At 47.5% G+C, this 57671-nt stretch carries 52 protein-coding genes (2 of these 52 cut by a window edge); 25 read left to right on the top strand and 27 right to left on the bottom strand.

What is annotated here, in order from left to right; genetic code table 11:
• The 4 genes from BUA34_RS00435 to BUA34_RS00450 all read right to left on the bottom strand — a co-directional run.
• Positions 1–452 carry the start of a glycosyltransferase family 2 protein gene (locus BUA34_RS00435; RefSeq protein WP_254794254.1) on the bottom strand. Its footprint begins 532 nt before the window's first position, so the window shows 452 of its 984 coding nt (coding positions 1–452); its start codon is at positions 450–452; the stop codon falls past the left edge of the window.
• A 91-nt stretch (positions 453–543) separates the two neighbouring features.
• Positions 544–2442 (bottom strand): biosynthetic arginine decarboxylase, encoded by a 1899-nt coding sequence (gene speA / locus BUA34_RS00440; RefSeq protein ID WP_072826786.1) that lies wholly within the window; start codon positions 2440–2442, stop codon positions 544–546.
• Between the two features lie 3 nt (positions 2443–2445).
• Complete coding sequence (locus BUA34_RS00445; RefSeq protein ID WP_072826787.1) at positions 2446–3720, bottom strand: saccharopine dehydrogenase family protein; 1275 nt, start codon at positions 3718–3720, stop codon at positions 2446–2448.
• A gap of 416 nt (positions 3721–4136) precedes the next feature.
• Complete coding sequence (locus BUA34_RS00450) at positions 4137–4748, bottom strand: hypothetical protein (protein WP_072826788.1); 612 nt, start codon at positions 4746–4748, stop codon at positions 4137–4139.
• Between the two features lie 142 nt (positions 4749–4890).
• Between BUA34_RS00450 and BUA34_RS00455 the strand changes: the two genes are divergently transcribed.
• From BUA34_RS00455 to BUA34_RS00495, 9 genes are all read left to right on the top strand, one after another.
• The gene (locus tag BUA34_RS00455) at positions 4891–6630 is read left to right on the top strand and encodes a type I restriction-modification system subunit M (RefSeq protein ID WP_072826789.1); all 1740 of its coding nucleotides are present in this window, start codon (positions 4891–4893) and stop codon (positions 6628–6630) included.
• Between the two features lie 6 nt (positions 6631–6636).
• Entirely contained in the window at positions 6637–7914 is a 1278-nt protein-coding gene (locus BUA34_RS00460; protein ID WP_072826790.1) for a restriction endonuclease subunit S, read from the top strand.
• A gap of 131 nt (positions 7915–8045) precedes the next feature.
• Positions 8046–9365 carry a nucleotidyltransferase family protein gene (locus BUA34_RS00465; protein ID WP_072826791.1) on the top strand — a complete coding sequence of 440 codons (1320 nt, stop codon included), beginning with the start codon at positions 8046–8048 and terminating at the stop codon, positions 9363–9365.
• Positions 9366–9369: 4 nt separating this feature from the next.
• A complete protein-coding gene (locus BUA34_RS00470) occupies positions 9370–10437 on the top strand; it encodes a DGQHR domain-containing protein (RefSeq protein WP_072826792.1) in 1068 nt (355 codons plus the stop codon).
• A 303-nt stretch (positions 10438–10740) separates the two neighbouring features.
• A complete protein-coding gene (locus BUA34_RS00475; RefSeq protein WP_072826793.1) occupies positions 10741–10941 on the top strand; it encodes a DUF3791 domain-containing protein in 201 nt (66 codons plus the stop codon).
• Entirely contained in the window at positions 10938–11432 is a 495-nt protein-coding gene (locus tag BUA34_RS00480) for a DUF3990 domain-containing protein (protein WP_072826794.1), read from the top strand. The genes BUA34_RS00475 and BUA34_RS00480 overlap by 4 nt, the downstream gene beginning before the upstream one ends.
• Before the next feature lie 7 nt (positions 11433–11439).
• On the top strand, positions 11440–11676 hold the full coding sequence (locus BUA34_RS00485) for a hypothetical protein (protein WP_072826795.1): 237 nt from the start codon (positions 11440–11442) through the stop codon (positions 11674–11676).
• A gap of 5 nt (positions 11677–11681) precedes the next feature.
• Complete coding sequence (locus BUA34_RS00490; RefSeq protein WP_072826796.1) at positions 11682–14936, top strand: type I restriction endonuclease subunit R; 3255 nt, start codon at positions 11682–11684, stop codon at positions 14934–14936.
• Positions 14937–15094: 158 nt separating this feature from the next.
• Positions 15095–15283, top strand: coding sequence for a hypothetical protein (locus tag BUA34_RS00495; RefSeq protein ID WP_072826797.1), 189 nt, complete (start codon positions 15095–15097; stop codon positions 15281–15283).
• Here BUA34_RS00495 and BUA34_RS00500 read toward each other — a convergent pair.
• The 3 genes from BUA34_RS00500 to BUA34_RS00510 are packed head-to-tail and all read right to left on the bottom strand — an operon-like array spanning position 15280 to position 18123.
• Positions 15280–16356: a DUF4419 domain-containing protein gene (locus BUA34_RS00500; protein WP_072826798.1), complete on the bottom strand. Its 1077-nt coding sequence runs from the start codon at positions 16354–16356 to the stop codon at positions 15280–15282. The two genes, BUA34_RS00495 and BUA34_RS00500, sit on opposite strands and share 4 nt — an antisense overlap.
• A gap of 18 nt (positions 16357–16374) precedes the next feature.
• Entirely contained in the window at positions 16375–16983 is a 609-nt protein-coding gene (locus BUA34_RS00505) for a hypothetical protein (protein ID WP_072826799.1), read from the bottom strand.
• Positions 16984–17016: 33 nt separating this feature from the next.
• Positions 17017–18123 (bottom strand): DUF4434 domain-containing protein, encoded by a 1107-nt coding sequence (locus tag BUA34_RS00510; protein WP_072826800.1) that lies wholly within the window; start codon positions 18121–18123, stop codon positions 17017–17019.
• 54 nt (positions 18124–18177) lie between these two features.
• Between BUA34_RS00510 and BUA34_RS00515 the strand changes: the two genes are divergently transcribed.
• Positions 18178–19278 (top strand): polysaccharide lyase, encoded by a 1101-nt coding sequence (locus BUA34_RS00515; protein ID WP_254794255.1) that lies wholly within the window; start codon positions 18178–18180, stop codon positions 19276–19278.
• An 82-nt stretch (positions 19279–19360) separates the two neighbouring features.
• Here BUA34_RS00515 and rbr read toward each other — a convergent pair whose 3' ends face one another.
• Positions 19361–19900, bottom strand: a complete 540-nt coding sequence (gene rbr / locus BUA34_RS00520; protein ID WP_072826801.1) for a rubrerythrin — start codon at positions 19898–19900, stop codon at positions 19361–19363.
• 321 nt (positions 19901–20221) lie between these two features.
• Here rbr and BUA34_RS00530 point away from each other — a divergent pair, with 321 nt between their 5' ends.
• The 3 genes from BUA34_RS00530 to cysK all read left to right on the top strand — a co-directional run bounded on the left by BUA34_RS00530 (position 20222) and on the right by cysK (position 23420).
• The gene (locus tag BUA34_RS00530; protein ID WP_072826803.1) at positions 20222–21055 is read left to right on the top strand and encodes a TIGR02147 family protein; all 834 of its coding nucleotides are present in this window, start codon (positions 20222–20224) and stop codon (positions 21053–21055) included.
• A complete protein-coding gene (locus BUA34_RS00535; protein ID WP_072826804.1) occupies positions 21048–22325 on the top strand; it encodes a hypothetical protein in 1278 nt (425 codons plus the stop codon). Before BUA34_RS00530 ends, BUA34_RS00535 begins: the two co-directional genes overlap by 8 nt.
• Positions 22326–22499: 174 nt before the next feature.
• A complete protein-coding gene (gene cysK, locus BUA34_RS00540) occupies positions 22500–23420 on the top strand; it encodes a cysteine synthase A (protein ID WP_072826805.1) in 921 nt (306 codons plus the stop codon).
• Positions 23421–23501: 81 nt separating this feature from the next.
• Here the strand turns inward: cysK and BUA34_RS00545 are convergent, their stop codons facing one another.
• From BUA34_RS00545 to BUA34_RS00565, 5 genes are all read right to left on the bottom strand, one after another.
• Complete coding sequence (locus BUA34_RS00545) at positions 23502–25352, bottom strand: CotH kinase family protein (RefSeq protein WP_083579692.1); 1851 nt, start codon at positions 25350–25352, stop codon at positions 23502–23504.
• A 189-nt stretch (positions 25353–25541) separates the two neighbouring features.
• Positions 25542–27386 carry a CotH kinase family protein gene (locus BUA34_RS00550; RefSeq protein ID WP_072826806.1) on the bottom strand — a complete coding sequence of 615 codons (1845 nt, stop codon included), beginning with the start codon at positions 27384–27386 and terminating at the stop codon, positions 25542–25544.
• Between the two features lie 153 nt (positions 27387–27539).
• Positions 27540–28643, bottom strand: a complete 1104-nt coding sequence (locus BUA34_RS00555; protein WP_072826807.1) for a TrmH family RNA methyltransferase — start codon at positions 28641–28643, stop codon at positions 27540–27542.
• 95 nt (positions 28644–28738) lie between these two features.
• On the bottom strand, positions 28739–29323 hold the full coding sequence (locus tag BUA34_RS00560; RefSeq protein ID WP_072826808.1) for a 5-formyltetrahydrofolate cyclo-ligase: 585 nt from the start codon (positions 29321–29323) through the stop codon (positions 28739–28741).
• 9 nt (positions 29324–29332) lie between these two features.
• Positions 29333–30469 (bottom strand): ribonuclease D, encoded by a 1137-nt coding sequence (locus tag BUA34_RS00565; RefSeq protein WP_254794256.1) that lies wholly within the window; start codon positions 30467–30469, stop codon positions 29333–29335.
• A 150-nt stretch (positions 30470–30619) separates the two neighbouring features.
• Between BUA34_RS00565 and BUA34_RS00570 the strand changes: the two genes are divergently transcribed.
• The 10 genes from BUA34_RS00570 to BUA34_RS00615 all read left to right on the top strand — a co-directional run bounded on the left by BUA34_RS00570 (position 30620) and on the right by BUA34_RS00615 (position 43791).
• Positions 30620–31615: a tryptophan--tRNA ligase gene (locus BUA34_RS00570; RefSeq protein ID WP_072826810.1), complete on the top strand. Its 996-nt coding sequence runs from the start codon at positions 30620–30622 to the stop codon at positions 31613–31615.
• A 172-nt stretch (positions 31616–31787) separates the two neighbouring features.
• Positions 31788–32813, top strand: a complete 1026-nt coding sequence (locus BUA34_RS00575; protein ID WP_072826811.1) for a hypothetical protein — start codon at positions 31788–31790, stop codon at positions 32811–32813.
• Between the two features lie 145 nt (positions 32814–32958).
• Complete coding sequence (gene rpsF, locus BUA34_RS00580; RefSeq protein ID WP_072826812.1) at positions 32959–33330, top strand: 30S ribosomal protein S6; 372 nt, start codon at positions 32959–32961, stop codon at positions 33328–33330.
• Positions 33330–33581, top strand: a complete 252-nt coding sequence (gene rpsR, locus BUA34_RS00585; protein WP_012820327.1) for a 30S ribosomal protein S18 — start codon at positions 33330–33332, stop codon at positions 33579–33581. Before rpsF ends, rpsR begins: the two co-directional genes overlap by 1 nt.
• A 16-nt stretch (positions 33582–33597) precedes the next feature.
• Positions 33598–34044 (top strand): 50S ribosomal protein L9, encoded by a 447-nt coding sequence (gene rplI / locus BUA34_RS00590; protein ID WP_012820326.1) that lies wholly within the window; start codon positions 33598–33600, stop codon positions 34042–34044.
• Positions 34045–34281: 237 nt separating this feature from the next.
• Entirely contained in the window at positions 34282–37179 is a 2898-nt protein-coding gene (locus tag BUA34_RS00595; RefSeq protein ID WP_072826813.1) for an MBG domain-containing protein, read from the top strand.
• An 88-nt stretch (positions 37180–37267) separates the two neighbouring features.
• Positions 37268–38803: a DUF5683 domain-containing protein gene (locus BUA34_RS00600; RefSeq protein WP_072826814.1), complete on the top strand. Its 1536-nt coding sequence runs from the start codon at positions 37268–37270 to the stop codon at positions 38801–38803.
• On the top strand, positions 38803–39510 hold the full coding sequence (locus BUA34_RS00605; RefSeq protein WP_072826815.1) for a hypothetical protein: 708 nt from the start codon (positions 38803–38805) through the stop codon (positions 39508–39510). Before BUA34_RS00600 ends, BUA34_RS00605 begins: the two co-directional genes overlap by 1 nt.
• 133 nt (positions 39511–39643) lie before the next feature.
• Positions 39644–40735 (top strand): efflux RND transporter periplasmic adaptor subunit, encoded by a 1092-nt coding sequence (locus BUA34_RS00610; protein WP_072826816.1) that lies wholly within the window; start codon positions 39644–39646, stop codon positions 40733–40735.
• Positions 40735–43791 carry an efflux RND transporter permease subunit gene (locus tag BUA34_RS00615; protein WP_072826817.1) on the top strand — a complete coding sequence of 1019 codons (3057 nt, stop codon included), beginning with the start codon at positions 40735–40737 and terminating at the stop codon, positions 43789–43791. The genes BUA34_RS00610 and BUA34_RS00615 overlap by 1 nt, the downstream gene beginning before the upstream one ends.
• Positions 43792–43883: 92 nt before the next feature.
• Here BUA34_RS00615 and BUA34_RS00620 read toward each other — a convergent pair whose 3' ends face one another.
• Complete coding sequence (locus BUA34_RS00620) at positions 43884–44162, bottom strand: FtsB family cell division protein (RefSeq protein WP_072826818.1); 279 nt, start codon at positions 44160–44162, stop codon at positions 43884–43886.
• A 4-nt stretch (positions 44163–44166) separates the two neighbouring features.
• Positions 44167–45066 (bottom strand): DNA-processing protein DprA, encoded by a 900-nt coding sequence (locus tag BUA34_RS00625; protein ID WP_072826819.1) that lies wholly within the window; start codon positions 45064–45066, stop codon positions 44167–44169.
• A gap of 149 nt (positions 45067–45215) precedes the next feature.
• Between BUA34_RS00625 and mazG the strand changes: the two genes are divergently transcribed.
• The gene (gene mazG / locus BUA34_RS00630) at positions 45216–46013 is read left to right on the top strand and encodes a nucleoside triphosphate pyrophosphohydrolase (protein WP_072826820.1); all 798 of its coding nucleotides are present in this window, start codon (positions 45216–45218) and stop codon (positions 46011–46013) included.
• 387 nt (positions 46014–46400) lie between these two features.
• Here the strand turns inward: mazG and fusA are convergent, their stop codons facing one another.
• From fusA to purU, 12 genes are all read right to left on the bottom strand, one after another.
• Positions 46401–48530: an elongation factor G gene (gene fusA, locus BUA34_RS00635; RefSeq protein ID WP_072826821.1), complete on the bottom strand. Its 2130-nt coding sequence runs from the start codon at positions 48528–48530 to the stop codon at positions 46401–46403.
• A gap of 192 nt (positions 48531–48722) precedes the next feature.
• Positions 48723–49439, bottom strand: coding sequence for an EcsC family protein (locus tag BUA34_RS00640; RefSeq protein ID WP_072826822.1), 717 nt, complete (start codon positions 49437–49439; stop codon positions 48723–48725).
• A 21-nt stretch (positions 49440–49460) separates the two neighbouring features.
• Entirely contained in the window at positions 49461–49748 is a 288-nt protein-coding gene (locus tag BUA34_RS00645) for a hypothetical protein (RefSeq protein ID WP_072826823.1), read from the bottom strand.
• 22 nt (positions 49749–49770) lie between these two features.
• Positions 49771–50106, bottom strand: a complete 336-nt coding sequence (locus BUA34_RS00650; protein ID WP_072826824.1) for a hypothetical protein — start codon at positions 50104–50106, stop codon at positions 49771–49773.
• A gap of 11 nt (positions 50107–50117) precedes the next feature.
• Positions 50118–50879: a type I methionyl aminopeptidase gene (gene map, locus BUA34_RS00655; RefSeq protein WP_072826825.1), complete on the bottom strand. Its 762-nt coding sequence runs from the start codon at positions 50877–50879 to the stop codon at positions 50118–50120.
• Positions 50880–50902: 23 nt separating this feature from the next.
• Positions 50903–51289, bottom strand: a complete 387-nt coding sequence (locus tag BUA34_RS00660) for a four helix bundle protein (RefSeq protein WP_072826826.1) — start codon at positions 51287–51289, stop codon at positions 50903–50905.
• A 32-nt stretch (positions 51290–51321) separates the two neighbouring features.
• Positions 51322–52713 carry a DEAD/DEAH box helicase gene (locus BUA34_RS00665; RefSeq protein ID WP_072826827.1) on the bottom strand — a complete coding sequence of 464 codons (1392 nt, stop codon included), beginning with the start codon at positions 52711–52713 and terminating at the stop codon, positions 51322–51324.
• A 21-nt stretch (positions 52714–52734) separates the two neighbouring features.
• On the bottom strand, positions 52735–53991 hold the full coding sequence (locus BUA34_RS00670) for a hypothetical protein (protein ID WP_072826828.1): 1257 nt from the start codon (positions 53989–53991) through the stop codon (positions 52735–52737).
• Complete coding sequence (locus BUA34_RS00675; RefSeq protein WP_072826829.1) at positions 53988–54683, bottom strand: hypothetical protein; 696 nt, start codon at positions 54681–54683, stop codon at positions 53988–53990. Before BUA34_RS00675 ends, BUA34_RS00670 begins: the two co-directional genes overlap by 4 nt.
• Before the next feature lie 35 nt (positions 54684–54718).
• On the bottom strand, positions 54719–55390 hold the full coding sequence (gene pyrE / locus BUA34_RS00680; RefSeq protein ID WP_072826830.1) for an orotate phosphoribosyltransferase: 672 nt from the start codon (positions 55388–55390) through the stop codon (positions 54719–54721).
• Positions 55391–55398: 8 nt separating this feature from the next.
• A complete protein-coding gene (locus BUA34_RS00685; RefSeq protein WP_072826831.1) occupies positions 55399–56010 on the bottom strand; it encodes a hypothetical protein in 612 nt (203 codons plus the stop codon).
• Between the two features lie 9 nt (positions 56011–56019).
• Positions 56020–56859, bottom strand: coding sequence for a formyltetrahydrofolate deformylase (purU, locus tag BUA34_RS00690; RefSeq protein WP_254794257.1), 840 nt, complete (start codon positions 56857–56859; stop codon positions 56020–56022).
• Positions 56860–56966: 107 nt separating this feature from the next.
• On the opposite strand from purU, the gene BUA34_RS00695 reads away from it, so the two are divergent.
• Positions 56967–57671, top strand: the 5' portion of a protein-coding gene (locus BUA34_RS00695) for a fibrobacter succinogenes major paralogous domain-containing protein (protein WP_072826833.1). It continues 417 nt past the right edge of the window; only the first 705 of its 1122 coding nucleotides appear in the window; the start codon lies at positions 56967–56969; its stop codon lies off the right edge, out of view.

Genomic DNA, 57671 nt, shown 5'->3' on the forward strand with positions numbered 1-57671 from the left:
CGAGCAAGAGTTTTCTCAATTTTCTCCAGCAACCAAATATCGTCCTGGTCGCAGAACATGTAATACTCGGAATCCACATTTTCGAGCAAATACATAAAAGACTTCGCCGCGCCTCTGTGCTTTTGCGAGTCTTTTAAAATTGTAACTCTGTCTGGAAACATTCCGTGAAATTGCTCGACGATTTTCATTGTATCGTCCGAGGAGCCGTCATCACGAACATACAAATGGAACTGTTTACAAGATTGCTGGAACAGCGATTCAAGCTGTTCCCAGATGTACTTGCCGCCATTGTAAGTGGCTAGCAAAACCGCAATATCGTAGTTGTTGTGTTCCATTGTATTTTTCGATTTTCGAATTAAAAGGCGACCCCGTCCCCATACGCGGATCATGACCACATAAGAACTAGTTGCATTCAAGGCGAGTGTCGCGACAGGCTGCTTGCAGACTGTCATGATTGAGCCGAAGATGCTGACGCAAAGCGTCAAAGTTCTAAGTGGTCAAAGAGCACAGAGGCCGGGGTGACATTTAGAATCGTCTACTTTTTTATTCCAAATACGTGTACCCGTAAAGTCCGGAACGATAGATGTTCAAGAATTCCTTGCCTTCCTGAAGCGTAATCTTTCCTTCCTTCACAGAGCGCGTGACCCAGTTTTCCATGTTGCGGACAAGAGCCTTGTCGCTGAAGTTCACGTAGTCGAGCACGTCTTCCACGGATTCACCGTCAATCACCTTGTCAATATCGTAGCCGCCCTTGTCGTTGCAGACAATATGCACAGCGTTCGTATCGCCAAAGAGGTTGTGGAGGTCACCGAGAATTTCCTGGTATGCACCGACGAGGTAAACCGCGATAAAGTACGGTTCGTCCTTCTTGATCGGGTGGAGTGGAATAGTGCGTGCCACTTCGCCACCGCGAACGAACATGTCAATCTTGCCATCGCTATCGCAAGTCACGTCCTGAATCGTCGTCTCAATCGTCGGCTCTTCGTCCAAACGCTGGATCGGCATAATTGGGAACACCTGATCCACGCCCCAGCTGTCCGGGAGGCTCTGGAAAAGGCTGAAGTTGCAGAAGTACTTTTCGGCAAGCAAGCGCGGGAGTTCGCTCAATTCATAAGGCGGATGGCGCAAGTCGCGTGCGAGCAAGTCCACCTTGCGGGCAATGCTCCAGAACAAACGTTCGCTCATAGCGCGCGTCTGCAAATCCACGTCGCCCATTTTGAAACCGCTCAAGGTGTCGTCGTTAATCTGCATGGCATCGTGCCAGCTTTCGAGCAAGTTCTTCGGAGAAAGACTCTTGTAAATGCCGTACAAGTCTTTCAACGCTTCCGGAGCGTCATCGCTGATTTCATGAACGCTTTCGTCAAAGAATGCCTGGCCAGCCGTTTCGAGCACGTTGAACACCAAGATGGAATGGTGAGCCGAAAGTGCACGGCCCGATTCCGCAATGATATTCGGGTGAGGAACATCGGCGTTTTCGCATGCTTCGAACATCGCGTATACAACGTCGTTTGCGTATTCCTGGATGGAATAGTTCACGGAACTTGCGTTAGAACTGCGCGTGCCATCGTAATCGACGCCCAAGCCGCCGCCCACGTCCACAAATTCAAGGCCCATGCCCATCTTTCTAATTTGCACGTAGAACTGCGAAACTTCACGAAGTCCATTCTTGATATGGCGAATGTTCGTAATCTGGCTGCCCAAGTGGAAGTGGATGAGCTTCATGCAGTCTTCCATCTTCTCTTCCTTGATGTAGTCGAGAGCTTCCAAAAGTTCAGAACTGTTCAGACCGAACTTACTGTGGTATCCGCCGGATTCTTCCCACTTGCCGCTGCCAGAGCTTGCAAGCTTGATGCGAATACCGATGTTCGGGCGCACGCCGATTCGACGAGACAAGTCAACAACCAAGTGAAGCTCGTTCATCTTTTCGACGACAATGAAAATCTTCTTGCCCATCTTCTGCGCGAGGAGTGCAAGCTCGATAAAGTCTTCGTCCTTGTAGCCGTTGCAGATGATCAACGCGTCCGGATTTTCCATGTTCGCAAGAACCGCGTGGAGTTCCGGCTTGGAACCCGCCTCGAGGCCGATGTTGAACTTGGAACCGTGACTCACCACCTCTTCCAAGACCGCGCGCTGCTGGTTCACCTTGATCGGGAAGATGCTGTAATGGCCACCCTTGTAGCCATATTCAGTCGTCGCCTTGGAAAAGCACTCGTGAATCTTTTCGATGCGGCTGTCCAGAATATCCGGGAAACGGAGCAGCACCGGGGTCGAAACATCGCGCAAGGAAAGTTCCTGCACGAGCTCGTAAAGGTCAATGCTCGGACCGCCATTCTTGATCGGCGAAACCGTCGCGTGACCCTTGTCGTTAATGTCAAAGTAACTTACACCCCAGCCCTTTACGTTGTAAAGATCTCGGGAATCGTCAATGCGCCATTTTTTCATTGCCTAGTCCACAAGCACCGGGTTGAAGTCTTCGTTCCACGGCAGACCGTACTTCGTGAGGGCTTCCATGAACGGATCCGGATCGAACTCTTCGACCGTATGCACACCCGGCTTGTTCCACTTGCCCGTGAGCACCATCATGGCACCGCACATAGCCGGAACGCCAGTCGTGTAGGCGATAGCCTGGCTGCCGAGTTCCTTGTAGCATTCCTGGTGGTCGCAAACGTTGTACAGATAGTAAGTCTTCGGCTTGCCATCCTTGGTGCCCTTGAAAATGCAACCGATGTTCGTCTTGCCCACCGTGCGAGGACCGAGGCTTGCCGGGTCCGGGAGGAGAGCCTTGAGGAACTGGATCGGAACAATGTCCTGACCCTGGAACTTGATCGGCTGCGTGCTGAGCATGCCCACGTCTTCGAGGCAACGCATGTGGTCGAGATAGCTCTGGCCAAACGTCATGAAGAAACGGATGCGCTTGATGCCCGGAATGTTCTGGGCGAGGGATTCAATTTCTTCGTGGTGGAGAAGGTACATGTCCTTCTTGCCGACCTGTGCGAAGTTGTATTCACGCTTAATGCTCATGGCCGGGATTTCAACCCAGTGGCCCTTGCCGTTCTCGTCCGTGTCCCAGTAGCTGCCCGGAGCAGAAACTTCGCGGAGGTTGATTTCCGGGTTGAAGTTCGTTGCGAACTTGTAACCGTGATCGCCACCATTGCAGTCGAGGATGTCGATTTCTTCGATGGTGTCGAACTGGTGCTTCAAGGCGTAGGCGCAGTATGCCTGAGAAACACCCGGGTCAAAGCCGGAACCGAGCAATGCCGTGAGACCAGCCTTTTCAAACTTTTCTTTGTAAGCCCACTGCCAGCTGTAATCGAAGTAGGCGCTAAAGCCCTTTTCCTTGCAGCGCTTGTCGTAAACCTTGCGCCATTCCGGATCGTCGATATTTTCCGGCTCGTAGTTAGCCGTGTCCATGTAGTTCACGCCACATTCAAGGCATGCATCCATGATGGCGAGGTCCTGGTAGGGGAGAGCGATATTCATCACCAGGTCCGGCTTGTATTCTCTAATAAGAGCAGAGACGTTCTCGGCCTTGTCAGCGTCCACGGCGGCAGTCGTGATGACCGTCTTCGTATTCGGGCGGAGTTCCTGAGCCAACTTCTCGCAATTTTCGCGATGACGGCTGGCGATGCAGATTTCGCTAAAAACTTCGCTGCAGGTGCAGCACTTCTTGATAGCAACTGTGGCAACGGCGCCACAACCGATAATCAATGCTCTTGCCATTTTTTGTTTGTTCCTCATTTGTTGAGAGTTAATCCATCGGGATGGCGATCCCGGTAGAGAATGTTACTAACTAAAATTTAGGAACTTTTGTGTGGTGTGTGCGGAGCAGAGCGCATAACAAGCCTGTTTTGCATTGTTCCTGAGCACTTCTTTCATGTCATTCCGCTTGATGGGGAATCTCCTTGCACGAGACATGTATTGGGCGTTCCCTTGCCCATGGGCAAGGTCGGGCTATATTCTAGGGGCAACCGCCTTCGCTATGCTCGCCGCTAACCTCCTAGAACGGAGCCTTGCTTGCGCAAGTCTCCACCACACAGTGGTCACTATCCCTAACGAAATTTATCTGTATAAAACAACTACAAATATTAAAATTTGTAGTCGTTTCTTTAAAAACTTTTCAACCAAATTCGGAATATCTAAACATTTTCCGTTTTTGGTTGAAAATCTGGTTTGGAAGACATCTTTTTAAAATGTTCTTGAAGCTCTTTCAATGCTTTTTGCATTGTTTCATAGTCCTCGTTAAAGAACTCAAGCGCATCTTTGATTATAATGCTTTTATTTTTCAAATCAGCATAGGCTTTTTTGCATGAATCTTCGTTTGCCAAGTCATAGTCTCTAGCAAAATAATGAACGAGATAATTTCGAGTTTCAATAAATTTTTTGAATTTTGTTTTAGCGCGGTGGGATCGTCCTTTTGACTGGATTTTATAGTCAAGTTTGAATGCGAACAGATTCTTTTCTTCGGCTTTTTCTAAATCTTTGTCGCAACGAGGCGTATAAATTGCGTCTAGTATTTCTTGGCCAATAGGGCCAAGAGGTGTTTTGTCTCCTTTTTGCTGTTTTTCTACAACCTTCTTTAATTTATCTAGTAGTTCTTCAGGAGTTTTGCCGGTCCAAAGGCCTCCACGATGTTGATGCATCCAACGGAGTCTAAGTTCAATAAAATTGCATACATAAAGCGTTCTACCCAATAATTCAAAAATCTGAGATTGAGTGGATACGCTATTTTTTAGGGTATTCTTAGGCATTACAATCCTTTAAATTTTTTTCTAAAATAGTTCTTTTTAAGGCCTTTCTTATGCATTGTTGTTAAAAAAGCCAAAAACGCTCCCATTCGTTCTCTCGATCCCCTCAAAAAACTATATTGCGCAAAGATAAACAGGAACGATTATGACCGACGTTGAACTTAAGAACTTGAAAGACCGTCTTTGGCATTCTGCCGATATGCTTCGCGCGGGTGCGCACCTGGCTGCAAACAAATATGGGCAGCCGATTCTGGGCCTCATCTTTTTGCGCTATGCCGACATTTTGTACAAACAGCACAAAGGCGAAATCAACGCCGAGTTCGAAAAGCTCAAGGGCACGCGCCGCGCCCGCACCCTGAAAGACATCTCCATCGAAAAGTGCGGTTTCTATCTGCCGGAATGCGCCTACTTCGACACCATCAATGACGCTCCGGACGATGCCAAGAAGGCAACCCTTGTAAAGAAAGCGATGAAGGCCATCGAAGAAGAAAACGAGAAGATGGACGGCGTCCTCCCCAAAGATGTCTATGCGCAACTCGTTCCCGAAGAAGAACCGGAACTGCTCTCGAAAATCGTGCGCGTGTTCAAGGACATTCCCGAAGACATTAGCATCGACCTGTTCGGCGAAATCTACGAATACTTCCTGGGTAACTTTGCACTCGCCGAAGGCAAGGACGGCGGAACATTTTATACGCCCGCGACAGTCGTGCGCTATATGGTGAACGTGTTGCAGCCCCACGGCATCAACAAGAAATTCCTGGACCCCGCATGCGGTTCGGGTGGTATGTTCGTGCAGGCGGCCCGCTACATGCACCGCCACAATGCAAATGCCGAAAACGACACGGCGATGAACTTCCGCTGCTACGGCGTAGAAAAGGAACCTGACACCGTAAAGCTCGCGAAGATGAACCTGCTCTTGAACAACGTGCGTGGCGAAATCACCGAGGCGAACTCCTTCTACAGCGACCCCTACAATGCAGTGGGGCAATTTGATTACGTGATGGCAAATCCTCCGTTCAACGTCGATGAAGTCGTTGTCGAAAAAGTCCAGAAGGACGAACGTTTCAGCACTTACGGCGTGCCGCGCAACGCGACAAAGTCCGCAAAGAAGGGCTCCGACAAAAAGGAAACCGTGCCCAACGCGAACTACCTTTGGATTGGCTACTTCGCGACCGCGCTGAACGAAAACGGCAAGGCGGCACTCGTCATGGCGAATTCCGCAAGCGATGCGGGCAAGAGCGAATACGAAATCCGCAAAAAAATGGTCGAAGAAGGAATCATCAGCCAGATGGTGACGCTACCCTCGAACATGTTCAACTCGGTGACGCTCCCGGCGACGCTCTGGTTCTTCGACAAGCAAAAGGCAAACAGCAAAAAGAAAGACGAAATCCTCTTCATTGACGCACGCAACGTATTTACGCAGGTGGACAGGGCGCACCGCAAGTTCAGCGACGAACAGATAAAGAACCTCGCCGTCATCAGCCGACTCTACGAAGGCGACACGCAATCGTTCAAGGACCTGCTCAAGGAATACAAGGAAAGCCTCAAGAACGCCCCCGCAAGCAGCGACGACAAGGAAGTCAAAACCAAGGATTACTGGCAGGCACAAATCGACTGGCTCACCGAACGGTTCCCCGATGGCAAATACCAGGACGTAATCGGACTCTGCAAGGTCGCGAAAATCGACGGCGAAGACGGAATCAAGGACCAGGATTATTCGCTGAATGCCGGCCGCTATGTGGGCGTGGTGATTGAAGATGACGGCATGACCGCCGATGAATTCAAGCAGACCATGCTCGGGTTGAACGACGACTTCACGAAACTAAGCGCCGAAGCGAAGAAATTGGAAAAAGAAATCGCCGAGAATTTGAATGCGTTATTTTAGGGAAATATGAAAGTATTCTCTATAAATGACATATGCGAAATAAAAAGTGGAAAAAGAATTCCTCTTGGTTTTGATTTTGTTGATTACAAGACTCCGCATCCCTATATACGAGCAAGGGATATAAAAAATGGTAATATAAATACAGATGATTTAATTTTTTTAGAAGAAAATACATATAACAAAATAAAAAAATACATCGTTAACGAAAATGATATTGCAATAACTATAGTTGGAGCATCCATTGGCGATGTTGGATTTGCTCAAAAAAATGTTGATGGTTTTAATTTAACAGAAAATGCTGTTAGGTTAACGCATTTCAATGACAATGCCAGCAGTAAATACGTTTATTATTTGTTAATTCAAAAGCAATACAAAGAATTAATGCAAACGATAGCAGGCGGGGCTGCACAACCAAAGCTCGGGATATATAAAATACAAAAAATAAAGGTTTGTTTACCTTCTTTTCATGATCAAGAAAAAATCGCCTCCATCCTCTCCGCTTACGACAACCTGATAGAAAACAACAACAAGCGAATCAAGATTTTGGAACAAATGGCGGAGAACCTTTACAAAGAATGGTTCATTCGCTTCCGCTTCCCCGGCCACGAAACCACACGATTCACGTCAAGCAATATGGGAAAAATCCCTTCAACATTTACCCTTGCTAAAATGCAAGATGTGTTTGAATATTACATTGGAGGTGGTTGGGGAGAGGATGAATATAGTACAGATTTCCCTGTAGAAGCGAAAGTTATTAGGGGTACGGATTTCCCGTTTGTAGAACGAGGCGATTTAGGCACATGTCCCAATCGTTTTCACAAGGAAAGTAATTACAATGCACGCAAATTAGAGCCCGGTGATATAATTCTTGAAGTTTCTGGTGGAACCGCAGAGCAGCCTGTCGGAAGAACGATATTGGTTTCTCAGCAAATGCTGGATCGATTTAACGGGCAAGTTATATGTGCTAGTTTTTGCAAACTGGTTAGATTGAAAAAAGAAACGATTTCTCCTATTTATTTTTATTACTGGATGCAATTCTTGTATGAAACAAGAATTATTGATCGTTTCCAACTTCAATCTACGGGAATTATAAATTTCAAATTCGAATATTTCTTGAAGAAAGGCGATGTAATGCTTCCACCTTCTGAAATAATGAAAAAATTTGAAGACCTGGTTTCACCTATCCATGCACAAATAGAAAAACTTGCCATGGAAACAGAGAACCTCATCAAACAACGCGACCTGCTCTTGCCCCGCCTCATGAGCGGCAAACTCGCGGTATAACAACAAGATAAGTGTTAATTTATTTATTCTTTTGAATACGGTTTTTGTGTTTTATTGCTTACAAAACATTTTTTATTTTAAAATTAAACTATTATAAATAAGAATTATCTATGCCCTATTAGGAAAAATTTATGCCTGATCATAATATAAAACTTTGTGAAGCTTTAGAATCAATGTCCAAAAGTGAATTGATTCCCGTTCGTCAAGAGATTAACACCCTTTTAACGCAACTCATTGATGAACAAAAGCTTTTAAGAAATACCGGCGAAAAAAAATCCGATGAGCCTTCTTTTTTATTTGATTCTATCGCCTCTAGAATAAAATCCGTTGAAAGTTTTAAAGAAAAAATTCCTCGTAATAATTACATCGTCAAATGGAAGATAAATGACGACTTTACAGAAAATGATTACAAAAATGTTATCCGGGACAATCTTGACGATCTCATTGGTTTTCGTATAAATTGTTTTTTTAAATCGAAAGAAAACACTGCGTATGATAGCGTTATAGAATTTTTGGAAAAAAATAGCATCGTTATTAAAGATAACGGAAAGAATTTAGAAACAGGAGAAATAAAAAAACAAAAGAATGGACATATAATTTATAAAATTGTATGCAAAATAAATGCAAAAAACGGCCTTACGTATAAATTTGAATTACAAATTAAGAGTTTGATTCACACACTCTGGGGAGAAGTCGATCATGAAATTGCATACAAAGCACCACTATATGACTATGATTATGAAACAAAAAATAATCTTTTAAACAATGTCTTCAAAACTTTAGAATCCTCAGACGCTCAACTAAAAAAAATCGCTGACTTCACCTATACAGAAAACGATTTAACCGAATGTTTATTCTTTCTTAATACAAAAAAACATGTTGAAAAAATGCTAAACGGGAAAAATCCTGTAGCTTCGTACAGAAAGTTTTTTTCAACTTTTAAGTCTCAAAATAACGAAATAAAACGGTTTGTTGCAAACAACTTGTTAGGCAACGGATCGCCTGCACAAACTCCATACAACCCATCTCTGTTCCCCCAAGACTATTCCAATCTCTTTTTAAAGACAATCCTAAACGATGTCCTTGAAAAAGCCCTCTTTGCCGATATAATCCCAATAGTAAAGATAATATTCTCTTTCCCAGATGACGAACGCATATATGAAAGCATCGCTCAGCAAATAGAATTGTCAATACTCCAGGAAATAAAAAAACAAGATCCACTCAAACGTAAAATACTAGATCCTGAAGATGGCGATGAAAATGTAGGGCTAGACGATCCGGGAGATAAAAAGAAAGAGACGCAAAACCAATCTTATCAACCCCATATTTATCGAGATGATCAAGAAACCTTAAATAAAGTGATAGAAATAAACAAAAAATTTTCTTCTGAACAAAAAGATATATTGATTAAGTGTCTTGAAAGAATGTACAAAATTTTTATTGGAGATTAATTTTATGGCTGAGATTGAACAAAAAACAATTAAAATTAGTCAAAGAACTGAATTTGAAATAAAATATACTTCTAAGCCCGTTGAATGGTTTGTTTCTAAAACCATTCCAAACACATTTCGATTCGAAAACAAAGAAATAGTTGGTTATCAACGAAAAATCAACTTTAAACATATAGATAGAATCGTTGATTACATAAAAGAAAGTTGGGAGACGGGACTATTTTATTTCCCTTCTTGTATCGTATGCTCTGTTCCTAAAAAGAATAAAGGACTTCCTAAAGATAAAGATTGTTTTGTCGTTGATGGGCAGCATCGCATTGCAGCCTTTAAGTCAATTTACGAAAATGACCCTAATTTTTATTCAAAAATAAAAGATTTTACATTACCTGTAACCATCCTTGAAAATGTAGACGAATTGACCGAAATTCAAACATTCATAACAATCAATAAAACAAGTCGTAAAGTTGATACGTCTTTGGCGATGATCCTGAAAAACAAATTAGCTGATTTATACAAAAATAAGAATACAGACAAAATAGATTTCCTTGCAGTTGAATTAGCGCAAATTGTCAATGATGACGAGAATAGCATTTGGCACAATCAAATAGCATTTGAAGGCAGTGCTCGAGAAAACAACTGTTTATTAAGTTTAAATGCTTTTGTAAAGGCACAACGACGAGTTATCCGAAAATTAAGCAAATTGGGGATAATTGATTTAGACGCCCTTGATAACGATAATACAGAAAACTTTGTTAATTTAATAAGAGAATTCTTCAACACTACTTGGGCATGCATTAAGGAAAGATGGCCAAAAGCATTTAGAAGCGAGAACATTTACAACACTATCATTGCAGGACCAATTGGATTCTCGTCTTTAAATATGTATATAGCGTATCAATTGGGAGACAGCCCTATTGATAAAAATACAGCCCTTGAAAAAATCTGTTCTAGCGTTGCTAGCATCAAACTGCCTGCAAATGTATGGATACGAGGTGGCGAATTCTCAAAATTCTCATCTGAATCCGGTTATGCAGAAATAGCGACGCAATTAGTAGAAAACAGCTCTTTATAAAGACTAGTAACCATCAACCCGCGAATACAATCTTTTTCACACGCACCTATTAATAGGTGCGTGTTCGTGTTCTTCCAAATTTTGCGATTATTGAAAATTGATTTTGCGAGGTGAAATTCATTGTCTGTTGTTTGACGTGAATGCAAACCGACGATTTCTTCATTTTCGCTGTCCAGACATGCTCAAAATACCATAGGAAACGTGGTTGCCGCAGGGATAATTGCCAAAATCGCTTCAATTTTAGGGTAATCACCATAAATTCCAATCTCTTATTGTATATATTTATTGAAAAGTTGATTTGTTATGTCCGTTTTGTCGTTTAAAACATTTTGCATCGAGAACTATGCCGAGCACTGTGACAAGAATTCCTGTGACGTGTATGAGCTTTTTGCCTCGTCGGGCCTGCTGAAGCACTTGCAGGACGATTATGGCGATTTGCACGGCATGGGGAAAGAATTCCTGATGGATTATTTTGACAAATGGTTGTCCGGAGGTGCAAAATGATTCTTTATCACGGCTCGGATGTCGAAATCAAGTGCCCTAAGATTATCACCTCCGAAAAGGGGCGCGATTTTGGTTTTGGCTTTTACACGACGACAATTCAAAAGCAGGCAGAACGCTGGGCGGCCCGAATTGCGAACTTGCACACGCGCCAGGATTCCGCCGAACACAAGCCTGTTGTGAGCGTATTTGAATTTGACGAAGCCGCTGCCAAAAGCCTCAATACCAAGTTTTTCGAAGGGGCGACTCTAGATTGGCTGGAACTGGTCATCAAGTGCCGTTCCGACATTCGCTATAGTCACGGTTTCGACATCGTCTTTGGGAAAATTGCAAACGACAATGTCGGCGAAACGGTTGAATACGTTCTGGCTGGGGTGATGCGTAAGGAAGACGCCGTTGAGCGTCTGAAGTTCGAAAAGATTAACGATCAAATGTGCTTTAATACGGAGAAGGCTTTGCAAACCTTGCGTTTTGTGAAGTCATACACCTTGTAGGTTTGATATGTCAAAAAGTTCGCATCACCTCATAAAGACAATCCTTATACCGCAGGTCGCAAGCCTATTGATTGAAAAGTACGCGGTCTCCGAAGACGATGCCATCAGGATTGTCTATATGTCCCCGACAGGCAAATGCCTAGACGATGATTCCTTGGGTCTGTTCGGGCAAAGCGCGCAGTATTTGTTTGGACTTTTGGAAGAAGACATTTCAAAAAATCCCGACTTGCTTAAAACGGCGTAAGCGCTATGAAGTCATTTATTTCCGAAGACGATATCGAGCAGGCGATTCTCCAGATGCTGGAATCGCCGGAGTTCGGTTATGATGTGGTCCATTGCGACCCGTCTCCGGAAAAGATGGAAGTGCTGCCCGATGGCACGGGGCGTTCCAGCAAAAAGCAGTGCGTGTTGCCTGTTGTTTTGCGCGAGTCGCTCACGAGACTCAATCCTGAAATTCCCGCAAACAAGCTGGATGAGATTGTTCAGGATTTAATTCGCGACTATTCTGGCACCGACATGACGGCGACCAACTACGCGCTCTATAAGAAAATTCGAGACGGTGTGCGCGTCACATTCCTCAAGGACGGCAAGCCGGATTTTGGCGACGTGTCGCTTATCGATTTCGCCAACCCCGAAAACAACACGTTTACTGCCATTTCGCAAATGTGGATTCAGGGGCACTATCATTTTCGCCGCCCCGATGTTCTGGTGTTTGTCAACGGGTTGCCGCTAGTCTTTATCGAACTCAAGAACAGCACCGTCAAGATTGAAGAGGCTTACAACAAGAACCTGCAAGATTACCGGAAAGAAATCCCGAACCTGTTCGCCCTGAACCAGGTGTGCGTTCTTTCGAACGGCTTTGAAACCAAACTGGGTGCGTTCAACGCAAGCTACGACTACTTCTTTGAATGGCTCAAGAAAAGCGAAGACGACAAGATTGACCGCAAGTATATCCGCGGTGAGGGCGTAAGCGCGCAATACATGGTCAGGAGTTTGCTCGACAAGGCAACCCTTATTGACTACATTGAAAACTTCATCCTGTTCCAGAACGGGTCCATAAAGATTATCGCCAAGAACCATCAGTTCATGGGCGTAAACAACTTGTGCCGCGCCGTAGAGAACCGCAAAGAACTGGACGGCAAGTTGGGCGTATTCTGGCATACGCAAGGGAGCGGCAAGAGTTACTCGATGGCGATGTTTGCCCGCAAGGTCAAGCGCAAGTTCCGCGGAAACTTCACGTTCCTTGTCATCACCGATCGCGAAGACCTTGATACGCAGATATACAAGAACTTCTTGCGGACAGAAATCATCGGGCCGCAGGATGAATGCCAGCCCAAGAACGGCGAACAGCTTCGTGAATACCTGCAAGGGAACAAGCCTTTTATATTCACGCTGATTCATAAGTTCGGTTACGATAAGGGCAAAAAGTATCCCGTCCTTTCTACCCGCGATGATATTTTCGTGTTGGTGGATGAAGCGCACCGCACGCAATACAAGACTCTTGCCGAAAATATGCGCACGGCGTTGCCGAATGCGAACTTCGTTGCCTTTACTGGCACTCCGTTATTGGGGAGCAAACGTCTGACGAACCAGTGGTTCGGCGACTATGTTTCGGAATACAACTTCGCGCAATCTGTGGAAGACGGCTCGACGGTGCCGCTGTTCTATAGCCGCCGCGTTCCTGAAGTTGGCCTGCAAAACAACTTTCTCGATGACGACGTCGTGACGATTATCGAAGATGAAAATCTGAACGATGCCGAAGCCAGACTGCTTGAAAATACTAGTTCCCGCATTCTGGAGGTCATCAAACGCGAAGACCGCCTGGATAAAATCGCCCGGGATATAGCGCACCACTTTCCGCGCCGCGGGTTCCTTGGCAAGGGAATGGTCGTTTCGGTCGATAAGTTCACCGCCGTAAAGATGTACGACAAGGTTCAGCATTACTGGAAAAAGGAAAAGACCGCGCTGACCATCGAGCGGAATAACGTTGTCAAGGATAGCGAGGATTATAACCGCCTGACCGCCATCTTGAACTACATGGACAACGTGGAGATGGCTGTCATTGTCTCGGAAGAAGCTGACGAAAACGAAAAATTCAAGGCGCAGGGGCTCGATATCACGGCTCATCGCAAAAAGATGAACGAGATTACGCCTGAGGGCAATGATATCGAGGACCGCTACAAGGATCCCGAAGATAACTTGCAACTTGTGTTTGTATGTGCCATGTGGCTTACAGGTTTTGATGTTCCGAACCTCTCTACGCTCTACCTTGACAAGCCGATGAAGAACCACACGCTGATGCAGGCCATCGCAAGGGCGAACCGCGTGTATCCGGGAAAACCGTGCGGTATCATCGTCGATTACGTAAATGTTTTCAAGTTCATGAAGCAGGCTTTGGCCGCATACGCCATTGGCGACGATGGCGCTGAATTCCCGGCCAAGGACATTGACGAATTGATCGGCTATATTGACGCTTGCATTGACGAAGCCGATAAATTCCTGTTGGAACGGAATATCAATATCGAGAAAATTCTGGACGGAGCGTCCACATTCGATAAGCTGGATGAATTCCGCAACGCTTACGACACCATCATTTCTGTTGATGAGAATGTCAACAAGTTCAAGGTCATTCTGAATACGCTGATGAATCTTTACGAAGCGTCCAAGCCGGAAATTTTCGAACGCAACTGGAACAACCCGAAGTTCAGCCCGCTTATTTACTTGCATGGACTATTCTTCAGGCTTATTGACGATGAAAAAATCTCCAAGGCCCGCAAACGCATGGGCGATTTGCTGGATAGTAGCGTTTCGTCGGAAAGCGTGAAGGCTGATGGCGCCACCGAAATTCGTGACGTGTCGGCCACCGGGTCGTTTATGCGCGGTTCCAAGTTGATTGACCTTTCGAAAATTGATGCTGAAGGATTGCGTAAGGAAATCAAGCAAGCGAAATATAAGGCTATCGAAATAAATGACTTGAAAGAGTTTATCGAAAAAGCCTTGCGGCAAATGATAAACCGCAACGTCACGCGTATTAAATTTTCGGAACGGTTCCGCAACATTATTAACCGCTACAATGCAGGCGGCACCGAGAATGAAGACTATTACGAACAGCTGGTAAAACTCGTTGAAGAATTGAAAAAGGAAGATTCCCGCTCGGCGACAATGGGCCTGAGTGACGAAGAACTCGAAATATTCGACCTTCTCGTGATGGGAAAAAAGCTGACGAAGGTGCAGGAACAGGAAGTCCTGCTAACTTCCAAGGCCTTGTTCCAGAAATTGCAGGAAAACCGACAGAAGATTCTCGTGGTGGACTGGTACAAAGACGAACAGACCCGCGCTAAAGTCAAGAGTACGATCGAAGAAGTTCTCGATGCGCAGGATCCTCCGCATCTGCCCGATTGCTACGACATCGACCTATTCAATGCTAAGAGCAATTTGCTCTTGAACCATTTTATTGATATGGCTGTGCAAGGGTATGGTTGGATTCGCGGCGGAGTGAACTGAAAAATCCACGGCTTTGACGCCGTAGGCGTCAAATATATAAAAGTTTGGGTGAGGATGCCATCCCCCAAAAATTGTGATTCCCGTTACTCTCATTCCTAACAAAAAATGGTATTTTAAAAAGACTTCTCGTTCACCTTCAACGATTAAGGAATTTGGCTATGCTTCAAAAAATGTGGAATAAATGCAAAAAATGCGGCTGCGATAAAGCCGAGGACTCCGAAAAACTTTGCGAATCATGCAAAGAAAAACGTCGCGAATTTTGGAGCGATATCAAGAAAATTGTTGGCGTTGGCGGTACCGCCTTTTTAGTGCTCATCGCGGGCGGCAAATTAACGAAAAAATCCTAATCCCTATCCTTCGTCAGCGCGTATCCGCGGATTGTTCTCAAACGCTTTGTTTTCGGGTCGATGGTAACGCCCCAAAATCCGGTGGATAATAGTAAGTAGATTTCGTTGCCTAGATGTTTCCATGTAATGAAAACATCGTTTTTCCCGGCTGAAATGTCTTTGTATTGGATTTGTTCATCCCAATTGGTTCTGTGTTCCTGTTCTCCATTGACAATGTAGGGGAAGAATTTTGTTATCCATCCGTTGATGTGCGGGGTTGCTTCGCAACTGAGATCCTCTGGAAAATATTTGTAGATTCTTCTCCAAAATTTCATGTTAATCTTGTTGTTGAAAGATTGGATAAATTCATTTAGAATCGAATCGACTTGTTTAGCCCACCAGGGCATGTCGAAAATAAGCGCAAGTTTGTCGAATGAATCTTTCAACTTTTGCCAATCTCGTTTTTTTCCTTTGATGATAATTTGAGGAATCCCGCACAAAGTGTGTATTGAGTAAGAGTAATATTCCGAGCTGATGGCCATGAGCGTTGCTTTTGCAACGAACTTGTCAATTGCAGTGGATGTGGAAAAGTCAATGTCGAAAGAACTTCTTGTATCTTCCGGGAGTTTTTGGTAAAGTGAATCGTATATTTGTGCAATGTTCTTTTTCCATGCGCTGGGTGGCGATTGCAAAGTAAGAGCGTTATCATTTATGACAAGATTTGTGTCGGCCTCGTTTTTTACGAATTTATCTTTAAATTTATCACGATTGTATTTAACATGCAGACGGATTCCGTCCATAATCAAAAGCCAAATGTCATCGGGATAAATCTCGATAGAGTGGTGATTCGCAAAAGCGGTCCCAATCATGGCTACAAAAGGGTGTGGAAATTTGTAATCGTCGATATATAAATCTTGGATAAACTTTTTGTCGGTTCGTTCTTCTAAGAGAACTTGCTGACCATCAAAATCCATGATTTCGGTCATGGCGTATTTGGGCTTGCTCTCTTTGACTTTTTTGTCCTTGACAATTGCGTCCGCTGCTGCGGTTCCAAGCCCGATTGCAAAAAACAAGATGAAAATAAATTTATTCATGACCCGATATATAGAGGTTTATTTCTGCACCATTTTTTCGTCAACGCTTTCGATTGTGGGTACAATCCAGTCTTTGACATTCTCTTCGGATCTTGTCGGAGCGGTCATTTCTATGGCGACAAAATTTCTTTGGGGCGTTATGCGAAGCGCTACGCAATGAATGATGTCAGGATCCTTGGGATAATGACAATTGTAACCGTAGTTGAGCTCACTGTTGTAGATTGCCTCCTCTTTGGATGTCGATGGGTAGTAATGTGTAAGAACGTATTTGATATAAAAGTCGATATACTCTGAATCGCTCAAGTTTTCAGCAGGGTGAAAGTTTGTATCGGCTTTCATAAACCTTGGGGCCATTGCCCTAATTCTTGTAATGACATCGTCTTTGATAAATGAAAAAGCGGAGAGGCTTCTTTCATAGGTGTAAATCGGTTTTGCGTATTTGTAATCGTGATTTTTGTTGATGAATTTAAGATCAATTTCTGTGGGTACTGGAATTTCGGTATGGAGATACAGATTACCTGTCAAGAAACGATAGTTTGTGTATGAAGGATTACTGCTGCTGGATCCTGCACAACCCGCAAAGAAGAGGGCGAAGGTAAATGTGATGAATAAGATAAATTTTTTCATAATTCTCCTTTTTTATTTGAAAATAATAATAAATTATTCGCTTGTTTTTACTCTTGCACCGTTTAACTTGTAATAGCGGATTTCTTTATTGTACAGATTGCCGTACTTTTGCGTCTTTCTTTGTGCGCGGCGCTCTTTAATTGGAGTTGCTTGTGATGTGTCTCGCTGGAACCATTTTTCGAGTGAATCCAACCCTGCATTTCCGAGAACGGCTAAGTCGTAAACAATAACCTTTGACGCTCCCGCCGCGCGTGCAGTATCTAATTGCGCCGAAAGTCTTGCGCTATCGGCAAGCGTGTGCGAATCGTCCGTGCGGAACAGTTCCATATCAACCCAAAATTCAATTCCGTATTGCGAACATGCCTTCGCAACCGCATGCTCGTATTTCCCTACAGTTGAAATGTCTGCATGTGCTTTTCCCGCATCGCTGGCGCCGATGCCATCTTGCACGGCGATAATATCTGGCTTGAATCCTGCTGCGAAAAGTTGTTCGAAAAATGCTTGCAACTTTTCGGGCGTTTTCAAATTTTGGTTGTAAAACGGGGCGGTCATTACTTTCCAGCCTTTGGCCTGTGCTGCCTGCGTGACTGGAATCAAAAAATGCGTTGCAAGTGCCGCTGCTGTTGCGTCTTCGCGGAGTCCATCCCAATAGTAACGTGCAATTTCTTGCGGAATATAAACCCCTTCAATTACAGTTTCGTTTCCATAAAGAGCGTGCAGTTCGTCGAGCACTTTTATATTTCTCGCTGCCAGTGTATCGAGTTGCGAAATCGTCGGTGGAATGTACCAATTTTCTCCATCGTAATAAAGTCCGAGCCAAAGCTTGTTCCCGGCTGCCTTTGCCGCATCGATGCTTTTGGGGAAAAGCTGATTGTTCTTGTATTGCGTGTTCTGCAAAAAGTCTAGCTGCGAAGGGTAATACAAATGCGTCTTTTCAACAGCCGCATATTGCAATACGACCTGTTCCATGCCGAGCGCGTGTAATCGCTCATGCATGTGGTTGATGGAATCCGCTGATTGGTAAGCGGTCGTCCAACCTGCGTCAAAAACTCCGTCCAAATTCGCAGCCGCACACACCCCAAAACCGCCCAATGCGAGCGCAAACGAAAAACAGCGGGGGAGGAATTGTGTGACGTGCATAATAGAAATATAATCTGTTTTTATGTATATTGAGAGGTGCTATCGCATTATGCTATGACGGACTTAATTTGCCGTCAAGTCTATAATCGAAAGTTTGCCAATATGCGTTTCGGATTTTTACATATCTTATTTTGCGCTTCTGCCGCTTTTGCTCAAGCCGTGTCTGATACGGTCTCGTTTGTCAACTTCGAAAATCGCGAAGTTGGTGTTTATGGCAATGCGGATGCTAAGGAAGATTTCAAGCGTAACACCACGGATAAAAGCTGGTGGTACGCCATGGATAAGAATGGTGGCCAAAATTCTAAAATCGTCTATGATGGCGAAGAACATGGCAATGTGTTGCAACTCAAGTATCCCAAGGGCTGCGTTGGTCCGAATGATAATGATACGCCCGCTTGTGCCGCTCAAATCATACAGCCTCTCGAACGAGTTGCCGATACCATGTGGAGCGCGTACGATATTTTCTTTGAGGAGGGTTTTGAGTTCCTGTTGGGCGGAAAACTTCCAGGGCTTTGCGGTGGCAAGTGCTATACGGGAAACGCCTTGCCCGAAACGGGCGACGGCTGGAGTGCGCGAATCATGTGGCGCAAGGGCGGGAACGCTGTCCAGCTGATTTACTTTATGGGACAACATTCTGAATACGGTGATGACTTCAAGTGGGACTTGGACGGAACGGTTCCTCAGGCGCAATTCGCGATTGGCAAATGGCACCGCATTGTCAATAAAGTCTCGATGAACACTGTGTCGGCTCCCGGAAAAGGTGATAAGAATGGTCGCGTGCAGGCGTGGCTTGATGGTGAACTTGTTCTAGATGTCGATACGCTCCGCCTCCGCGATTACGATACTTTACATGTAGATAAATTCTACCTTTCTACGTTCCATGGCGGGAGCAGTGCTGAGTGGGCTCCAACGCACGATAATTTTATACGATTTGACAATTTTACAGTTTCTACGGATTCAATCGCAGTCCAGGCGAATTCGCACAACAGCGGGGTGGGTTTGGTTGATTATTTGAAGCGCGATTGCCGTCGCACTTCTCCAGAGCCTGTTATGCTATATCGCGTAAATGGGGTTTATGTTGGTTGTGATCAATCTCGTACAATGACAAAAGCGCTGCCGCTCAAGAACGGCAGATTTGTGAAAGTTGTGAAATAAAAAAACACCGGATTTCTCCGGTGCCTGTATTGTGAATTTAACTGTGGCGAGCTGTGCGGCATCTTGCTGCGACACTCGGCTCTTAGAAATTGTCTTCATGTACTTCGAAGTAGGATTGCGGGTGGGCGCAGACGGGGCATACTTCCGGAGCCTTTGTGCCGACCACGATATGTCCGCAGTTGCGGCATTCCCAGACCTTGACTTCGCTCTTTTCGAACACCTGTGAGGTTTCCACGTTCTTGAGGAGGGCGCGGTAACGTTCTTCGTGCATCTTTTCGATGGCGGCGACTTTGCGGAACTTGGCGGCGAGAGCGGTGAAGCCTTCTTCTTCAGCGGTCTTCGCGAAGCCTTCGTACATGTCGGTCCATTCGTAGTTTTCGCCATCAGCGGCGGCTTTCAGGTTCTGGGCGGTATCGCCAATGCCTTCGAGTTCCTTGAACCACAACTTTGCGTGTTCTTTTTCGTTGTCAGCAGTCTTCTGGAACAAGGCTGCGATCTGTTCGAATCCGTCCTTTTTGGCGCGGCTTGCAAAGTAGGTGTACTTGTTGCGAGCCTGTGATTCGCCGGCGAATGCTGCTTCAAGGTTCTTTTCGGTTTGGGTTCCTGCGTATTTGTTTGCCATAAAAACTCCCTTATTTGATAGGTTTTGTTTCTAATATACCTCTTTTTTGCGGATAATTGCGGTTGTTTTCGGATACTATGGAAAAATATCCTGTATTCTGTTTCTTTGCGGTTTTTCGTCAAATGATACGAAGTGTATCTTTTGGTTTTTAAAAATGAAAATATTCATAAAAAATAGCCGTATTTTTGTAAAAATCTTTAATTTTGTATCATTTTTGTATTGCGTGTGTCCCGCTGAAAATCTAAATTTATTCATGTAAAGCTCGGGATTGAATCCTGTTTACTAACCACCAACCACTAATCACTAACCCTTAAACCTAACATGAAACCGGTAACAGAATATAAGGATTACCGCCTGTACATGCAGGACTTTTACGAAGAGCGTAAAAGGACGAGCGCGTTTTCGTGGCGGGAATTTTCCAAACTGGCGGGGTTCAAGTCGCCGGTTTATTTGAAACTTGTATGCGATGGCAAGAGCAGTTTGAGTTTGGTCAAGATGCCGCAGGTCGCGCATGCGATGGGGCTTGTGGGGCACGAGTTTGCGTATTTCACGCAAATGGTCAAGTTCGGCAATGCCACGAAAGACTCTGTGAAAAAAGAGGCGCTCCTTGAAATGCAGAATATTGCTCGCGAGCACAAAGTGCGTGTTGTCGATGCCGAAGCATTTCGATTTTACGATTCTTGGAAAAATCCGACGATTCGCGAACTTGCTCCGATGATGCCCGGAAAGCGTCCGCTGGAAATGGCGAAAACTTGCCATCAGGTAATCTCTGCAGAACAGGTGCGTGATTCGCTTGCGTTCCTCGTGCAGACGGGTTTTCTCAAGCGCGAGGCGGAACATACATACGTGCAAACCGAAAAGACGGTAATCGGTTCCAAGGAATCAGTGCCTATTGCGATTCGTGCGATGCACAAGGAAATGGCTTCGCTTGCAAGAACGGCTATAGACAAGTTTCCTTCGGAAGAACGCCATATTACGGGTGTAACACTTGGACTTTGCGAAGAGGCTTACGCCCGCATTTCGCAGGAAATGGATGTGTTTATCCGAAAGGCGGTGAGTATCGCGGCGGAATATGAAAATCTCAATCAAGTTTATCGACTGAATCTTCAGTTGTTCCCTTTAACAAAAAAGGTCGAGGAGGAATCCCATGAATAACGTAATTAAATTCACTATGGCGGCAGGGCTCCTTGCCTTGGCTGCTTGTTCCGATGACTCGGTGAGCGGCGCTGCGATTGAGCCGAGTACCATGGCGAATAACAGTAGCTCGTCGGATGGTGCAAACAATAGCAGTTCTTCGGTGGTTTCATCGAGTTCAATTTCTAGCAGTAGCTCGAATGTTGGAGAATATTTTATTGAATTTACGACAAAACCAACGCAGGTAATGGCTCTTACTCATGGCGAGGCCTCCGTCTATGGCGAAGAATTTGGTGCCGAAGCTCAGTGCTCTGCTGGGTATAGGAGTTATCTAGCTCGGTTCAATGTTGACTATGCTCATATGTTTGTAAAGTCGATGATGATATCAGGCTTTGACGATGCTTGTGATAGTATTTATGATAAGTTTAAAAACTCATGCGCTTCTGGAATTATCGTTGATTCTGAGCGCCATCCTGAAGGTGCTTGCAATAAAGGCAGATTTAAAGCATTTTGTTATTTGTCAAAGACTGATTCAGTAACAGTTTGCAGTAATGGACAAGATTGCGAAACAAAAGGTCCTGTTGCTGAGGTTGTATTCGATTCAATCGTGACGGATTTCTTGAGAGAATCTCGTGAAGCCTGTGACAATATTGCTGTTGGTATTGATACGACCGCTATGCAACATGACTTGCCTTCAATGCCTGCTGTGGGTATCGATACAAGCGCGAATCGTTCTTTTATCATAAAGCCGAATGTCGAAACATTGAATGTCTCTGATGATGAGCGTGCTGTATTGGATAGCCTTGCGATGGCTTATCCCTCAAAATCTGTAGTAAGTGCAACTAATGATTTGCGCATCTATAGTGCGGCGAAGTATGTTTTTAAAACTTCTCCTGAAAAGTATAATGTACGTGCTGCTGCGCCTCGTTGCGATGTCAGTGTATATAGCGAAGAACAAGGGCTAATGCTTAATGTTGATTTGTCTATGGAAAATCGTCTTGAAAATACGATTCTTAGTGTCTCTGATTCTGTAATACTTTATATGGTGTCAGGCGGTTTAAATTCGCCTTTGTATAAAGAATATGCTGAAACTTTGTTCAGAACGGAGTGCGAAGCGACGGCGGGTTCGTTCTATAATTATCCTTCATCGGAAATGTTCCAGACGTTGCAGAATTTAGCAATGGCTTGTGCCGTCAAAAATTTCTCGGGCATCACGCTCGAAGCGATTCTTGGCCAGCAGGCGAATTTATGCGTGAATAAGTGGACTCTTGTCCCAGCTGTTCTAGATTAATATATTCTCGGATTCTGTCGTTCTGGAGGGTGAGTATCATCCGATAGAATCCATTGCGACAAAATCATTCGTCACCCTGTCCCGGAACAAACGTCCGGGATAAACTCCGGCGAGGGGCTTAAAACATCAAAAAAATACTAGATTGTTCTCCGTACAGTACGGAGAACTTTTTATATGGCTATTTACAATAACATTCTTGAAACGATTGGCAATACGCCGCTCGTTCGCATCAACAAGCTCAACAAGGGCGATGCCGAAGTTTATGTGAAACTCGAAATGTTCAACCCGCTCGGTAGTGCAAAGGACCGCGTGGCGTTAAGCATGATTGAAGCGGCTGAGCGCGAAGGCAAGCTCAAGCCGGGGGCTCTCATCATCGAACCGACCAGCGGCAACACGGGCGTGGGCCTTGCTTACGTAGGTGCAGTGAAGGGCTACAAGGTGGTGCTTACCATGCCAGATTCCATGAGCATGGAACGCCGTATGCTATTGAAGTCGCTTGGCGCCGAAGTGGTGCTTACCGAAGGTGCTAAGGGCATGGCGGGCTGCATCGCAAAGGCGAACGAAATCGCTGCCGCTAATCCGGGGAGTTTTATTCCGCAGCAGTTCGACAATCCTGCAAATCCCGAAGCGCATTACCGTACGACAGGTCCTGAAATCTGGCGCGATACGGATGGCAAGGTGGATGTGTTCATTGCGACTGCTGGCACGGGTGGAACTGTTTCTGGCACTGCCAAGTTCCTCAAGGAAAAGAACCCGAACGTTTATGTTATCGCCATTGAACCGGACGATTCCCCGATGATTTCTAAGGGTGTTGCGGGCCCGCACAAGATTCAGGGCATCGGTGCGAACTTTGTTCCAAAAAACTACGATCCGAAGGTTGTTGATGAGGTGTACTTGACCAGTACAGAAAAGGCGGGGAATGCCGCTCGTGCTGCCGCTGCCGAAGAAGGAATCTTCGTAGGTATCTCGTCGGGTGCCGCTCTCGAATGCGCTCTTACTGTCGCAAAACGCCCGGAATTCAAGGGCAAGCGCATTGTGGCGCTCTTGCCGGATACTGGCGAACGTTACCTTAGCACCTGGCTCTGGAACACGTAAATCCGCGCCTTTAAGAAAAAGGAAAATGCCGACTCATTGGTGAGCCGGCATTTCTATTAAGTGAGGAATTCAATTAGAAGTTTATCTTGAAAGCATCTTGCCATTAAGAGTTGCAATCCAATGTTTGTCTCTTGCTTTGGCCGGAACTTCCAAAGTAGTCTTTCCCTTTTCAACTCGTGTCTTGTACAAAACTGCACCGTTCAAATCGATAATGGCGAATGTTCCACCGATATCTGTGTTGACTTCGAGGTAATTGCCGATGACAACAAAGAAGTTTGTCGGAGAGAGTCTGCTCCACTCATCCATGTGGATGTTCATCGGAATCGTATCGCCGTTGTCCTGTTCGTCATTTTGCCAGTCAGGTTCGTGGATAATCGGTTCCGTGACGATGGCCTGTGCCGGTTCCTTGAAACCAAGCTGTTGGTCCATCCACTGCATTCTTTCTTTCATCTTCTTGCGGAGATGTTCCACTTCGCCATCCCAAGTGGTTGCATTGTAGCCACCCATAGGCATGCCAAAGCCACCGCCACTGCTGCTGTTGCAGTATTTCATTGGCTGCGGGTCCGCATCGTTCTGACCGCTTGATTTGCCCAAGTTCGGCCAACGTTTGAAGTTTCTGTCGGCTGCGTTCTTGAGGTACGTCTTCATGGAATCGAGGTAGAGATCCAAAGTTTTGGTGTGCCAAACGCCACTGCGGAGTTCTGCCCAACGTTGCTTCAGCTCCTTCTGGTAATCGTTGTCCTTCCACATTTTGAGGAGCCAGTTCGGAGCCTTCAAGGAGCCTCCGCCCATGCCCATCATGCCGCCGCCAGCTTTGCTCGAATTTTCGATTTGCCAGCCGGTTGTACCCGAGCTTCCAAAGCCGCCTCCGAATCCACCGCCAAAGCCGCCGCCCCAGCCGCCGCCACCGCCGCCTTGGCCACCACCATTTTCGGGCTGGCTACCATTGCTCATAGCGAGGTTGAAGTCCCACGGAGGGCCAAGAGTGACTTTGCCTTCTTTAAATTCCTTGCCGTTCTTGCCTCCCTTGTCCTTGGGTTTGTGCAAGAAGAAGCTGCACCAGTAGGAGTCTGCGTTGTTCGTCACTTCCTGATGCAAAACATAGTCTACAGCAGAGCCTACGTCGACGTACTTGTCGTAGCCCTTTCCGCTACCGCCATTCTTGAACAAACCTTCAAGATCGTTCAAGTACTTTTTCAGGTATTCTTCCTGTTGCTTTTGGAGATTTGCTTTTTTGGGGTAGTGCATAATGACGTTCAAACCATCGGAGGTATTGAAACCTTCGGCCTGAATACCGCCTTGGTTATTGCTACCGCCGCCACCCGTGTTGGTGCCGACCTTGTCGAATGCCCAAATGTAGCCGCCCGTGAGGCTATCGCCTGCGATGTCGGTTTCTTTAAGTTTGCTCACGTTGACGCGGTACTTGCCGCGTTTGATTTTTTCGACCATCACGTACACGCCACGGTACACACCGTTGATGTAAAGGTCAAAGTGCTTGGTACGCGGGGCGTAACGGCCTGCTTGTCTAAAGAGCCAGTAGGCGAGCGCGTTACGTAATAAACTCTTGTCTACATAAGGACCATGGAATACCCAGTCGTCTGCAGGCGGGAGGTTGAACATGCTGACGTCCTTGCCTTCGCCTTTTTCATCGCGAACTTCAACGCTGTAGCCGGGCTTCGGGAACATTGCGGAAGACTGTCCTCTGACCTTGATGCCGATATCGTAGAGAGTGCCCTTGGCACTGTCTGCAACGTTGTTCGTTTTCCCGTCAAGAACCTTCATGGTTGCGGGAATTTTTTCGGTGACATTTTTGTCAAGGCATTTTTGCTTGGTGTCAACGAACACAATGGGCAAGTCATAAGTCTGTGCAAACAAAGGCACAGATATTGCGTAGATTAGCGCGCAGAGTAGTTTTTTAGGTTTGATTGTCATGCGGATACTCCTTAAATACTCCTTATCGTAATCTATATGAATTGTCAATAGAGGGATATGTTTATTGCGTGTTGCTCGATGAAAGTGTTGAGAGTTTGACATTTTTCAAATGGGCTGAAATTTGCCAATATTTCTCAAAAAAAGCATCCCGTTTAGGGATGCTCTTTGTAATCACAATTTACGGATTGGTTAGCGGTTCATCATCTTGCCGTTAAGGGTTGCTATCCAATGCTTGTTCCTTGCCTTGGACGGAATCTCCACCGTTGTTACCCCGGTCTTGATTTGGGTCTTGTACAGAACAGCTCCGTTCAGGTCGATAAGGGCAAATGTTCCACCGATATCTGTTTGAATTTCAAGCATGTTGCCATTAACCTCAAAGTAGTTTGTCGGTGATAGTCTGCCTAATTTGCTTATTCGTATTGTTTCCTTTTGCTTTTGCTTTTCTTCTTCTTCCTTTTGCCAATCGGGTTCATGGATAATCGGTTCTGTTACGATGGCTTGGGCCGGTTCGGTAAATCCGAGTTGCTGGTCCATCCAGGCCATTCTTTCTTTCATCTTCTTGCGGAGATGTTCGAATTCGCCGTCCCAGGTTGTTGCATTGTAGCCGCCCATGGGCATGTTCATATTCCACATGCCGCCGCCGCCACCGCCTTGGTTGCAGAATTTCATTGGTTCTGGATCGTTGTCGCCCTGACCGCTAGATTTACCCAAGTTCGGCCAGCGTTTGAAGTTTCTGTCGGCGGCACTCTTCAAGTACGTCTTCATGGAATCCAGATACTTGTCCATGGTCTTGGTGTGCCACACGCCGCTGCGAAGTTCCGCCCAGCGTTTTTTGAGTTCGCTTTGGTAGTGGCTGTCCTTCCACATGCCAAGGAGCCAGTTCGGAGCCTTCAAGGAGCTGCCCATCATGCCTTGGCCACTTTTCATGCTGTTTTCGATTTGCCATCCGTTGCCTGAGCTGGAGAAGCCTCCCATGCCTCCCATGCCGCCGCCGAAGCCGCCGCCCCACATGCCGCCGCCTTGGTTCCAACCGCCCTGGCCCTGGCCGCCGCCGTTTTCGGGCTGGGAGCCGTTGCTCATGGCGAGGTTGAAATCCCAAGCCGGGCCGAGCGTTACTTTGCCTTCGGTCTTGACGCCGTTCGAGTCAGTTTTGTCCTTGGGTTTGTGCAAGAAGAAACTGCACCAATAGGAGTCCGCGTTGTTGGTCACTTCTTCGTGCAGCACATAGTCCAGTGCAGAAGTCATATCGACGTATTTTTCATACCCCTGACCGTTCTTGCCGTTCTTGAACAGGCCTTCAAGATCGTTCAAGTACTTTTTCAGGTAGGCTTCCTGCTCACTCTTGATGTTTTCCTTCTTGGGATAGTGCAAAATGACATTCAAACCGTCGGAGGTGCTGAAACCTTCCTTTTCGATGGGACCATTGCCTGCGCCACCCGTGTTAGTTCCCGTTTTGTCGAAAGCCCAAATATAGCCGCCAGTCACTTCTTCGCCGCTGATATCTGTTTCTTTGAGCTTGCTTACATTGACGCGGTATTTGTCACGCTTGATTTTTTCGAGAAGCACATAGACTCCGCGATAGACCCCGTTGATGTACAGGTCGAAATGCTTGCTACGCGGGCTGTAATGGCCAGCCTGCCTAAAGAGCCAGTGTGCAAGTGCGTTACGCACCAAGCTCTTGTCAACATACGGACCATGGAAAACCCAGTCGTCAGAAGGAGGCAGCCCGAACAGGCTTACATCCTTGCCTTCTCCCTTTTCGTCACGTACTTCCACGCCGTAACCTGGCTTGGGAAATAAAGCCGAGGATTGTCCACGGACTTTTATGCCAATATCGTAAAGTGTTCCTTTGGCACTATCAGCCACGTTATTCGTCTTTCCGTCCAATACTTTCATGGTAGCCGGAATTTTTTCTGTGACTTTGCTGTCTAGGCATCTTCCTTTAGTGTCAACGAATACTATTGGTAAATCGTAGGTTTGCGCGAGCGAAAGGCACGCCGCAAAACTACACGACAAAGCGAGTTTTTTAATCATAGTACAATCCACATTCCTTTTTTTGCTAGCTATAAAAATAAATGCACCCATAGGAAATGGGTGCGTTTATTTATGTTTACACGTTGTTCTTGTTTACAACTTTACAACGCGGATTTTCAACGGAAAATGGCGCTTTTTGAATAAAAACGGCAATTATGCTTTTATTCTCAATCTTGCGTATTCGTAAAGACCGAGTGAGAGGGCTACTGATGCATTATATGAATGAGCTTCGGGCTTCATCGGGATGCGGAGCACTGCGTCGCACTGCTTCTTGATGAACGGGGGGAGGCCCACGTCTTCGCCACCGACGGCAAGCACCACGTGGTCTGCAAAGTCGAAACCAGCAAGGTTTGTTTCGGTGTCAGCATCGAGTCCCAAAATCTGGTAACCGGCCATCTTGAGTTCGCCAATGGCTCCTTCGAGATTGTCCGGACGGCAGATGCGGAGCTTTTCGAGGGCGCCTGCAGATGTACGGGCGACGCTCGGTGTAATGCCGCACATGCCCTTCGCGGGGAGGAGCAAAATGTCGACTCCCAGGGCAAGAGAACTGCGGATGCAAGCGCCAAGGTTACGCGGGTCTTCGATGTTGGTTGCAACAGCGATAAGTTTCTTTTCGCCGGTATCACGGGCCTTGAAGAATTCTTCGCGGACATCCATCCAGTTGAGGAGTTCCTTCTCGTTCATGAGGGCTACAACGCCGTGGTTCGGGCGGGCGTAGCTATCGAGAATCTTGGAATCGACCTGCTGAACGTGCACATGGGCGCGTTTGGCAAGCTTCTGGAGCTCATAGAGCTTCGGGTTGCCGGACTTGTGCATAAAGAGCACGCGGTGGACCTGCAACGGATTCTTGTTCAAAAGTTCTTCAACTTCCTTGATCCCTCCAACTGCGACTTGCGGTGCTGCATCGGCATCGCCAACTGCCGGTACGACGCCTTCTGGAACTGCGCGGTTTTCATTAAAACTGCGGCGCTCGCTGTTGAAATCGCGACGGTCGTCAAAGGTGGGGCGGTCGTTCAAGTTATGGCGTTCTGCGCGTTCTTCGAATCGGCTCGGACGGTTGGCGAAATTGTCGCGGTCGCGACGGAGGTGTGCCTGGCTTCCGATGCCTCCACGGCGTTCCGGGCGGTTTGCCGGTTCTTCGTCCGGGTGTTCGCGGTTGAACTTGTTTTCATCGAAATTCGGGCGCGGGGAGCGGCCAAAGTTGCGCTTGCGATCGTTGCCAAAACCGCGACGGCTGTCGTCATTGTTGAAACTCATTTTCTGGATTCTCCATGAAAAGGTTTAAATTGTCATGCCCACCGCTGAGCGGGCATCTCTATTAAAAATTTAGAATACGCGCATCTTGTTGCGTGCTAGTACTTTTCTCTACAGGCAATTACCGTGTGCATCTTTACGTCGGTTTCTTTTTGCTCAAGAGGTTCCTTCGAAAGCTGTGCCGGGGTCATGATACCTGCTTTGAACGAATTGGGGTATTTGGCGAGGAACCGGTCGTAATAGCCCTTACCATGACCTTGTCTGCTACCGTCCCAGTTGAACTTGACACCGGGGACCAGGAACACTGGAATGTCGCCTTCGAACTTCTCGATGCCTTCGCGGGGTTCCATAATACCATAGTGCCCCTTGACCAAGTCTTTTTTGAGGCTTGCAATCTTGTAGAAGTGCATAATACCTTCACCCTCGCATTTAGGGAGCAACAAGCGGCCTTCGGTGGCGAGTTCTTCGAGGATGGGCATGATGTTCGGTTCGCCTTTGAGCGGGTAGAACGCGGCAATGTTCCTTGCATCGTGGTAGCCCGGAATGTCGTGGATTTCTTGCCACGGTTCCTTGATAATGTCATCGCCCTTTTTCATGCGGCGCATTTTCAAAATCATTTCGACAATAGGACTGCTGCCGAAAATCAGCAACACGAGGATTACAATTACTATGGACGCTGCCATATAAAACCTTTATTCTTCTTCGCCAATGCGCTTTGCCGTGGGCAACTTATCGCGCAGAATTTCGTTCCAGACATTCTGCTGCCAGTGCATCAGGTGCGCTTCTTCGTAGCGTGTCTGCCAAGGAATGTTTCCCGGAGCGGCAAGCCAAATCAATTGAGACTTGTTTGCAAGGAGCGCTGCATCGATTTTCAGTTCCTCGGCCTTTTCATCGCGCCAAGTTTTGAGAGCGCTGAGCAAATCGGAATGTGGAATGACCGGCGGTGGTGGTGCCTTGGGAAGTCGCATGGGCCAGTCACATTCAGGGACGGCTACAGCTTCGCGGAGCATGTTGAGGAACGATTCCAGACGATCTCCCTTAAAATTGCGGGGGAGTTTCGGCAGGTACGTTTCGTCGACATCCGGGAAATGCGAGTTCTGGGCGTTGACAATCGCAAGCATCAGTTCGGACTGCATTACCTTGTAAGGCGGACGGTCGAGTTCTTCGGCCTGCTTTTCACGCCATTCCCACAAATGTTTGAGAATGTTCAGTGCGCATGGCCCGTAAATGCTAGAACCTGTAATGCGCCAAGGATCTTTTTTCGGAGCATTCGGTGCTTTTGCGTGTTCAATGAGTGCGTTGCACTGTTCCGTGAGCCAGCACATGCGTCCGGCTTGTTGCAATTTTTCAGCTAAGATAGCACAAAGTTCATGAAGGTAGAACGTGTCGTGGATAGCGTATTCGCACATGTCCAACGAAAGCGGTCGAATCGTCCAGTCGGCTCTTTGGTTTTCCTTCTTAAGCTCGTCGCCAAAATATTCCTTGACCAAATCGGCAAGCCCGAGGTGCTGTTCTCCCAAAATCTTTGCGGCAAGCATTGTATCGAAAATGCTCTTCGGTGAAAAACCGTAAGTCTGCCACAGGAGCCTAAGGTCGTAATCTGCACCATGGAAAATCAGTGTCTGCATTGCACGTGCCTTAAAAAGCGGTGCAAGATCCAGCCCACAAAGCGGGTCCACAATATAATGGTGTTCGCCAATAGTAATCTGGATGAGGCAGAGACGAGCCGTGTAATGGTACATGGAATCCGCTTCGGTGTCGACAGCGGCCATGTCGTATTGCTCCAAATCCGCAAGCAAAGCTGCGAGCGATTCTTCGCTATCTACCAATATGTATTTCTCGTCTTTTATCATTTGGAAAAGAAATGTAATAAAAGAATTCGATAGCGCGCTATTTTTCCCCCGAATTTACCCCAACACAGCACTTTCCCCGCGCAAGTGTGCTGTAACGCACAGTGAAAATTTCCTAAATTGCACCCCATGAAAAAGATTTCACTTACCGGTATCAAGCCGACGGGCACACCCCATCTCGGCAACTATGTGGGCGCTATCCGCCCGGCTCTTGAACTTACAAAGACTTACGACACGGTCTATTTCATTGCGGACTATCACGCTTTGACGACTGTGCAGAACGGCGCCGAAATGCGTGCGAATATCTACAAGGTCGCGGCCACTTGGCTCGCTCTCGGTCTCAACCCGGAAGAATCCCTGTTCTATAAGCAGAGCGATATTCCTGAAATCTTTGAACTCAGCTGGGCTCTCAGCTGCTTTACGCCGAAGGGCTTTATGAACCGCGCCCATGCCTACAAGGCCAAGGTCGAAGCCAACACCGCTGCTGGTGTTGATGTGGATTCCAACGTGAACATGGGTCTTTACTGCTACCCTTGCCTCATGGATGCCGACATCCTCATGTTCAGCGCCGACATCGTGCCGGTGGGCAAGGACCAAAAGCAGCACGTCGAATTTGCTCGCGATATCGCCATCAAGTTCAACAAGCATTTTGGCGAAGACGTGTTCACCATTCCGGAACCGGTTTTCCAGGAATCGACTGGTGTTATCCCGGGTCTCGATGGTCGCAAGATGAGCAAGTCCTACGACAACTACATCGACATCTTCCTCGAACCGAAGGCACTCAAGAAGCGTCTCGGCAAGATTGTGACGAACTCCCAGAGCATCGAAGAACCGAAGGATCCGGATACTTGCAACGTGTTTAAGTTGTACAAACTCTTTGCAACGCCGGAACAGACCGAAGCTCTCGCAGCACGCTACCGCGCCGGCGGCATGGGCTGGGGGCATGCCAAGCAGGAACTCCAGAACGTCCTCGAAGAACATCTCGGTGCCGCTCGCGAAAAGTACTTCTACTTGCTCGACCATACCGACGAAATCGAAAAGATTCTCGCTTACGGTAAGGAACGCGCCCGCGCCAAGGCCAAGGTCATGATGGACCGCGTGCGTCATCTGTTAGGAACTTACTAAACGTAAGTTCCTTGCGACTAGGGAAGGCTCCGCCCTCCCTAAGACCCTCCTTTTCCAGATGCCGAAGCTGATGGAAAAGACCGCTCGGTTTCTAAAAAATCATTTTGCAAGGCTCTTGGCTTTTCCGCCGGGAGCTTTTGCGTTTTTCAATTGATTTTATTAAATTACAAGCGTGCGAATTCTTTTTTTAGTCCTATTGCTGATTCTGAACGTCTATGCCGAAGCTAAAAGCTCCGGTTCTGCCCGTTCGCGCTCGCAGACAAAAAAAGAGAAAACCACTGTTGTCGAAAAAAAGACTGCACCGAAGTCCGTGGACAAATCAAAGTCCGTGGATAAGTCAAAGCAGGCAACGCCTATCTCAACAACTTCGGTTTCTTCAAATTACGAAACCATAGCTGAACCGGAAAAAGATGACGTTGTTCGTGATACTGTCGTTGATACTGTTTATGTTGTTATGCCTGAAAAGACAACGCCTGTTGCTAAGGAAGAATGTAATGTCCCCTTGCCGCACCAGTCTGCGTTTCTAGGTCAAGGGCTTTCTGTGGGTATCGGTGCCGGCCTTTTCAATGCTTCCAAGGATTGCGATTGTTTGGGCGTGTGGCAAGGTCAATTGGAATACCACTACAAGGAATACATCACGGGTGGTTTTGATGTCAGGTTCTTTGGTGGAACGCTGGATCGCGACGTCATGCTCATGTACCAGCGCTATCGATTGAACGTCCGTTTCCATCGGGGCTTTACAGGTGCGGACTTTTATATTTCTCCAATGCTTGGATTGGAAACGACCGATTTGTCGGAATTCAGAAACGAGCTTCGTGATGGGGTAAAAAAAGATGAATCGTCTGATGGCGAATCTTCTAGCGACGATGACTCTGATTCTTTGCAAATCGAAAAGAACTGCGAAAAAATGTTTTCGCTCGACGGCTTCACTTTTGGTGTAGAAGCTGGCATGGGGCTTGTCATTTTCCGTTATTTGGGACTTAGCGCAGCTGCTTCTTATGAGTTCAACTTATCATGGGCGCAACTGGTGTCGTTCAGTCCTGGCGTTGCTTTTAACTTGCGTGAGGCATGGCCTTGGGCGGGCAAAAACCTCCGTTCTACGTGGGTTTCTTTTGAAATGATTTTCCAGCGCTATTTCAACCGTGGCGTTAAGGAATGGGCTGTAGCCGGATTTATCGGTCTCCAGTTCGGCATTTAAAGCATACTAACTCCTAATTCCTAACTCGACTGCCTCCCGAGGTTTGACATAAAAAATCCTTTTTTCTATATTAGGCACACCGATTTAATCGGAACCCTCCCAGGGCCAATGGTGGTACCTGGGCGATAGACCAAAGGGACTCATTATGAGACAATACGAAACGATGGTGATCATCGACGCTATGATCTCTGACGACGCTATCAAGGCTGAAGTCGAGACCATCGGCAAGAACATCACCAGCGGCAACGGCGAAATTCTCCGCCGTGACGACTGGGGCAAGCGTAAGCTCGCATACACAATCAACAAGCGCCAGCACGGCTACTATGTCATCTTCTACTACAAGGCAGAAGCTGCAACGGTCGCTGCTATGGAAGCCGCTCTCAAGCTGAATGAAAACGTTCTCCGTTGGATGACCCTCGCTGATTATCCGATGAGCGAAATCGTTTATGATCAGACTCAGACACAGTCCACCGAAGAAATCATCCCGGTTGACGCAGAAGAAGGGGAGGCTGAATAATGGCTTTTGAAGATAAGAAGCAGGCTACTCGTATTCGCCGCAAGAAAACTTGCTGGTTCACTGAGAACAACGTCAAGTTCATTGACTACAAGGACGAAAAGACTCTTCGTCGCTTTATCTCTGAACGTGGCAAGATCATTCCGCGCCGCATTTCTGGCACTTCCGCTAAGTATCAGCGTATGCTGAACGAAGCTATCAAGCGTGCCCGTCAGATGGCTATTCTCCCGTTCGTTTCGGACAGCATGCGCTAATAGGAGGAACTAGACTATGGAAATTATTCTTAAGGCTAATGTCCCCCACTTGGGCAAGATGCTCGACGTCGTGAAGGTTAAGGATGGTTACGCACGTAACTACCTCTTCCCGCGTAAGCTCGCTGTTCGCGCAACTAAGGAAGCCAAGCTTGAAATCGAAAACAACCGCGCTGCTGTTGAAGCTCAGTTCCAGAAGGAACTCGCTGCTGCTGGTGACGTGGCTGCAAAGCTCGCACAGGTTTCTGTCAACCTCGAACGCCGCGTTGTTGAAGGCGAACGTCTCTACGGTTCTGTGACCGCAGGTGACATCGCTGAAGCAATCACCAAGGCTGGTGTTAAGGTTTCCCGTGCTCAGATCGACCTTGCTGAACCGATCAAGCAGCTCGGTGTTTACACCGTGACTGTCAAGGTCTTCAGCGACGTTGAAGCACAGGTCAAGGTTTGGGTGGTTGCTGAGAAGTAACAAACCGAGAGTCGCAAGTTCAAACTAGTTTGAACTTATGACCGAGGTGCAGTTACGGACGGGTGCGTAGCACCCAAAAGTAATTCTCAACCCACTTAAAGTTTGAAGGCCGCTCCTCAAAAGGGGCGGTTTTTTGTCGTTATTGCACCATTTTACAACGTTTTGACGATGTTGACAGTTGAAAACGTAAGTAAAAAATTATATTTTGTATAGGGTTTGATTAAAAGAGAGTGGTTTATGATGAAAAAAATTGCAATGCTAGCTTTTGCTATGTCGGCAGCATTCTCTAGTGCATTTGCCGCGGGTACCTGTACAGTCAACATATCGACTAATAATTTGGAGTTCACCGGTAACCAGGTGAAGCCGACCGTTAAAAAGGTTATATGCGGTAACGATGAGTTTTTTGAGTCCGACTTTACCAAAATTACTTACGGTAAAAATATAAATGCCGGTTCTGATGCTGGTTCCGTAACCGTGACTTTGAGTAATGGCGATGTTGCCACGAAGACCTTTGAAATTACTCCTAAAGGCGTCCATATTGTCATTGACGATGTAGAAAAAGAACTGGGTGGTAAAACTCCAGACCTGACTTGGACTATCGGTGAAGATAGTGAAATGAGCACGCTTAATGCCGATACTTTGGATAATTTCACTTCGGCTTTGAATAAAAATTTGAAATTGGTTGTCGCCGAAGGTGAAGAAGAAGTCGGAGCCAAGTTTAAAATTTCCAAAGATCCGTCTGTAAATTTGACCGAACTTTTCCCCAATTACGATTTCCTTATCGATCCTGCGTCTATGGTCATTATCAAGACCAAGATTAACATTGTTGTCACGAGTACAGCAAAAGTCTATGGTGAAAGTGATCCGAAGGATTTCAAATACGATATTGTTGGTAACATCACCGCAGCTGATTATGAAAAGTTAGGCAAGATTACTTTGGCTCGCGCTGAAGGTGAAAATGCTGGCAGCTACAAGATTAGCGTTAGCATTGATGGTACAGAGTATAGCGATAAGCCGCCTAAAATTACAGGCTGCGAACCGGCTTACTGTAAAGAAACGGCCGATTACTACATCTATGCTGTTTCTGGAACGTTTGTTGTTCAGCCTGCTGCAGCCACGGTGACCGTGGATAACGTCTCGAAAACTTATGGCGAAGCAACTCCTGCATTTACATACAAGGCTACAGGTCTTGTCGGTACGGACGAACTGAAGGATGTTTCGCTTACATGTGCAAAGTGCTCTTCTACTGACCTTGAAAGTGTTGGCGAGTATGCAATCTCTGCAAGCGTGAATGTCAAGTCGAATCCGAACTACAAGGTGACGACAAAGAGCGGTACGCTCACTGTTAAAAAGAAGGCTGTCACGGTCAATGTTGACGAAGCTGAAAAAACTTATGGCGACAAGGACCCGAAGTTCACCTTCACTGCAGATGGTCTTGTCAAGGGTGAAAGCCTTAGTGGTGCAACTCTAACTCGTGCTGAAGGTGAAGATGTCGGCAAATACAAGGTTAGCGTTGATTTCGCAGAAGGTTCTAATTCGAACTACACGTTGACAGTCGTGCCCGGTTACCTTACCATTACGAAGAAGGACGTTACTCTGAAGGTAACGAACATTACCAAAAAGTTTGGTGAAAAGGATCCCGAACTGGCTTACACAGTTGACGGTATTGTAACGCTTGGTGGTGTAGAAGATGAACTGAAGGGTGTTGCCTTGATGCGCGAAGCTGGCGAAGATGCTGGCGAATACGCTATTACAGCAAGCGTCGATGAAAAATCAAATCCGAATTATGTTGTAAGTACCGAAGATGGCAAACTTACCATTACTGCTAACAACGACAAGATTGTGGTAACTGTTAAGGGCCATACCGAATTGCTTCAATATGATGGTAAAGAACATACTGTGAAGGGCTTTGACATCTCTGCCAATAGCGAAGCTTACTCCCTCAAGTTTGTTGAATATACCGGTGATTCTGTAGTTTCTGGAAAGGATGTCGGCAAGTACACGATGGGCCTTTCTGCAAGCGCATTCAAGAATACTTCTGTCAACTATACCAATGTGACTTTCAATATTACGGATGGCGCATTGCAAATCGACCCGAGAGCATTGGTGGTTACCGCTAAGGCTGATACAATTACCTACGGTGATGAAATTCCTGCTGCATTCACGTGGTTTGCAGACAGCCTTTTGGAAGGTGATGAACTCGATAATATCCACGTGACTCTCAACAAGTCGGGACTCCTCGATGCCGGTGAATATGCTTTGACATTCGATCAGAAGAATCCGACAAACAGTAACTATACCGTAACAAAGTATGTTACAAATGCTCTTACGGTGAAGCCCAAGGTTGTGACCGTGACCGTTCAAGATACGTCTAAGTTCTATAGCGAAGCCGATCCTGAAAAGTATACATATAAGGTTGAAGGTCTCCTTGAAGGCGATGAATTGCCGGAACTTGTGCTGAAGCGTCAGGAAGGTGAAAACGTGCTTCTGGATGATGAAACTTATGCAATTTCTGCAACATTCGCCAAGGAAGAACCGAGCAAGAATTACAGCGTGAAAATCCGTCAGGGTGAATTTACGATTAAGCCATGCACTCAGAGAATCACTGTGGCAATTTATGGAGAAAACATTGTAGCCAAGTATAATGATGGCGAAGAAATTACAGTTAATAAGAGCTTTGATGTAAGCCCGATGCGTATTCCTGGTGAACCGTGGTTGCCCGAAGAGTTCGCTTACAAGAAGGAATTTGTGAGCTATAAGGGTGAAATGACCATGACCGAAAAGGAACTTGGCGATTACCCCATGGGCCTTGTTGCTTCGGACTTTGTCAATATTTCGCCGAACTTTGAAAATGTCAATTTTGTTGTGACTATTGATGGTTCGTTCAAGATCACCGATCAGGAAACTTCGATTGCTGGCGTCAAGGGTGTCAAGGCTTTCGGAATTTCTGCGGGTAACCGTAGCATTCAGGTTAGCGGTTCTACTGTGGGTAAGCAGTTTGCTGTTCTCGACCTGCAAGGTAGAGTTGTCCGTAAGGGCGTTGTCGAATCCTCGAACTTTGAAATCCCGGTTCCGAATACAGGCATTTACATGGTTCGCATCGGAACATCGGCACAACGCGTTCGCGTCAAATAACTTTAAACGCAACTTTTGTTGATGAAAGTCTCGGATTTGTGTCCGAGGCTTTTAATTTTGACAACATTTTTTGCTATTTTAGAAGCATATGCGCAAGTTTGCTCTTTTACCCTTATTTTTAGGTCTGTCTCTCGCCCAGGTCTCTTTCGCCCAGGTCCGAGACCTATTCGCTGAATTTGAACAAGAAGCTGGTGCTCCGGCTACTCCCGCCGCTCCAGAAGCAAAAGCTCCCGCGGCCCCTGCAAGTTCTGCTGCGGTTGTTCCGGTAAGTTCTTCTGCCAAGGCTCCGGCTAGTTCCGCTTCCAAAAAGTCCAAGGCTAAGTCTTCGAGCAGCGTCGCTGTTTCGAGTTCCTCTGTTGCGCCGTTGAGTTCAGCGGTTCAGGTGAGCTCTTCTTCTGTAATTGTGAACGTCCCGGTAAGTTCTGCGGCCATAAGTTCTTCGTCTGTGGAGGTTGTCGTCTCGAGTTCTTCTGTTGCAGAGGCGATGTCTTCGGCTGTTGATGTTACTCCGGCTGTAACGGCTGTCGATACATCTGTTCTTGATTCTGCTGCACGCGATTCCCTAATGCGCGAGGCCGCTATTGCAGAAGCCGAAAGGGTACGTGCTATTGCCGATTCTACCCGAAAGGCAGACTCTTTAGCACAGGCTCAGGCCGCCGGGCTTACAAACTTGAGCAGCAGCTCTGTCGCGGCTTCGTCTAACAGCATGAGCCGTCGTGAATTGCTTGGACCGGTAAAGGTGTCCAAGGTTAATGGCATTGACGAAATGAAGGGCCGCTACAAGAACCCGCGTAAGGCTTTGTTCCTTTCGCTTTTAGTGCCGGGTGCAGGCCAAATGTATGTGGGCGGCAATACTTCGACTTATGTTCGCGGTGGCGTCTACATCGCTTTGGAAGTATTCATGTGGAGTGGCTGGGGCTACTTCTCCATTTACAAGTACAATCAGCAGGTCGATAAGTACAAGAAGTTCGCAAAGGAACATTATTCGATTGGCCGTTATGAACGCGCTATGCGTGATCTTTACAATGCCGGTGGCTCGCTTTATCCTTCGACCTTCCGTAGCCGCTATATGGGCTCTCGCAAGTCGTTCTGCGAATCTATTTATGGCGATGCTTCCACGGCCAAGTGCTATCAAGAAACTGAATTGTTTGCTGGCGATGAACAGCACTACAACAAGTTTAATGACAAGAACAAAAAGCTTGCTGACGAAATGGGCGATTTCAAAAAATCTTTTGCCAACGAATCTGAATTGTTCCAGCTGATTTCGGAAGGTGTTTATGTGCGCGGTTGGGATGACGTTAAGGATGGTGGAACTGTAATCGATAATCTTAATCTCGAAGATGAAAATTCTGAAGTGGTTTCGCTGGGTGAATCCGAACGTTTGAACAAGTACCGCTCCATGCGCCGCGATGCCAACGATTACGCTGACATGCAGGTGTGGTTCATTGGTGGCCTCATCTTGAACCATATCGTCTCTGCAGTTGATGCAGCCCTTACTGCAAATGCGCATAACAAGGTCCTCTATGAAGAAGATGTTTCTTGGTACGATCGCTTGCATTTCGATAGCGGCGTGTCGTTCAAGGATTCCTTCGGTTGGTCTGTCCGTGCAAACTGGGGATTCTAATGCGCATTATTCTTGCCATACTGCTTGCGTCAGTCGCTGCGTTCTCGCAGATTGTGGTGAGCGTTGACCAAAACGTTTACAAGAACAGTGATAAGAACGTGTTCTTGGCGGTCGGCGCTTCGGCGCTTTTGCCGGGCATGGGCGAACTTTACTTGGGCGAACAGAAATTTGTGCGTCCGTTCGTTTGGACGGATCTTGCCTTGTGGGTAACCGCTATCGGTTCTTACGTGGTTGGGGACCGCTATGTGACGTCTGCCCATAATTACGCCGTTCGTCATGCCGGGTTGACGGGCAACAAGAATGTATCGCTCCTTAACACGGTCGGTTCCTATCGTAGCCGTTCTGGCGTATTTGGTCAGAATTCTTCGCCGGACATGAACGAGGATTACAACCAGGCGATGATCCGCTCGGGTAAAAAAGTCGACGAGGAATTTTCAAATGATATCCAGTGGGATTGGGGGAGCTCCGACAATCCGGAATCGACTGAGCATATCGAAGAATTTAAAAGTCGCATGCGTCATTATCGTGTAAGCCGTATTGTGTTCCAGGTTTCTGTGGGTGCGTTGATTTTGAATCGTGTGGTTTCTATGCTCGATGCAGTGCGTATTTACCGTGCGACTTCGACCAAGTCGTTCTCCAGCCGAGTGCAGTTCGAACCTGAATTTTATCAGGACGGCGGAGCGCTCTTCATGAATGTGAAGTTTTAAATTTGTCATTCCCGCCTCAGTGCGGGAATCTCCTTTTTTATGCAACTTTTTTACAGCGTTAATCATCTAAATACTGAATTCTAAGTTCTGCCAACTAAGTTCTACCAACTGCGGCGCTGCCGCTAACTAAAATATGAAACACCTTCTTCTAATAGCCTTATCTTCTCTTCTTCTTGTTGCTTGTGGTAGTAAAGACGATTCCGCCAAGGGTGCTCCTGGTGGCAAAGGCAATGGGGGTAAAAAGGGTGGCGCTCAGCGCGTGCTGAATGTCGAAGGTTATGTGGCCGAGCTTTCATCGCAAGGCAAGAATTTCCAGACGATGGCGACTCTCGTGCCAAAGAATAGCGTTTCGCTTTCGGCGGCGACTTCTGGCCGCTTGGTGAGCCTTACAGCGAAGGACGGCGCTATGGTCAAGAAGGGTGCGCTCCTTGCTAAAATTGATGATTCCGAACTCCGTGCACAGCTTAAGCAGGCTGAATCGAACAAGATGCTTGCAGAACAAAAGGAACAGCGTGTCCGCGGTCTCTTTGAAAAGAACGGAGCTACAAAGCAGGACTTGGAATCAGCAGAAGCTTCGCTCAAGTCTGCTCAGGCTAGTGTTGAGCTGATTCGCGCTCAACTTGCAAAAACCGAAGTGCGTGCACCGTTTAGCGGCAAGCTTGGATTTGTGGATGTTTCTGTGGGCGCCTGGCTCAATTCTGGGACGCCGATTGCAGAACTCAGCGAGGTCAATCGCCTCAAGGCGAAGTTCTCGCTCCCGCAGCGCTATGCGTCTGTCATCAAGGTGGGCGACAAGATTTCTCTCAAGGATTCGGAACGCAACGTTGAAAAGTTCGGTGTTGTCTCTGCGCTAGATGCCGTGATTTCTGAGAGCAGCCGCACTCGTCGCGTGATGGTCGATGTCGATAACGCAAAGGGCGAATTCATTGCAGGTAGCTTTGTGAGCGTGAATGTTGCGATGGAAGCAAGCAACGTGCAGAGTTTTACGATCCCGTCCGAAGCGATGATTCTCGACAGGGAAGGCGCTTACGTGTTTGTAAGCCAGGGCGGCAAGGCTAAAATCAAGCATATCACGACGGGGCTTCGTACGCCGATGTCTGTGCAGGTGCTTTCGGGACTTGATGTTGGCGATACGGTGATCGTTTCCGGCATTGTGAGCTTGCGTCCGGGCGCTGATGTCAAGATTAAGGGACTCCGTCACTCGATTAATTACGAGGTGGAGTAATGAGCGTTAGCCAACTCTCTGTTCGTCGCCCGGTGCTTATGACAGTGATGGCGCTTGTCATCCTGTTGCTTGGCTTTTTTGGCTTGACTTCACTCGGTATTCGTGAATACCCGAACGTCGACTATCCTTTGATTCAGGTGCGTACTTCTTACCCCGGCGCAAACGCTGCAGTCGTGGAAGCCGAAGTGACTGAAATCTTGGAAGCGTCCATCAATAGTGCATCAGGTATCAAGGCACTCACTTCTACAAGCCGCGATGGATTCTCTTACATCAGCATTGAATTTGAAACGGGCATGGACTTGGAAGCGGCTGCAAACGAAATCCGCGACCGCGTGAGCCGTGTGCGTCGCCGCTTGCCGGACGATGTCGATGAACCGACGGTCTACAAGTCCGATAGCGATAGCGACCCGATTTTGATGGTGAGCCTTGTGAGCGATAAGCTCGACCCGATGGAAGTTTCTGAAATTGCAAACAACCACGTGAAGGAACGCTTGCAGACTATTAACGGTGTTTCTGAAGTGGCTATTTGGGGCGAAAAACGTCCGGTAGTGCGCCTTTGGATTGACCCCATCCGTATGCAGGCTCTGGGCGTCTCGGGTGCGCAAATGGCGGCAGCTTTGAAACAAGGAAACTTGGAACTTCCGTCTGGTTCGATTGAAGGTAGCGAAACGACACTTTCTATCCGTACGCTTGGCCGAGTTCTCGATCCGAAGTCGTTTGGCAACATTGCTGTGAGAACGGCTGAAGATGGAACCGTCATTCGCATTTCTGATGTGGCGGACATCCATTACGAACCGAAAGATACGCGTACCGGTTTTAGACGTAACGGCAAGAATTCCATTACGCTTGCACTCATGGCGCAGCCGGGCAGTAACCATGTGGAAATTGCAAATGAGTTTTACAAGCGTGTCGAAGACATCCGCCGTGAAATTCCCGAAAGCGTAGAACTGCTTTATGGTCGCGATACTTCGATTAACATTCGCGCTTCTATCAAGGAAGTGGTGGAGACCATCTTTATTGCATTTGTGCTTGTGATTGCAATTATCTTTGCGTTCCTCCGCGAAGGTCGCACGACGTTTATCCCGATGGTCGTGGTGCCTGTATCTGTGATTGGTAGCTTCTTTGTACTTTACCTCTGCGGGTTCAGTATCAATGTGCTCACGCTTTTGGCGATGGTCTTGGCGATTGGCCTTGTCGTGGACGATGCTATTGTGATTGTGGAAAATATTTACCACAAGATTGAAAATGGCATGACACCGAAGCAGGCTGCTGTTGCTGGAACTAACGAAATCTTCTTTGCCGTGATTGCAACTTCGATTGTGCTTATGACCGTATTTGTGCCTGTCCTTGCGTTGGGGGGCACGACGGGGCTTTTGTTCCGTGAATTCGTGGCGGTGATGATTGGAACGGTGTTCCTTTCGACTTTGTGCGCTTTAACTCTTTCACCGATGCTTTGTTCGAAATTCTTGAAACGCCAGAAACAGGGATGGTTTTTCCGCATTACAGAACCGTTCTTTGAAGGCTTCAACGGACTTTATTCCCGCTTGTTGGGCGGATTCCTTCGGTTGCGTTTTCTGTTGTTCCCGATTGTGGCGGCTCTGTTTGTGGCAGCGTATTTCTGCTTCAATAACATGAGTAGCGAAATGGCGCCGACTGAAGACTCTAATGCCGTGATGGTGAACATGAGCATGCCCGAAGGCGTGAACCTCTCGCGCACCAAGCGCATGGCCGATGAATTTGTCGATGAAGTGACTTCAATTCTTGATTCTAATGAATATACGGAATTCCAGGCGGGAGCTTGGAATGCAGGCAATTCGAGAATGCGATTGTTCTTGAACGATGACAAGAAGGCTCGCCGTCCGCAGAGTGAAATTGCCCAAGTGATTCAGGTGCTTGGTAACGAATATCCGGATTTGCGCGTGATGGTGTTTGAACCGCAGAGCATCAGTACGCAGCGCGGTGGCCTCCCGGTGCAGTTTGTGTTGCAGGCTCCGAACATCGAAGTGTTGCGTGACCTTGTGCCGAAATTCGAAGAAGCGGCAAGCAAGAGCCCTGTGTTTAGCGTGGTGAACAGCAACTTGCGCTTCACGAAGCCGGAACTCCATATCGAGATTTTGCGCGACAAGGCAAACGAAGAAGGCGTGTCTGTGAATGACATTGCGCAGGCCGTACAGCTTGCTATTAGCGATCAGACCTATGGTGATTACTATAAGGACGGCCGTCAGTACGATATTATTGGCGCAGTCGGTTATCAGTACCGCGATACGCCAGAAAACCTTTCGATGCTCACGGTCAAGAACGGCAAGGGTGAGCTGGTGAGCTTGGACAACTTTATCACGTATAAGGAACAGTCCGCATCGCCATCACTCCCGCGTTACAACCGCTTTAGCGCTGCTACAATCCAGGCTGGCCTTGTACCGGGCAAGACGATTGGCGATGGCGTCGAAGAAATGCGCCGCATTGCAAAGAAGTTGTTGAAGGATTACCCGAGTGTGAGCACTACGCTTTCGGGATCGTCGAAGGAATTTGAAGAAAGTTCTTCGGGCTTGTATGTGGTGTTCATGCTTGCGCTTGCGCTTGTGTTCTTGGTGCTTGCCGGGCAGTTTGAAAGTTTCCGCGCTCCGTTCGTGATTTTCTTTACGGTGCCACTTGCGCTTTCGGGTGCATTGGTGAGCTTGTTTGTCACGGGCCAGACACTCAATATCTTTAGCGAAATTGCTTTGATTTTGTTGATTGCTCTTGTAACGAAGAACGGAATTTTGATTGTGGAATTTGCAAACCAGATTGCAGAAAATACCGGATGCAGCAAGCTCGAAGCGGCTCGGATGGCGGCGGAACGCCGCTTCCGCCCAATCCTCATGACGAGCCTTTCTACGGTATTGGGCGCGGTGCCGCTCATCTTGACCGGCACCCCGAGCCGCATTGCAATGGGTGTTGCTATTGTAGGCGGTCTTACGTTTGCTACGTTCATGACGCTCTTTATTGTGCCTGCCGCCTATAGCTTCTTTGCAGGGAAGGTCGAATCCGTCCGCAGTGACGCAAGCAAAATGGCGTAGGTTTAGAGCTTAGAATTGTGAAAAACGTCATTGCGAGCGAAGCGCGGCAATCTATCTAAGTTCTAAGAGCGAAGCGGTCTAAGTTCTACCAACTACTTAACAAGCTGAAATACTTTCTCGTTTTCACGGCTCATGCCGTAGCGGGTACGTAGAATTTCTTCTTTGTAGAGGGAATCGGTCTTTAATTTTTGGATGAGCTCGTCGCGTTCTTCGATAACTTTGGCGAGCGAGTCAATCTGCATCTGGTAGAGCTTGATTTCTTTTGCAATTCTACGCTGCTCCGGGATGCTGTTCTTGCCGAACAGCAAGTGGAACACCAGGAACGCGAAGGTAATCGAGGTGGCAATTCCAATAATAAGTCGAATGTGCAACTAATTATGCTCCGTTAAAATAGAATTGGAAGTTGTCCTTTGATGTGACTAGACCAGATATTTCTAGCTCCGTCAATATAGCTAAAAGTTCCGGTGCCTTAAAGTCAAAATCTTCTTGAAGTTCCGAAAATGTTTTGCGGAACCCGTTAAAACGGTCGAAAACCTTCTGTGCCGCGCTCGATAGTTGCACTCCGCATGTCGTAAGCTGCTCGATTTTAGCCCCTTCGAGGAATGGAACCCCTGCTACAGAACGCAAACTTTCAGGAATGAATACGGGCTTTGCGCGTCCGCTGTCGAGGAGTGCGTTGGTTCCGCTATAGAGGTCACAGTCAAAATTCCCGGGGATGGCGAGGAGTAACTTCTCTTCGTCTAGGCAGAATTGCGCGGTGAGGAGGGCGCCTCCCTTTTGGCGACTTTGGACGACGAGCGTTGCTTGGCTAAGCCCGCTGATGATGCGGTTCCGTGCGATGAAGTTCCCCTTGTAGGCGGGAGTGTCGCCTTCATATTCGCTCAGGAGTGCACCTCCGGCTTGCAAAATGCGCTCTGCGATAGTTGCGCGTTCTCCGTCGATTTTTGCATCTAGCCCTTGCGCGAGGACGGCTGTCGTTGGAATCTCGGCGTCAAGGGCTGCTTTGTGGCAATAGCAGTCAATACCTTGGGCAAGCCCAGAAATGACGATAGCATTTGTGCCTTTAAGCGATGCTACAAGCCGCCTGCAAAGTTCTTCGGCGGAGGCTGTTGGGCGGCGGGTGCCGACCATCGCGATTCCAATTTTATCAGCGGAGGGGAGTGTACCTTTGCAAAAAAGCCGTTTGGGGCAGAATTTGGATGCACCGAGAAGGAGCGGATAATTGTCGCGGGTAAGTTCGTGGTAAGGTTCGTTGTAAAAAAGATTCGTTTCCATATTTTTTTCAAGCGCAAGGCGCCATGGTAATTTGATAAACGTAACGATATAGGAAACGATAAAATTAACGGTATAAATAATGGTGTAACTAATTTACTGAATTTATGGAGCAAAAACAAGGGCCCGTTATACTTTCTATCTTTTATAGCATGAAATACTCGTTTAACGATTTGGTTGATATTATGGCGCGCCTCCGTTCGGAGAATGGTTGCCCATGGGACCGCAAGCAGGATACACATTCGCTGTTGCCGTATTTGGTTGAAGAAAGTTGTGAGTTTATCGATGCCGCTCAAGAGGGCGACAAGGAACACATGTGCGAAGAACTTGGCGATGTGCTTTTCCAAGTCATTTTCCATTCGCAGGTTTGTAAGGAACAAGGCGATTTTTCCATTGACGATGTAATTCAAGGCCTTTGTGAAAAAATGGTACGCAGGCATCCGCATGTGTTTGGTGATGCTCAAGTCGATAATGCAAATGAAGTCAGTCGCCGTTGGGAGCGTATCAAGGCTCAAGAAAAGAACAACTTAAAGCATGCTGGGCAGTCTATTATGGATAAAGTTAGCAAGAGCATGCCTACGCTCGCGCGTTCGCAAGACATTATTCGCCGAGTTGCTAAAGTCGGTTTTGACTGGGGCGAACCAGGGCCAGTGTTTGACAAGGCTCAAGAAGAATTTGCTGAATTCCGTGCAGAAATGGAAAATGTTTCTTCTGAAAATGCGAACGTAGATCGCCTCGAAGATGAATTCGGCGACATCATGTTTAGCTTGGTGAATGTGGCTCGCCATTGCGGCTTTAATGCGAATATCGCTTTGCAACGTGCTAACAACAAATTTGAAAAACGTTTCCGCGAAGTGGAACGCCGTGTCAAGGAACAGGGCAAGGAAATCAAGGATGTGGGGCTAGAAGGCCTGCAAAAAATCTGGAAAGAAGCGAAGCTTAGTCATTAGTCAATGGTCATTGGTCAGTAGTCATTGTCCGCTATTCCATATTGGAATGTTCTTTTTGGGAACTAGCTTCGTAAATATTTTTTGTCCGCGCTAATCATTCCCGCGTTATATTATTCATGTGACACCAGTAAATTCTGGTTCTGAGACGGGAAGCCGGATCGAATCGCGGAGTAGAACTTACTAGTGTTACGTTATCATGAGAGTCCCGTGAGCTCCCTTGCGGGGCTCTTCCTTTGTCATGATTACGTTAGGCGTGATTTGGGCGCCGTAGGGAACATGAGTGGAATGATAGAGGGCTCATTAGGGTGTTTGGGAAACAAAAAGGCCTGCAACTTTCGTTGCAGGCCTTTTTAAACTTTCGAGAAGTTTTAGCTGGTTTGGCTTGGATTAAGCTCTTGCCTTGACCTTGTCGCCGTACTTCTTGATGAGTTCTTCCTGGATGTTCTTCGGAACCGGGAGGTACTTGCAGAATTCCATCGTGAATTCAGCCTTACCTTGGGTCATGGAACGGAGGTCCGTAGCGTAACCGAACATTTCGGAAAGCGGAACTTCAGCGGTGATGGTGGTCATGCCGAGTTCTTCGCTAGTGCCAGTGATAGCACCACGACGCTGAGAAACGTTACCCACAACGCCGCCCTGGAATTCGGTCGGAGTCTGGATTTCGACCTTCATGATCGGTTCGAGGATCTGAGCACCAGCCTTGGCGAAAGCTTCGCGGAAGGCCATACGAGCTGCAACCTGGAACGCCATATCAGAGGAGTCGACCGGGTGGAATGCACCATCCTGAACTTCCATTTCGATACCCACAACCGGGAAGCCGATCAAAGAACCTGCTTCCATGCAGCTCTGGAAACCCTTGTCGCAAGACGGGATGTATTCCTTCGGAATACGGCCACCGACAACGGAGTTGACGAAGTTGTAGACCTTTTCCTGGTCGCCTTCGACAGCCATCGGACGCATTTCACCGACGACCTTAGCGTACTGACCAGAACCACCAGTCTGCTTCTTGTGAGTGTAGTCGAACTTGGCCGGGCGGGTGATGGTTTCGCGGTAAGCAACCTGCGGAGCACCAGTCGTCACGTCGCACTTGTATTCACGGCGCATACGTTCGATATAAACGTCAAGGTGAAGTTCGCCCATACCCTTGATGATGGTCTGACCAGATTCCTTGTCAACTTCGACCTGGAACGTCGGGTCTTCCTTCGTGAAGCGGTTGAGGGCCTTGGACATGTTGTCGAGGTCGTCACGGTTCTTGGCTTCAATAACAAGTTCGATAACCGGGTTAGGAACGTGCATAGAAGTCATGTTGTAGTGGTTCTTGCCATCCGTGAATGTCGTACCGGATGCGCAGTCGATACCGAACAGAGCAACGATGTCGCCTGCACCGGCTTCGGTGATATCCACCATTTCGTCAGCGTGCATACGGACGAGACGGCCAACGGAAACCTTCTTGCCGGTTGCCATGTTGGTGATCATGTCGCCCTTCTTGAGGGTACCCTGGTAAACGCGGACGTAGGTGAGCTGGCCATAGCGGTCGTTCACGAGCTTGAATGCGTAGCAGACGAGCGGTGCGTTGTCTTCGGACTTGAGGATAACTTCAGCTTCGTTGTTGTCGAGGTCGAGAGCCTTGTTTTCAACGTCGGTCGGGCACGGGAGGAAGTCGATAACACCGTCGAGGAGCTTCTGGACACCAATGTTCTTGTGAGCAGAACCCATGAACACCGGAGTGATGTCGAGACGGATGGTAGCTTCGCGGATAACCTTCTTGAGGAGGGCCTTGTCGATCTGGTCGACGCCATACTGGCCTTCCATAGCCTTTTCCATGACTTCGTCGCTGTAGTCAGCGCAGCAGTCAACGAGCTTTTCGCGGTATTCGTTAGCCTGGTCGACGAGTTCTTCCGGGATTTCCTTTTCGATCATGTCGTCGCCGTTGTCGCCTTCGAAGTAGTATGCCTTCATTTCGAGAAGGTCGACCACGCCCTTAAGATTGGATTCCAAACCTATAGGAATCTGCATGACGCACGGCTTGTGGTTGAGCTTTTCCTTGAGCATGACTGCAACGCGGAGCGGATTTGCACCAGAGCGGTCGCACTTGTTCACGAACACGACGCGCGGCACATGGTAACGGCGCATTTGGCGGTCAACGGTAATAGACTGGGACTGGACGCCTTCAACGCCAGTGAGGACGAGGATAGCACCGTCCAACACGCGGAGAGAACGTTCCACTTCGATCGTGAAGTCCACGTGCCCCGGGGTATCGATGATGTTGATGGAGTCCTTTTCACCGGTCTTGGTGTGGGTCCAGTTTGCGAAGGTAGCGGCAGACTGAATCGTGATACCGCGTTCGCGTTCAAGTTCCATGGAGTCCATCGTGGCACCGACGCCGTCTTTACCACGAACTTCGTGGATAGCGTGAATACGCTTTGTGAAGTAAAGGATACGTTCGGTAAGAGTAGTCTTACCAGAGTCGATGTGGGCAGAAATACCAATATTTCTGTGCAGTTGGATGTCTTTCATATTTTTATTCCACTAATGGAGTTGATGTTATTGAATGTTGCGCCCAAAAATAGAAAATTTTGGGGGGAACTCAAGGGCGCTTTTTCATTTGATAGTATAAAAGGGGGAGAATTTGGCTTAAAATAGCGAAAAATGTAAAAAGCAACCTTAAAACAGGCTGCTTTTTGAAAACATTTATGAGAAAAGTTTTGTTTAAACGTTTTCTTCCGGAGCGTCAGTTGTGTCACTTTCGCTCTTTTCGGCGGATTCTTCTTTGGATTCGCTGGAATCGGGATCCTTGTCGATGCTGTTTTCGACAAGTTCAGGCTTTTCGACTCCTTCGAGTGCTTTGAAATATGCCATTGCGGTCTTGCCGACTTCGGTGGTGTCGAAGTAGGTGTATGCGCCGTTACCGATAGCGCCAATGGCGGGGATGGCACGGAGGGCGATGCGTCCGAGGAAGTTTGCAGAAATCTTGACACCGATTTTCTGGAGCAACTTCTGCAGTGCCGTGAGCGAAAGCTTCTGGACCACGATGCGGCTGCCGGTGCGGACGGCTACATCACGAAGGAGCGATGCTGCGCTGTGGCGGAAAAGGCACCATACCATGGCTTCGCGGCTGAGCATGGCGAACTTGCCGTAGGTGCAGGCGATGTCCGAGACAAGCTGGGCTTGGATGCGCCATACCGCGGCAATATCTGGGATGGAAGTCAAGACTCCGGTAAAACCAGCCGGGATAGAAAGAGAAGTACTCACGGTAGCGGCCTTCAACGCAGCTTGCTTGATAAGCACGTCGGCACGCTTGTCGGGATCGTTATTTGGGCAAAGGAGCGAGTCCGGAATGTCCGTAATCAGGTTGAAGACGATTGAGTTAAACAGTTCCTGGATGGATTCGCTTTTTTTGTCTTTGTATTCTTTAAAATTCAACATGGGCTTGCTCCTTTTTTTCTCCTATTTCAAGAACATTTTAACAATTCTTGAGAGGTTTTGGGGAATCCTATATTGAAAATTACTTTTTTCTAGCCACAAGTGCACAATTTCGTCGACCCAAATGCGATCGGAGGCGATTTTTTCGACGATTATTTCGGTTTCTTCGCCATTTTCTACGAGTTTGTAGTTCAAATGGAAAGAAATGGGAGTTGTTTCGCCATGCGGGAGGACGGTAAGGTCCATCGTCTGTTTCTCGGCGTTGACGCTGAAAGAAATATTGTTGAAGACTTTTTGAAGTTGTTCGTTCATTCTAAAATTCCTTCGGTGCCAGTTAGAACAAAATTTTGGCGAATAAGCCTGTGCCTTTGGGGAGTGCTTTCTTGATGGAATGGCTCTTGAACCACCACGCGGCGATTTCGTTGATCATCTCTCTCGGACTATCAACTTTGTTTATAACAATCAACGTTCCTTCGTCAGTATCTTCAAAGCAATAGTGGGTGCAAAGAAGAGTGGGGACCGTTTCCCCATGCAGAAGGATGGTGATGTTTGCTTGGTTTTCTTGCGAGTCGATATCAACGTTTTGGATTTCTCCAAATTGCTTGAAGAAATCGTTACGCTGAAAAAAGAATTCGACTGCCTTGTCGCGGGCGTTGCTGAGGAAGGACATGGTTGATTCGTCTATCGCGGAAGCGTGAGAATGTCAATGCCATCCTTGGTCTTCACGACAGTGTGTTCCCACTGGGCGCTGAGGGAGCCGTCACGGGTCACTGCGGTCCAACCGTCAGCGAGAGTCTTCGTTCCCGGGCGACCGACGTTGAGCATCGGTTCGACAGTGAACACGTTACCAACTTCGATGAACGGGCAACGTTCGTAGTTGCGGAAGTGGTAGACGGTCGGTTCTTCGTGGAAGCCGCGACCGATGCCGTGACCGCAGTAGTCTTCGACGACGCTAAAGCCGTGTTCGTCGGCGATGTCCTGAATGGCGCAGCCGATGTCGTTCCAGTGGGCGCCTCTTTCGCCTGCAGCGCGGATGCCTTCTTCCATGCAGAACTTGGCCGTGTCCACGAGTTCGCGGGCAATGTCAGAAACTTTGCCGACGCAGAACATGGCGGATGTATCACCATGGTAGCCGGAGAGGATTGTCGTGATGTCGATGTTCACGATGTCGCCATCCTTGAGGATGGTGTTTGCGTTCGGGATGCCGTGGCAGACAACTTCGTTGATGCTGATGCAGGCGTAGCGCGGATAGCCGTGGTAGCCCATGCATGCGGAGATGCCCTTGTGCTGGCGAGTGTAGTCGCCGATGAATTCATCGATTTCGAGCGTGGAGACGCCGGGCTTGCACATTTCGCCCGCACGGATCAGCGTTTCGGCAGCGAGAGCGCCGGCATCGCGGATCAGTTCGATTTCTTTTGCGGATTTTACTTTGATCTTAGCCATTGTTAGGAATTAGGTAATAGGTGTTAGGGGTTAGGTTTAATTTCAGATTTTGCATCTGGGGGTAGATGTTGAATAAACGCGTTGAGCATTTTCTTTATTTCGATGATTTCTGAATTAAACTTGTTAAAAATATCGTCACTTATGTAATGTAAATCTTTTGCAAGTAGTAATTGATATTCTGATTCAGCCGCAGAACCTAGTGATATCTGAAGAAATCTTGCTAATTCAGTATTTGTCTTTCTTCCACAACCTTCTGCGATATTAGTTGGAATTGATGTTACAGATCGTCTAAGTTGTGAGGTTAGAACAAAAAGTTCTTCTTTTGGAAAAAAGGTTTTAGTCAATTCATACACATTAAGTGTGAATTGATGGCTTCTTTTCCATATTTCAAGAGAATGGTATTCTCGCATTTTCCTAAAACCTACAACCTAAAACCTGTAACCTACTTTTTCCATGCGAATCTGTCGAGCAGGTAGGCAAGTAGCATCTGGTCGTCGGTCGTGCCGTTCGCAAGGTCTTTTACGAGCGGGAGCATGCGGCTGATGCGTTCGGTTGCTTTTTGACCGCCGAAGTGCTTGCGGACTTCTTCGAGGCGGACCTTGGTTCGTTCGCTCACCTTCTTTGCGATTTCGTCGTTTGTGAGCGGGTCCATCTTGATGAAGTTGATACCGAAATCAACTGCAGTCTGGCGCAAATCGATTTCTTCGACCGGTGTGATGAGCGAAATGCAGAGACCACTGCGGCCTGCACGGGCGGTACGTCCGCTGCGGTGCACATAGACTTCGTGGTCGGCGGGATGGTCGTAGACAATCACGTGCGTCACGTGGTCCACGTCGATACCGCGGGCGGCAACGTCTGTGCAGATGAGAATCTTGAGCTTCTTGTCGCGGAAGGCGTTGAGTGTCTTTTCGCGGAGGTTCTGAGCCACGTCGCCACTGAGGGCTCCGACTTCAAAACCATAACCGGAAAGCACCTGTTCCAAGTAGCTCACGTCACGCTTGTAGTTGCAGAAAATCATGCAGCTTTCGGGATGGTAGTATTCCAGAACCTTGATGGTCATGGAATCCTTTTCCATCACGTCGCAAGTGTAGTAGCGGTGTTCGAGGTTGTTCGCGATGACCTTGTCGTAGCTGAGCGAAAGGAAATCGGCACCTGGGCGCTGGAATTCACGGGCAAGGCTTTTGACCGTCTGCGGAATCGTGGCGCTGTACATTGTGCAGGAGATGGCCTTCGGCAAGTACTTGCGGATCTTCTGCATGTCGGGGTAGAAACCCATTGAGAGCATTTCGTCGGCTTCGTCGAGAACGAGGTCGCGGATAGAAAGCAAGTCGACATTGCCGCGCTGGATATGGTCCATAAGGCGGCCCGGAGTAGCGACAATCACATGAACGCCGGAACGGAGAGCCTTGATTTGCGGTTCGTAACTTACGCCACCAAAGATGGCGACAGACTTGATGCCAGTACCCTTCGAGAGCTTTTCGAATTCTTCTTGCACTTGGATGCAGAGTTCTCGAGTCGGCACAAGGATAAGTGCCTGCGGATACGGGTGGTCACGGACAATGACCTGTAAAAGCGGGAGGGCATATGCGCCCGTCTTGCCCGAACCCGTCTTCGATTGCACGAGCATATCGCGGGCGGCGAGCATGTAAGGGATGGATTTGCGCTGGACAGGCATCAATTCGGTCCAGCCGTGTTCCCGGAGAATAGCCTTCTGTTCTTCGGGGAGCATATCAAACGTATAATCGGGGAGCTTGTTCTTGGGCTCGATAATTTTGACAGGCGTTAAAAACGGATTTACTCTTTCTTTCGTTTCTTCTTTAATTTCGTCACTCATAGTGACGGCAAATTTAGCAAATTATAGAGTCCAATGGTATTCAAACCCGAGGCTTATAAAGCAATCGATGGTGGATTTGCCGATTGTAGTGGCTGCGGCGCCTGCATCGGGGGAGGGGGCTTCATAGATGTCACGGCCGCGACTCGAAATCCCTGCTCGTAAATCGACCCCGTAATGCTTTTTGAAAACGAATTGACCGCCAACGCCTACGAGGGCGCCCTTATAAAGGTCTTCGAATTTAATGCGGTACTTGTAAGCGCGTGATGGATTTTTAACTCCTTTCTTCAGCTCAATATCTTCGACATAGAAGGTGTATTGGAATCCGAGGAAAAAGAGCGGTGTAATGTCTAGCCATGGCGTGATGGGGTATGTCATGGACAAGAGCGCATTGAGCCCAATATCATGTTGTCCAAAATCCCAATGATCGAGTTCTTTGTAGACTGTATCGGCTTTGTCTAATTTCATGTGACGGTTGGAATAGCGGTACAAGAATTCAATACCGATAAATCCATGCCAAGTGAGACCTGCGTAAAGACTGAGGAACGGGTCTGCATCGTCGATAAAATTCCAAAGGCTTACGGAATCCTTTGTTACTCGGTAGTTGCGGACGCGGCTTCTGGTATGGCTGCTTGTCCAGTTATCCGGGGTGAGCGGGAAATGGGCCTGTGAAAAACCAACACCGACACCTGCCCAAATCTTGAGATTGGGAACTTCTTTGTAGAGGTCATCGGGTTCCGTTTGCATTTTAAGGCGTTCTTCTTTGGTCAGGCGGCGCTTGGTTCGCTTGTCGAAGAACGTTGCTGCTATGTCATCGCCGAGAGCAACCTTGTCGCTATTGGCTTTTACGATGCCAGCTGCTTGCGGTTCTTGTGTCGTTTCATTAAAAATGGCAACTTGGATAAATTTTCCCTGTGGCGCAAGGAAGAGGACTATGTTGTCTTCTAGCGCTTGGATTTTAGCAGCCATGCCTGGATGCCTTGCGCGTAAATAAACTGGCGGCAAACCCTTTTCTAAGTTATTCGAGAGCCAAGTGCCATAGCGTGTGGCTATGGTGTCGCGCTCCCATTCTCCGAGTTCACGGCATTTGGGTTCACCGATTCCGGTGTTGTTACGGCGGAGCGATAGACAAAATTCGTTAGTGCTGACAGGCGAATTGCCGTCGAGTGTCCAAATCAAGATGGTGGCGTCTTTCCAAAGCGTAAATTTTGAATCGAAGTAAACTTCGGAGGCGCTGGCAAATGCCGCAAGGAATAAAAGAATGGCGAGGAGTTTTTTCATTTGACAACTCCTTCGTAAAGATTCTTGCGGATTTTTTGGACGGCCATCTGGACGAGATTCGTCAGGTTCGAAATCTTGTAAGTGGTTATGGGCTGCTGTATTTCGTCAACGGCGCTGAACAATGGCCGCTGTTTTAAGTTGTCCCAAAGCGTGTATGAGAATATGGCGCTGACGTTATCGGGCTTACGAATGCTGCCACTTTCGTTATGAATTAGCGCATAGTCAAAGAAATTTTCGCGCTTCAAGTCTGTGCCGATAATGAATTCATGCAAAATCAAAACAACGGGCGGAACATTGCCGGCAGTGTCCTTGAGTGCTACCCCTTGTTCCGGGATGTGCCCCTTGATGAAAATACGTTCATCGAGTTTTAGGCTTTCTTCGGGAAACTTGGTATTGGCGGTATCGGGGAGAACGATGAGATTCCCGTACGCTTTGCGCAATTCAGTCTCAAATGTGTTTCGGCAGTGGAGCGTTCCTTTAATTTGGATGCTATCCGTGCCGATTTCGAGGCGCTTTGCAAACCAGTTGGAACGAGTAATCACAAATGCGTTTTCGATGCCTGTCACCGCAATACCGCCATAAGGGGCCTTATGGTATGCTGGGTGGCTTGTTGTCCAATGATAAGAATCTGCACACCCGGTGAGCATGCAGATTGCAAATCCAATGGATAAAATTGACTTCTTAAACGTCATTTGCACTCGTGGATTTCGCAGGACGCCTTTGCAGTTTAGACTGCGCCCCACTTTTCACGGTAAGCGTAGACTCGATCAAGGATTCCTTCGGGAGCGTTGATTGCCTTGCGGTTTTCTTCGTTTTCGAGGAATGCTATGATGTTGTTGATGTTCACGATGGAATGGGCTTCGATGCCGTATTCATCTTGAACAGTCTGGAGTGCGGACTTGCCGTTTTCGAGCTTTTCCTTACGGTCTACAGAAATCAAAAGACCGACGACGTTTGCATTTTCGATTTGCGAAAGAGCCTGCATCGTTTCGTTGACGGATGTACCTGCGGTAATCACGTCTTCGATGATGACAACATTCGTCTTTTCGGTGTACTTGTAACCGACGAGAGAACCACCTTCACCGTGATCCTTGACTTCTTTTCTGTTGTACGTGAACGTGAGGTTCTGGGCATAAAGGTCAGAAAGCTTCATTGCGGTTGCGGCGCAAAGCGGAATGCCCTTGTAGGCCGGACCGTAAAGGTTCTGGGCTTTGCCGTCGAAGTGAACCATGAATGCTGCTGCGTAAAATTCGGCGAGCTTAGAAAGGGATGCTCCCGTGCGGAACTCTCCGGTGTTGATAAAGTAAGGCGTTTCGCGACCGCTCTTGGTCACGAAGTTGCCGAACTTGAGGGCGCCAGATTCTACGAGAAAGTGTACAAAAGTATCTGTATTGTTCATTGAATATCCTAGGCTTTAGCTCCGATGAGGAGCGCTACAACTTCAGAGATTATGTTGTAATCGGTAATAAACTGGATGGCGAACAGCGACACCAAGCATATCACGCAAAGTACCAAATAGCTATGGAAAGATTTTTCGAATCCCTTGATTTTCAGCTTGAAAATGAGCCAAACGCCAAAGCTCAGAATGGTGCTGAATACCCACGCTGCAGATGTGTTCAAGTCGACGAGGCGGCTTGCTGCAAACGTGATGGTAATGCCCGGCAAGAAGAAGAAGGCAAAGCTCAAGACAACGAGCAGAGCGAATCCTACGTAGTAGGCAAGTCCGCGGTCCTTTTTGATAATGACCTGGGGGCCACCGATTGTGGTCTGTTCTTCTTCGCCTGTCATCGGGTTGACGTACGTTTCCGGTTTGAACTGCTTGTAAGGAGAGTTCGAAGACTCTTCTTTGTGTTTTGCGGGACGAATTACCTCGCCAGTCAAAGGATTGACGATTTCTTTATCATCATTGGGCTCGATAATTGTCTGTTTGACTTCGGCTGTAGCTTCGGCCTTGACATTGTTGTCGGCAGAAACAGTCGGTTCCTGGACGGGGGCTTCATTCTGAATTTCTTCGGACATTGGTGACTCCTAGAGAATAAACGTTCTGCCGGCGTGAACAAACACGCGGTGTTCAAGCCAGAGTTTGAGCGCTTGTGAAAGCGTGCGCTTTTCGATGTCCTTGCCGAGTTCAACAAGTTCATCGATGCTTGCGGTTTCAGGAACGCGCTGGATGTCTTGGCAAATGATTGGACCTTGGTCAAGGTCTTCTGTGGCAAAGTGCGCTGTTGCACCGATAATCTTCACACCCTTGTGCCATGCCTGGTGATAAGGCTTCGCACCCTTGAATGCCGGGAGGAACCCGTGGTGGATGTTGATGATGCGGTACTTGAATTCTTCGGTAAAGTTCTCGCTCAAAATCTGCATGTAGCGGGCGAGGACGATTGTATCGGTTTTCGTTTCTTCGATAATCTCGCGGAAACGGTTTTCGGGAATGCTCTTATCCGGGTTGGACGGCACATAGTAGAACGGCACGCCAAAGGAGCCGCCTACGGGGCCAAGGTCCGGGTGGTTGCCGACGATGCAGCTGAATTCGCAGGGAAGGTCGCCATCGCGGTGCTTGAGAAGCAAGTCGTAAAGGCAATGGTCGGTCTTGGATACGAAAATGGCAACGCGTTCGGTCTTGGAGGTGTCGAAAAGTTTCCAGTTGAGCTGGAGGTGCGGGGCGATGGTCTCGAGATGTCTTTTGACTTCGGGAACGTCGTCTGACTCAATGTCGAATACGGCGCGCAAGAAAAAAGTTTCGATATCCTTGGCGGTATGTTGCTGGAGGTCGATGATATTAGCTCCGGCTTTGGCAAGAACTTGCGTTGTGCCGGCAATAAGCCCTTTTTGGTCGGGACAAAGAATTTGAAGAATGTAACGAGTCATAGACATACTATAATATTAAAAAATTTAGGCCATGTTACCAAATATTTTATTTCCAAGTAGACAAAAAATAACTAACATTGCAGTAAGTAAATAAAAAGGATAAAAAAATGGAGAAATTTAAATTGTTCAAATTAGGAATTTGCTCTGTGCTTATGCTGTCTGTTGCGCAGGTTTTTGCGGCTCCACCGAAAACGTGGGACGCTATTTTTAATGCCGAAGGGCAGGGCGATTATGCCGCTGCGAAGATTGACGGTGACATCCGTTTTGGTCAATACACTCATTACAAGAATGTCCAGCCGGTTTCGTTCCGCGTTTTGGATGACAAGTTTGATTTTTCTGTTGCGGGTAACATGACTGTTCCTGCTAAGTTGGTCGAAGACCCGGCTTTTTACGACAACTGCCGCAATACAATGGAAGCCTGGATTTCTTATTTCGACAAGCCGCGTCGCTTCGGCAATGAAGATCTTATCATTAACATCGCTGGTGTAGATTTTGCATGCGGTAACGATTTGTTCAATATCTACGATTTGCGTATAAAGTTTACAAATCCGCAAGCCCAGAAAGCTTGGGTGGCAGAACTCGAAGGCCGTCAGAAATACAAGCGCGAACAGCTTTCTGCTTTCCGCAAGGCTGAACAGGAACACCGCGCTGTAATTCGTGACAAGTCTACTTCTTTTACCGACCCGCGTGATGGACAAGTTTATCGCATTATCAAGGTGGAAGGCCGTGAATGGTTTGCACAGAATGTGAACTACAATGTCGAAGGTCATTCCTGGTGCTATGAAGACAAGGATTCTTACTGCGCCCGTAGC

It is taken from the genome of Fibrobacter sp. UWB12 (assembly GCF_900142485.1).
Taxonomy (GTDB): Bacteria; Fibrobacterota; Fibrobacteria; order Fibrobacterales; family Fibrobacteraceae; genus Fibrobacter.

Coding starts and splice junctions, on each gene's coding strand:
- BUA34_RS00685 (WP_072826831.1), bottom strand. CDS start 56,010: ATGTCCGAAGAAATTCAGAATGAAGCCCCCGTCCAGGAACCGACTGTT.
- BUA34_RS00610 (WP_072826816.1), top strand. CDS start 39,644: ATGAAACACCTTCTTCTAATAGCCTTATCTTCTCTTCTTCTTGTTGCT.
- rpsF (WP_072826812.1), top strand. CDS start 32,959: ATGAGACAATACGAAACGATGGTGATCATCGACGCTATGATCTCTGAC.
- BUA34_RS00570 (WP_072826810.1), top strand. CDS start 30,620: ATGAAAAAGATTTCACTTACCGGTATCAAGCCGACGGGCACACCCCAT.
- BUA34_RS00500 (WP_072826798.1), bottom strand. CDS start 16,356: ATGAATAAATTTATTTTCATCTTGTTTTTTGCAATCGGGCTTGGAACC.
- BUA34_RS00515 (WP_254794255.1), top strand. CDS start 18,178: ATGACGGACTTAATTTGCCGTCAAGTCTATAATCGAAAGTTTGCCAAT.
- BUA34_RS00510 (WP_072826800.1), bottom strand. CDS start 18,123: ATGCACGTCACACAATTCCTCCCCCGCTGTTTTTCGTTTGCGCTCGCA.
- mazG (WP_072826820.1), top strand. CDS start 45,216: ATGAAATACTCGTTTAACGATTTGGTTGATATTATGGCGCGCCTCCGT.
- BUA34_RS00485 (WP_072826795.1), top strand. CDS start 11,440: ATGTCAAAAAGTTCGCATCACCTCATAAAGACAATCCTTATACCGCAG.
- rbr (WP_072826801.1), bottom strand. CDS start 19,900: ATGGCAAACAAATACGCAGGAACCCAAACCGAAAAGAACCTTGAAGCA.
- BUA34_RS00675 (WP_072826829.1), bottom strand. CDS start 54,683: ATGACGTTTAAGAAGTCAATTTTATCCATTGGATTTGCAATCTGCATG.
- BUA34_RS00530 (WP_072826803.1), top strand. CDS start 20,222: ATGAAACCGGTAACAGAATATAAGGATTACCGCCTGTACATGCAGGAC.
- BUA34_RS00640 (WP_072826822.1), bottom strand. CDS start 49,439: ATGTTGAATTTTAAAGAATACAAAGACAAAAAAAGCGAATCCATCCAG.
- BUA34_RS00545 (WP_083579692.1), bottom strand. CDS start 25,352: ATGACAATCAAACCTAAAAAACTACTCTGCGCGCTAATCTACGCAATA.
- cysK (WP_072826805.1), top strand. CDS start 22,500: ATGGCTATTTACAATAACATTCTTGAAACGATTGGCAATACGCCGCTC.
- BUA34_RS00470 (WP_072826792.1), top strand. CDS start 9,370: ATGGCTGAGATTGAACAAAAAACAATTAAAATTAGTCAAAGAACTGAA.
- BUA34_RS00475 (WP_072826793.1), top strand. CDS start 10,741: ATGTCCGTTTTGTCGTTTAAAACATTTTGCATCGAGAACTATGCCGAG.
- BUA34_RS00605 (WP_072826815.1), top strand. CDS start 38,803: ATGCGCATTATTCTTGCCATACTGCTTGCGTCAGTCGCTGCGTTCTCG.
- BUA34_RS00595 (WP_072826813.1), top strand. CDS start 34,282: ATGATGAAAAAAATTGCAATGCTAGCTTTTGCTATGTCGGCAGCATTC.
- BUA34_RS00600 (WP_072826814.1), top strand. CDS start 37,268: ATGCGCAAGTTTGCTCTTTTACCCTTATTTTTAGGTCTGTCTCTCGCC.
- BUA34_RS00455 (WP_072826789.1), top strand. CDS start 4,891: ATGACCGACGTTGAACTTAAGAACTTGAAAGACCGTCTTTGGCATTCT.
- BUA34_RS00645 (WP_072826823.1), bottom strand. CDS start 49,748: ATGAACGAACAACTTCAAAAAGTCTTCAACAATATTTCTTTCAGCGTC.
- BUA34_RS00535 (WP_072826804.1), top strand. CDS start 21,048: ATGAATAACGTAATTAAATTCACTATGGCGGCAGGGCTCCTTGCCTTG.
- BUA34_RS00505 (WP_072826799.1), bottom strand. CDS start 16,983: ATGAAAAAATTTATCTTATTCATCACATTTACCTTCGCCCTCTTCTTT.
- BUA34_RS00615 (WP_072826817.1), top strand. CDS start 40,735: ATGAGCGTTAGCCAACTCTCTGTTCGTCGCCCGGTGCTTATGACAGTG.
- BUA34_RS00465 (WP_072826791.1), top strand. CDS start 8,046: ATGCCTGATCATAATATAAAACTTTGTGAAGCTTTAGAATCAATGTCC.
- rpsR (WP_012820327.1), top strand. CDS start 33,330: ATGGCTTTTGAAGATAAGAAGCAGGCTACTCGTATTCGCCGCAAGAAA.
- pyrE (WP_072826830.1), bottom strand. CDS start 55,390: ATGAACAATACAGATACTTTTGTACACTTTCTCGTAGAATCTGGCGCC.
- BUA34_RS00460 (WP_072826790.1), top strand. CDS start 6,637: ATGAAAGTATTCTCTATAAATGACATATGCGAAATAAAAAGTGGAAAA.
- BUA34_RS00490 (WP_072826796.1), top strand. CDS start 11,682: ATGAAGTCATTTATTTCCGAAGACGATATCGAGCAGGCGATTCTCCAG.
- BUA34_RS00445 (WP_072826787.1), bottom strand. CDS start 3,720: ATGGCAAGAGCATTGATTATCGGTTGTGGCGCCGTTGCCACAGTTGCT.
- BUA34_RS00665 (WP_072826827.1), bottom strand. CDS start 52,713: ATGAGTGACGAAATTAAAGAAGAAACGAAAGAAAGAGTAAATCCGTTT.
- rplI (WP_012820326.1), top strand. CDS start 33,598: ATGGAAATTATTCTTAAGGCTAATGTCCCCCACTTGGGCAAGATGCTC.
- BUA34_RS00555 (WP_072826807.1), bottom strand. CDS start 28,643: ATGAGTTTCAACAATGACGACAGCCGTCGCGGTTTTGGCAACGATCGC.
- BUA34_RS00670 (WP_072826828.1), bottom strand. CDS start 53,991: ATGAAAAAACTCCTCGCCATTCTTTTATTCCTTGCGGCATTTGCCAGC.
- fusA (WP_072826821.1), bottom strand. CDS start 48,530: ATGAAAGACATCCAACTGCACAGAAATATTGGTATTTCTGCCCACATC.
- BUA34_RS00495 (WP_072826797.1), top strand. CDS start 15,095: ATGCTTCAAAAAATGTGGAATAAATGCAAAAAATGCGGCTGCGATAAA.
- BUA34_RS00660 (WP_072826826.1), bottom strand. CDS start 51,289: ATGCGAGAATACCATTCTCTTGAAATATGGAAAAGAAGCCATCAATTC.
- BUA34_RS00450 (WP_072826788.1), bottom strand. CDS start 4,748: ATGCCTAAGAATACCCTAAAAAATAGCGTATCCACTCAATCTCAGATT.
- BUA34_RS00480 (WP_072826794.1), top strand. CDS start 10,938: ATGATTCTTTATCACGGCTCGGATGTCGAAATCAAGTGCCCTAAGATT.
- speA (WP_072826786.1), bottom strand. CDS start 2,442: ATGAAAAAATGGCGCATTGACGATTCCCGAGATCTTTACAACGTAAAG.
- BUA34_RS00550 (WP_072826806.1), bottom strand. CDS start 27,386: ATGATTAAAAAACTCGCTTTGTCGTGTAGTTTTGCGGCGTGCCTTTCG.
- map (WP_072826825.1), bottom strand. CDS start 50,879: ATGGCTAAGATCAAAGTAAAATCCGCAAAAGAAATCGAACTGATCCGC.
- purU (WP_254794257.1), bottom strand. CDS start 56,859: ATGACTCGTTACATTCTTCAAATTCTTTGTCCCGACCAAAAAGGGCTT.
- BUA34_RS00560 (WP_072826808.1), bottom strand. CDS start 29,323: ATGGCAGCGTCCATAGTAATTGTAATCCTCGTGTTGCTGATTTTCGGC.
- BUA34_RS00650 (WP_072826824.1), bottom strand. CDS start 50,106: ATGTCCTTCCTCAGCAACGCCCGCGACAAGGCAGTCGAATTCTTTTTT.
- BUA34_RS00625 (WP_072826819.1), bottom strand. CDS start 45,066: ATGGAAACGAATCTTTTTTACAACGAACCTTACCACGAACTTACCCGC.